Source organism: Atopomonas sediminilitoris (assembly GCF_022601735.1).
Taxonomy (GTDB): domain Bacteria; phylum Pseudomonadota; class Gammaproteobacteria; order Pseudomonadales; family Pseudomonadaceae; genus Atopomonas; species Atopomonas sediminilitoris.
Map to the genome: position 1 here is coordinate 115,344 of NZ_JAKUMM010000009.1, position 48,787 is coordinate 164,130.

General features: G+C 59.1%; 55 protein-coding genes (1 of these 55 running past the window's edge). 28 read left to right on the top strand and 27 right to left on the bottom strand.

Features of this window, described 5'->3' with window-relative positions; translation table 11 throughout:
* The 3 genes in view from MKI83_RS14725 to MKI83_RS14735 are tightly spaced (at most 2 nt apart) and all read left to right on the top strand, a layout consistent with a single transcriptional unit that may run on beyond the window.
* A protein-coding gene (locus tag MKI83_RS14725) for a class I adenylate cyclase (protein ID WP_241587900.1) crosses the window boundary here: on the top strand, positions 1-2,684 show its 3' portion. Its footprint begins 154 nt before the window's first position; 2,684 of the gene's 2,838 nt are visible here — the last part of the coding sequence; its start codon lies beyond the left edge, outside the window; the stop codon is at positions 2,682-2,684.
* A 2-nt stretch (positions 2,685-2,686) separates the two neighbouring features.
* Positions 2,687-3,304, top strand: a complete 618-nt coding sequence (locus MKI83_RS14730; RefSeq protein WP_241587902.1) for a glycine-rich domain-containing protein — start codon at positions 2,687-2,689, stop codon at positions 3,302-3,304.
* Complete coding sequence (locus MKI83_RS14735; protein ID WP_241587906.1) at positions 3,294-4,073, top strand: substrate-binding periplasmic protein; 780 nt, start codon at positions 3,294-3,296, stop codon at positions 4,071-4,073. Before MKI83_RS14730 ends, MKI83_RS14735 begins: the two co-directional genes overlap by 11 nt.
* A gap of 15 nt (positions 4,074-4,088) precedes the next feature.
* Here MKI83_RS14735 and MKI83_RS14740 read toward each other — a convergent pair whose 3' ends face one another.
* The 5 genes from MKI83_RS14740 to MKI83_RS14760 form a co-directional block, all read right to left on the bottom strand.
* Positions 4,089-4,901, bottom strand: coding sequence for a lipase family protein (locus tag MKI83_RS14740; protein ID WP_241587908.1), 813 nt, complete (start codon positions 4,899-4,901; stop codon positions 4,089-4,091).
* A gap of 208 nt (positions 4,902-5,109) precedes the next feature.
* Positions 5,110-6,390 carry a PI-PLC domain-containing protein gene (locus tag MKI83_RS14745; RefSeq protein ID WP_241587911.1) on the bottom strand — a complete coding sequence of 427 codons (1,281 nt, stop codon included), beginning with the start codon at positions 6,388-6,390 and terminating at the stop codon, positions 5,110-5,112.
* Positions 6,391-6,569: 179 nt separating this feature from the next.
* Positions 6,570-6,722 carry a DUF1289 domain-containing protein gene (locus MKI83_RS14750; protein WP_241588006.1) on the bottom strand — a complete coding sequence of 51 codons (153 nt, stop codon included), beginning with the start codon at positions 6,720-6,722 and terminating at the stop codon, positions 6,570-6,572.
* A gap of 52 nt (positions 6,723-6,774) precedes the next feature.
* Positions 6,775-7,107, bottom strand: coding sequence for an iron donor protein CyaY (cyaY, locus tag MKI83_RS14755; protein WP_241587913.1), 333 nt, complete (start codon positions 7,105-7,107; stop codon positions 6,775-6,777).
* Between the two features lie 5 nt (positions 7,108-7,112).
* Positions 7,113-8,165, bottom strand: coding sequence for an AraC family transcriptional regulator (locus MKI83_RS14760; RefSeq protein ID WP_241587916.1), 1,053 nt, complete (start codon positions 8,163-8,165; stop codon positions 7,113-7,115).
* 140 nt (positions 8,166-8,305) lie between these two features.
* On the opposite strand from MKI83_RS14760, the gene lptM reads away from it, so the two are divergent.
* Genes lptM through MKI83_RS14790 form a run of 6 tightly spaced genes read left to right on the top strand, consistent with a single transcriptional unit; the run spans position 8,306 to position 12,822 of the window.
* A complete protein-coding gene (lptM, locus tag MKI83_RS14765; RefSeq protein WP_241587919.1) occupies positions 8,306-8,437 on the top strand; it encodes an LPS translocon maturation chaperone LptM in 132 nt (43 codons plus the stop codon).
* Between the two features lie 10 nt (positions 8,438-8,447).
* On the top strand, positions 8,448-9,698 hold the full coding sequence (gene lysA / locus MKI83_RS14770) for a diaminopimelate decarboxylase (RefSeq protein ID WP_241587922.1): 1,251 nt from the start codon (positions 8,448-8,450) through the stop codon (positions 9,696-9,698).
* Between the two features lie 4 nt (positions 9,699-9,702).
* Positions 9,703-10,533 (top strand): diaminopimelate epimerase, encoded by an 831-nt coding sequence (dapF, locus tag MKI83_RS14775; protein WP_241587925.1) that lies wholly within the window; start codon positions 9,703-9,705, stop codon positions 10,531-10,533.
* Positions 10,530-11,222: a DUF484 family protein gene (locus MKI83_RS14780; protein ID WP_241587928.1), complete on the top strand. Its 693-nt coding sequence runs from the start codon at positions 10,530-10,532 to the stop codon at positions 11,220-11,222. The genes dapF and MKI83_RS14780 overlap by 4 nt, the downstream gene beginning before the upstream one ends.
* Positions 11,223-11,230: 8 nt before the next feature.
* A complete protein-coding gene (gene xerC, locus MKI83_RS14785; protein WP_370867405.1) occupies positions 11,231-12,127 on the top strand; it encodes a tyrosine recombinase XerC in 897 nt (298 codons plus the stop codon).
* The gene (locus tag MKI83_RS14790) at positions 12,124-12,822 is read left to right on the top strand and encodes an HAD family hydrolase (protein ID WP_241587931.1); all 699 of its coding nucleotides are present in this window, start codon (positions 12,124-12,126) and stop codon (positions 12,820-12,822) included. The genes xerC and MKI83_RS14790 overlap by 4 nt, the downstream gene beginning before the upstream one ends.
* Positions 12,823-12,883: 61 nt before the next feature.
* Here MKI83_RS14790 and MKI83_RS14795 read toward each other — a convergent pair whose 3' ends face one another.
* Positions 12,884-14,026, bottom strand: coding sequence for a PilT/PilU family type 4a pilus ATPase (locus tag MKI83_RS14795; protein WP_241587935.1), 1,143 nt, complete (start codon positions 14,024-14,026; stop codon positions 12,884-12,886).
* Between the two features lie 12 nt (positions 14,027-14,038).
* Positions 14,039-15,073: a type IV pilus twitching motility protein PilT gene (locus MKI83_RS14800; RefSeq protein WP_241587938.1), complete on the bottom strand. Its 1,035-nt coding sequence runs from the start codon at positions 15,071-15,073 to the stop codon at positions 14,039-14,041.
* 78 nt (positions 15,074-15,151) lie between these two features.
* On the opposite strand from MKI83_RS14800, the gene MKI83_RS14805 reads away from it, so the two are divergent.
* The 12 genes from MKI83_RS14805 (at position 15,152) to MKI83_RS14860 (ending at position 24,413) form a co-directional block, all read left to right on the top strand.
* Entirely contained in the window at positions 15,152-15,841 is a 690-nt protein-coding gene (locus MKI83_RS14805; protein WP_241587941.1) for a YggS family pyridoxal phosphate-dependent enzyme, read from the top strand.
* A 9-nt stretch (positions 15,842-15,850) separates the two neighbouring features.
* Positions 15,851-16,669 carry a pyrroline-5-carboxylate reductase gene (gene proC, locus MKI83_RS14810; protein ID WP_241587944.1) on the top strand — a complete coding sequence of 273 codons (819 nt, stop codon included), beginning with the start codon at positions 15,851-15,853 and terminating at the stop codon, positions 16,667-16,669.
* Between the two features lie 24 nt (positions 16,670-16,693).
* A complete protein-coding gene (locus MKI83_RS14815) occupies positions 16,694-17,284 on the top strand; it encodes a YggT family protein (protein WP_241587946.1) in 591 nt (196 codons plus the stop codon).
* Positions 17,284-17,580, top strand: a complete 297-nt coding sequence (locus MKI83_RS14820) for a DUF167 family protein (RefSeq protein WP_241587949.1) — start codon at positions 17,284-17,286, stop codon at positions 17,578-17,580. The genes MKI83_RS14815 and MKI83_RS14820 overlap by 1 nt, the downstream gene beginning before the upstream one ends.
* A 117-nt stretch (positions 17,581-17,697) precedes the next feature.
* Positions 17,698-19,668 carry a dynamin family protein gene (locus MKI83_RS14825; protein WP_241587952.1) on the top strand — a complete coding sequence of 657 codons (1,971 nt, stop codon included), beginning with the start codon at positions 17,698-17,700 and terminating at the stop codon, positions 19,666-19,668.
* A gap of 115 nt (positions 19,669-19,783) precedes the next feature.
* Positions 19,784-20,923, top strand: coding sequence for a homoserine O-succinyltransferase MetX (gene metX / locus MKI83_RS14830; protein WP_241587956.1), 1,140 nt, complete (start codon positions 19,784-19,786; stop codon positions 20,921-20,923).
* Positions 20,924-20,932: 9 nt separating this feature from the next.
* The gene (gene metW / locus MKI83_RS14835) at positions 20,933-21,523 is read left to right on the top strand and encodes a methionine biosynthesis protein MetW (protein WP_241587958.1); all 591 of its coding nucleotides are present in this window, start codon (positions 20,933-20,935) and stop codon (positions 21,521-21,523) included.
* Between the two features lie 19 nt (positions 21,524-21,542).
* Positions 21,543-21,974 carry a DUF4426 domain-containing protein gene (locus tag MKI83_RS14840; protein ID WP_241587961.1) on the top strand — a complete coding sequence of 144 codons (432 nt, stop codon included), beginning with the start codon at positions 21,543-21,545 and terminating at the stop codon, positions 21,972-21,974.
* Positions 21,971-22,564: an RdgB/HAM1 family non-canonical purine NTP pyrophosphatase gene (gene rdgB, locus MKI83_RS14845; RefSeq protein ID WP_241587963.1), complete on the top strand. Its 594-nt coding sequence runs from the start codon at positions 21,971-21,973 to the stop codon at positions 22,562-22,564. The genes MKI83_RS14840 and rdgB overlap by 4 nt, the downstream gene beginning before the upstream one ends.
* A complete protein-coding gene (hemW, locus tag MKI83_RS14850; protein WP_241587965.1) occupies positions 22,561-23,727 on the top strand; it encodes a radical SAM family heme chaperone HemW in 1,167 nt (388 codons plus the stop codon). The genes rdgB and hemW overlap by 4 nt, the downstream gene beginning before the upstream one ends.
* 17 nt (positions 23,728-23,744) lie before the next feature.
* Positions 23,745-24,068 (top strand): DUF3392 domain-containing protein, encoded by a 324-nt coding sequence (locus MKI83_RS14855; protein WP_241587967.1) that lies wholly within the window; start codon positions 23,745-23,747, stop codon positions 24,066-24,068.
* An 81-nt stretch (positions 24,069-24,149) separates the two neighbouring features.
* Positions 24,150-24,413: a hypothetical protein gene (locus MKI83_RS14860; RefSeq protein WP_241587969.1), complete on the top strand. Its 264-nt coding sequence runs from the start codon at positions 24,150-24,152 to the stop codon at positions 24,411-24,413.
* A gap of 52 nt (positions 24,414-24,465) precedes the next feature.
* Here MKI83_RS14860 and MKI83_RS14865 read toward each other — a convergent pair whose 3' ends face one another.
* The 5 genes from MKI83_RS14865 to MKI83_RS14885 form a co-directional block, all read right to left on the bottom strand.
* Complete coding sequence (locus MKI83_RS14865; RefSeq protein WP_241587972.1) at positions 24,466-25,815, bottom strand: DUF1329 domain-containing protein; 1,350 nt, start codon at positions 25,813-25,815, stop codon at positions 24,466-24,468.
* Between the two features lie 165 nt (positions 25,816-25,980).
* Positions 25,981-26,706 (bottom strand): tRNA (guanosine(46)-N7)-methyltransferase TrmB, encoded by a 726-nt coding sequence (gene trmB / locus MKI83_RS14870; RefSeq protein ID WP_241587975.1) that lies wholly within the window; start codon positions 26,704-26,706, stop codon positions 25,981-25,983.
* A gap of 7 nt (positions 26,707-26,713) precedes the next feature.
* Positions 26,714-27,520, bottom strand: coding sequence for a thiazole synthase (locus tag MKI83_RS14875; protein ID WP_241587976.1), 807 nt, complete (start codon positions 27,518-27,520; stop codon positions 26,714-26,716).
* A gap of 13 nt (positions 27,521-27,533) precedes the next feature.
* On the bottom strand, positions 27,534-27,734 hold the full coding sequence (gene thiS, locus MKI83_RS14880) for a sulfur carrier protein ThiS (RefSeq protein WP_241587977.1): 201 nt from the start codon (positions 27,732-27,734) through the stop codon (positions 27,534-27,536).
* 51 nt (positions 27,735-27,785) lie between these two features.
* Positions 27,786-28,172: a DUF423 domain-containing protein gene (locus MKI83_RS14885; RefSeq protein ID WP_241587978.1), complete on the bottom strand. Its 387-nt coding sequence runs from the start codon at positions 28,170-28,172 to the stop codon at positions 27,786-27,788.
* A gap of 74 nt (positions 28,173-28,246) precedes the next feature.
* On the opposite strand from MKI83_RS14885, the gene mtgA reads away from it, so the two are divergent.
* Positions 28,247-29,002: a monofunctional biosynthetic peptidoglycan transglycosylase gene (gene mtgA / locus MKI83_RS14890; protein WP_241587979.1), complete on the top strand. Its 756-nt coding sequence runs from the start codon at positions 28,247-28,249 to the stop codon at positions 29,000-29,002.
* On the opposite strand, the gene MKI83_RS14895 is transcribed toward mtgA, so the two are convergent.
* The 10 genes from MKI83_RS14895 to MKI83_RS14940 all read right to left on the bottom strand — a co-directional run bounded on the left by MKI83_RS14895 (position 28,992) and on the right by MKI83_RS14940 (position 37,519).
* Positions 28,992-29,585, bottom strand: a complete 594-nt coding sequence (locus MKI83_RS14895; protein WP_241587980.1) for a hypothetical protein — start codon at positions 29,583-29,585, stop codon at positions 28,992-28,994. The genes mtgA and MKI83_RS14895 overlap by 11 nt on opposite strands.
* A 63-nt stretch (positions 29,586-29,648) precedes the next feature.
* Positions 29,649-30,503 (bottom strand): RNA polymerase sigma factor RpoH, encoded by an 855-nt coding sequence (rpoH, locus tag MKI83_RS14900; RefSeq protein WP_241587981.1) that lies wholly within the window; start codon positions 30,501-30,503, stop codon positions 29,649-29,651.
* Between the two features lie 116 nt (positions 30,504-30,619).
* Entirely contained in the window at positions 30,620-31,633 is a 1,014-nt protein-coding gene (gene ftsX, locus MKI83_RS14905) for a permease-like cell division protein FtsX (RefSeq protein WP_241587982.1), read from the bottom strand.
* A complete protein-coding gene (gene ftsE, locus MKI83_RS14910) occupies positions 31,633-32,301 on the bottom strand; it encodes a cell division ATP-binding protein FtsE (RefSeq protein WP_241587983.1) in 669 nt (222 codons plus the stop codon). Before ftsE ends, ftsX begins: the two co-directional genes overlap by 1 nt.
* Complete coding sequence (gene ftsY, locus MKI83_RS14915; RefSeq protein WP_241587984.1) at positions 32,302-33,402, bottom strand: signal recognition particle-docking protein FtsY; 1,101 nt, start codon at positions 33,400-33,402, stop codon at positions 32,302-32,304.
* A gap of 157 nt (positions 33,403-33,559) precedes the next feature.
* The gene (locus MKI83_RS14920; RefSeq protein WP_241587986.1) at positions 33,560-34,192 is read right to left on the bottom strand and encodes an SCO family protein; all 633 of its coding nucleotides are present in this window, start codon (positions 34,190-34,192) and stop codon (positions 33,560-33,562) included.
* The gene (gene cyoE / locus MKI83_RS14925; protein ID WP_241587987.1) at positions 34,189-35,109 is read right to left on the bottom strand and encodes a heme o synthase; all 921 of its coding nucleotides are present in this window, start codon (positions 35,107-35,109) and stop codon (positions 34,189-34,191) included. Before cyoE ends, MKI83_RS14920 begins: the two co-directional genes overlap by 4 nt.
* A gap of 17 nt (positions 35,110-35,126) precedes the next feature.
* Positions 35,127-36,185, bottom strand: coding sequence for a COX15/CtaA family protein (locus MKI83_RS14930; RefSeq protein ID WP_370867406.1), 1,059 nt, complete (start codon positions 36,183-36,185; stop codon positions 35,127-35,129).
* Positions 36,186-36,195: 10 nt separating this feature from the next.
* Positions 36,196-36,768: a redox-active disulfide-containing membrane protein gene (locus MKI83_RS14935; protein ID WP_241587988.1), complete on the bottom strand. Its 573-nt coding sequence runs from the start codon at positions 36,766-36,768 to the stop codon at positions 36,196-36,198.
* Positions 36,743-37,519, bottom strand: coding sequence for an SURF1 family protein (locus tag MKI83_RS14940; protein ID WP_241587989.1), 777 nt, complete (start codon positions 37,517-37,519; stop codon positions 36,743-36,745). The genes MKI83_RS14935 and MKI83_RS14940 overlap by 26 nt, the downstream gene beginning before the upstream one ends.
* 22 nt (positions 37,520-37,541) lie before the next feature.
* Here MKI83_RS14940 and MKI83_RS14945 point away from each other — a divergent pair, with 22 nt between their 5' ends.
* Positions 37,542-37,745 carry a twin transmembrane helix small protein gene (locus tag MKI83_RS14945; RefSeq protein WP_241587991.1) on the top strand — a complete coding sequence of 68 codons (204 nt, stop codon included), beginning with the start codon at positions 37,542-37,544 and terminating at the stop codon, positions 37,743-37,745.
* Positions 37,746-37,748: 3 nt separating this feature from the next.
* On the opposite strand, the gene MKI83_RS14950 is transcribed toward MKI83_RS14945, so the two are convergent.
* From MKI83_RS14950 to coxB, 4 genes are read right to left on the bottom strand one after another with little or no spacing between them, the layout of a single operon-like run.
* A complete protein-coding gene (locus MKI83_RS14950; RefSeq protein ID WP_241587992.1) occupies positions 37,749-38,639 on the bottom strand; it encodes a cytochrome c oxidase subunit 3 in 891 nt (296 codons plus the stop codon).
* Positions 38,640-38,651: 12 nt separating this feature from the next.
* Complete coding sequence (locus MKI83_RS14955; RefSeq protein WP_241587993.1) at positions 38,652-39,203, bottom strand: cytochrome c oxidase assembly protein; 552 nt, start codon at positions 39,201-39,203, stop codon at positions 38,652-38,654.
* A 7-nt stretch (positions 39,204-39,210) separates the two neighbouring features.
* Entirely contained in the window at positions 39,211-40,803 is a 1,593-nt protein-coding gene (ctaD, locus tag MKI83_RS14960; RefSeq protein ID WP_241587995.1) for a cytochrome c oxidase subunit I, read from the bottom strand.
* 10 nt (positions 40,804-40,813) lie between these two features.
* On the bottom strand, positions 40,814-41,935 hold the full coding sequence (gene coxB / locus MKI83_RS14965; protein WP_241587996.1) for a cytochrome c oxidase subunit II: 1,122 nt from the start codon (positions 41,933-41,935) through the stop codon (positions 40,814-40,816).
* A gap of 359 nt (positions 41,936-42,294) precedes the next feature.
* Here coxB and MKI83_RS14970 point away from each other — a divergent pair, with 359 nt between their 5' ends.
* From MKI83_RS14970 to rsmD, 4 genes are all read left to right on the top strand, one after another.
* Positions 42,295-42,951: a hypothetical protein gene (locus tag MKI83_RS14970; protein WP_241587998.1), complete on the top strand. Its 657-nt coding sequence runs from the start codon at positions 42,295-42,297 to the stop codon at positions 42,949-42,951.
* Positions 42,952-43,258: 307 nt separating this feature from the next.
* Complete coding sequence (locus MKI83_RS14975; protein ID WP_241588008.1) at positions 43,259-44,593, top strand: M16 family metallopeptidase; 1,335 nt, start codon at positions 43,259-43,261, stop codon at positions 44,591-44,593.
* Positions 44,586-46,073 carry a M16 family metallopeptidase gene (locus MKI83_RS14980; RefSeq protein WP_370867407.1) on the top strand — a complete coding sequence of 496 codons (1,488 nt, stop codon included), beginning with the start codon at positions 44,586-44,588 and terminating at the stop codon, positions 46,071-46,073. The genes MKI83_RS14975 and MKI83_RS14980 overlap by 8 nt, the downstream gene beginning before the upstream one ends.
* On the top strand, positions 46,073-46,684 hold the full coding sequence (gene rsmD, locus MKI83_RS14985; protein WP_241587999.1) for a 16S rRNA (guanine(966)-N(2))-methyltransferase RsmD: 612 nt from the start codon (positions 46,073-46,075) through the stop codon (positions 46,682-46,684). Before MKI83_RS14980 ends, rsmD begins: the two co-directional genes overlap by 1 nt.
* 52 nt (positions 46,685-46,736) lie before the next feature.
* Here the strand turns inward: rsmD and MKI83_RS14990 are convergent, their stop codons facing one another.
* Positions 46,737-47,405, bottom strand: a complete 669-nt coding sequence (locus MKI83_RS14990) for a glutathione S-transferase (RefSeq protein ID WP_241588001.1) — start codon at positions 47,403-47,405, stop codon at positions 46,737-46,739.
* A 205-nt stretch (positions 47,406-47,610) separates the two neighbouring features.
* On the opposite strand from MKI83_RS14990, the gene MKI83_RS14995 reads away from it, so the two are divergent.
* Positions 47,611-48,597 carry a hydrolase gene (locus MKI83_RS14995; protein ID WP_241588002.1) on the top strand — a complete coding sequence of 329 codons (987 nt, stop codon included), beginning with the start codon at positions 47,611-47,613 and terminating at the stop codon, positions 48,595-48,597.
* Positions 48,598-48,787: the final 190 nt, after the last annotated feature.

Genomic DNA, 48,787 nt, shown 5'->3' on the forward strand with positions numbered 1-48,787 from the left:
TGTTGCCGCTACTGTTTCACGTCAATCACCCGCTGTTACCCGGCTATGTCTCGGGCAGCACGCCGGCTGGCTTGTCACTGTACGAGCCCGACGAGCGCGTGCTGCAAGAGGTCGCCCGCCTTACTCGCTCCTTTGCTTATAAGCGCCAGCGCAATGCCCCAACGCCGATCTGGAGCCTGTTTTTAATGGGCAGCATGGGCACCGTGGCGCACTCTGATCACAGCGACCTCGACCTGTGGGTCTGCCACGACCCCGCGCTGAACAGCCGCGCGCTGGATGAACTCGCGCGCAAGTGCGAACTGCTCACCCTGTGGGCCGCATCGTTAGGTGCCGAAACCAACTTTTACTTGGTCAACCCTGAGCAATTTGCGCGTGGCCAGCGCACCAGTGATTTATCCGCCGAAGACTGCGGCAGCGCGCAGCATTATCTGCTGCTGGATGAGTTTTACCGCACCGCCATGCACCTAGCCGGGCGCTACCCCCTGTGGTGGCTGGTGCCGGTGTACGAGGAGCTACGCTACAACGAATACTGCAACATCCTGATCGACAAGCGCTTTATTCGCGCCGAAGAAACCATCGACTTTGGCCATCTGGCCTATATCCCACCCGGCGAGTTTATCGGCGCCGGCATGTGGCAGCTGTTTAAAGGCATTGAGTCACCGTACAAGTCAGTGCTCAAACTGCTGCTGACCGAGGTCTACGCCAGCGAGCATCCGCAGGTGGAATGCTTAGCCCTGCGCTTTAAGCAGGCGGTGTACCGTGGCCAGCTACAACTGGACGAGCTAGACCCGTACATCATGGTGTACCGCCGGCTGGAGGAATACCTCGCCGCGCCGGCCGAGCGGCAACGGCTTGAGCTGGTACGCCGCTGCTTGTACCTGAAGATCAACCAAAAACTCAGCCGCAGCAGCCGTTACGAAAGCTGGCAGCGCGAAGTGGTGCAGCGCTTAGCCAATGAATGGCATTGGGACGAGCGCCAGCTGGGCCTGCTCGACAGCCGCAGCCAGTGGAAAGTGCGCCAAGTGATCGGTGAGCGCAAACAACTGGTCGGCGAGCTGACCTACAGCTACCGCTTCTTATCGCAATTCGCCCGCACCCAGCAGGCCGAAGTACCGCTCAATCGCCGTGATCTAGGCGTACTGGGCCGACGCCTGTACGCCGCCTTCGAGCGCAAAGCCGGCAAGGTCGAGTTCATCAACCCCGGCATCGCCCCCGATCTGGCCGAAGACAACCTCAGCCTTGTCCACCTCGACAGCGAGCAATACGCCAACGAGCCGCAGTGGGCGCTGTATCAAGGCACGCTCGGCAGCAACGAATGGTTTGATTACAGCCCGCTTAAACGCAGCCGCGACCTAATCAGCCTGCTGGCGTGGTGCCAACGCAACGGCGTGATCGACAGCGGCACCCGCTTGGCGTTGCATCCGGGGCAAAGCGAGTTAGGCGATGTTGAGCTGTCGCAACTGCTCGCCAGCTTGCAGCAGAGTTTTCCCACCCCCTTCCCTGCCATCCCAGAAGACGCCTTGCTGGCCCCCGCGCGCCCTGTGCAAATTTTGCTGCTGGTGAACATTGGCCTCGACCCGCTCAAACACATCACCCAGCGCAACCTGCAACTCACGACCGCACGCACCGACTCGTTGGGCTATTCGGGGCTGAAAGAAAACCTCGTGTTGACCTTCGACCAGATCACCCTCAATAGCTGGAACGAGCTGTCGGTGAGCCGCCATGATGGCCCGCAAGCGCTGCTCGATTGCTTGGCCGATTTACTGGGCAGCATCCCCGCCGGTGTGCCCGCGCCTTTGCTCGATGTGCGCTGCTTCTCGCGCAATCGTGGCCCGGCGATCAGTCAGCGGCTGCACGAGTTATTCCAAGAAGCGCTCAGTTGCCACCTCAGCGACCTGCCGCAACGCTTGCTGATTCAAGTACAAAACCATTTCCACTTGCTCGACTGGGCCTACGGCACCCCCCGGCCACTGCACTTGACCGATCGCCAAGAGTTAATCGAAGCCCTCGGGCAAGCACGGCCAAGCTTCAGCCCCATCAGCCTCGACCGTCACGCTCTGGAGGACGATGAGCTCAATTTGGTGCTGCAAATGGGCCGCGAGCACTGTGTGCAAGTGTTTTATCGGCGCGACAACGACCAAGGCACCGTGTATGTGTTGGATGAGCACAACAGCCTGTGGCAACGCCAACTGAGCTGCCGCGACGACACCAGCTTGCTGCTGCCGCTGCAACGCTTTTTAAACACCGTGCTGTTCCGCCGCCTGCATGCGCTGCCGTTGGACGACATCGCCAGCCCGCCGGAAGTGTTGTTTTATGAAATCGTGCCACCGCCACCGCTCAAGGCGCAGCGTTTAGAACGCCGCAGTGCGCCAAGCGACCGCGGCTTGCAGGCTTCTTACCAAGTACAGGCCTTGATCGAGCCCCACCCAGCCAGCGGCCGCGAACACATCACGCTGTACTGCGATCACCGCGAGTTTTCCGAGCTAGAGTACGGTGCCAAGGTTTATCAGGCGGCGGCGCGGCATATTCTCAGCCAACGCCAAGGCGGTGAACGCTACCCTTGTCACCTGACCGATCTCGATTTGTCGCGCTTATTTAACGAAGCGCAAACGCAAACCGTGCATTACTTACGCTACAAGCGCGACATTGAAGACACCCTCAACAAAGCCTTACAGCGAGCGTAGCGATGGCATGGATAACCCTGGGCCTAGTCGCCCTCCTCAGTGGCGGGTTTTATTGGCGCTGGCGCCGCCAGCAGCAGCTGAAGCTAATTAGCCAATACCCACTGCCCAGCCAACTACGCAAGGCGCTCCACAAGCGCTACCCACACTTACAAGAAGCCCAACTGCAGCTGGCGCAAGACGCTCTGAGGCAGTTTTGGCGGCTCTGCCATCAAGCCGGCCAGCGCCAAGTGGCCATGCCCTCGCAAGCGGTGGATGTGCTGTGGCACGAGTTTATTTTGCACACCCGCAGCTATCAGCAATTTTGCCAGCGCGCCTTTGGCCGTTTTTTGCACCACACACCGGCCGAAGCCATGCACAGCCAACGCCAAGCGCAAGAAGGCATCCGCCGCGCATGGCGCTTGGCCTGTGCCGATGAAAAACTCAGCCGAAATAACCCCTCGCGCTTGCCACTGCTGTTTGCGCTGGACGCCCAGCTGGTGATTCCCGATGGCTTTAGCTATCAGCTGAACTGCCAACCCGGCACGCAGGATTACTGCGCCAGCCATATTGGCTGCGGCAGTTGCGCCAGCGGTTGTGGCGGCGATAGCAGCTGCAGCGGTGGAGGCTGCGGTGGCGATTAGGCGCCTAGGGCTATTTGGACTACTGCTTAGCCTGTGCAGCCAAGCACTGGCAGCCCCGCCCATTGTCATCGGCGCGGAAGACGATTGGTACCCGTTCACCGGAATTTACCAACAACAGCTGCAAGGCCTTTCGGTCGAGCTGGTTGAAGCGGCGTTTGCCGCCAGTACCACGCCTATCACCTTTAAGGTGTACCCCTATGCCCGCTGCATGCACTTGGCGCGCATCGGCAAACTGGCCGGCTGCTTTAACACCGCCGCCGACGCCAGTTTGAGCAAAGACTTCGCGTTTTCTGCCGAGCCGCTATTTCGCGCGCCAATTCTGCTGTGGCAACAACGCCGCGATACCCGACAGATTCAACACTTCAGTGAGTTAGAGCTGCAGCGCGTCGCCGTCACCTTAGGCTACGAGTACGGTCCTGCGTTCGACAATCAGCGTCTGATTCACCGCGTCCCCACCCGCAAAGATCTGTTTGGCCTACGCATGCTGGCGCGCAAGCGCGTGGACTTTGCCGTGGCGTACTTGGGCACCACCTTGGCCTTGTTTGAGGACCACCCCAAGCTGTCCACGCAGGTGCGCGCCGGCGGTGTGATTGCCAACCCAGAGCTGCACCTGTCTTTTTCCCGCCGCCACCCTCAAGGGGCCGTGGCTAAGCAGCGCTTTGATGCCGGCTTCGCCACCCTAAAAAGCAGCGGCGAATACGCGCGTATTGTTCAGCGCTGGCAACGTTATTTGGGGGATGGTGCGCGCTACCCCGAACTCACCCCGTAAGCTCAAACACCGGCCTCAGCGCTGCACCGCATCATTCACCGGCGCTTGCGAGTGTTGCAGCGCATAGCCGTAGCAGTCCGCCAAACTGTGGTTATCGCTAAGGCTGGCGTAACTGGCGGCAAACTCCACCGTTTGGCCGTGATGCTGATAGCGCCAGTCGCCACAAATAGCCATCGGCGTTTGCGGCACTAAATCACTGTCGTTGACGATGCGAAAGGCATGCAAACAGTGCTGGTCGAGCCAAGCCGCAAAGGCCGGATTACCGACCCGCGGACTGCCAAAGCTGTAGTAATCCAAGGTGCGCTGCGGCCAACGACTGCGCAAATCCGCCAAGGCCAAACTGGCCAGTGCGCCGCCTAAACTGTGGCCGCAAATCACCACCGGCGTCTGCACCGGGTAGCGCGCCAACGCCGCCAGCAAGCTTGGTTTGATTGACTGGTACAACAGCAGAAAACCGGCATGCACACGGCCCTCGGCGGGCTCCCACGGCACGCTGACTTGCCGCGCATCTAGGTCATCCAGCCAGTCTTCAGCACTGCGTGTGCCACGCAGCACCACATAAACCTTGGCGCCGCCTTCTTGCACGGTGAAACCAAACGGTTCCGGCTCATTAAGCAGGCCATGGCTGCGTTCGCCGCTCCAGATTGGCTCGGAAAAATGCCAGCCCAAATCCGTCGGCGCCGACCAATGAAACGCCTGTGCTTGGCGCGGCTTACCTTGCTCACACCATTGCTGGTATTGCACATACGCCTGCTGCAGCCACCGCACCGCCACACGGGCTTTACCGGGCTCAAAGTGCGGCGGATAACACAAGGGCAAACCAGACATAGCCACCTCCGTCGAAGATTGATCCCGCCTGCGCGGGCAAAAAAGCCGCACAACTTAAAGCGCGGCTTTTGACGTTAAGTTTAGGCAAGAATGGTTTTTTTGCTGGCAGAATTCCTGCGCTCGCCCTGCACTATGCGGCTGTATTGGCTCACCAATAACACCCGCACAACGCAACAAACGGCCATGTATCAAGCACTGACTGGGCGCCTCAGAAACCGTGACGAGCGAACAGATCATCCTGCCCGGTGGCTAAGCGCAATACGCGGTTATAGGGCGCTTGGGCTAGCACCTCCGCCAGGCAAGCCGGCTTATTGGTGATGATCGCATCGACGCCAGCATCCAATGCGCTGGACATCGACTGCGCACGATCCACCGTCCAGAAGAAGCTCTTGCGCAACTGACCAACGGCATCGCGGCGACTGGTTAAGGCTTGCAGCCAAGGCATCCAATGCGGCATCGGCTTCAGGATGTCGTACACCACCGCCCCAACGCCCACAAACGTCGCTCCCGTCGCTTCAACCTGCTGCACCCATGCCGCTGGTGTGAGGTCGCCGTAATCTTCTAGGTACGAGTCAAACGCACAGGGGTACAGCTCTGCCAACGCCGTGCGGAACTCGCCGGCGGTATTGCCCGGCACCGACATCACCACTTGGCGTGGCGCAATCCCCACTGCCAATAAGCGCTCGGCCAAGGTGCGGGCATAGTGCGCAGGGGCAATGGCTTTATCTTGCTTGCAGTCGAGCATAACCATCGCCAGCGCGCCGCTATCAAGCAGCCCTTTAAGCTGCTGTAGGTAAGCGTCAAAGTCGCGGTAATGCGTGTAGGCCACATCCCCAATGTGGTAGACGTAAAAGCCGACACTGTCGCCCAGTGACTTGGGGGTGAGGTCGCACTCGATCGCATTAGCCCCCGCCGCCACTGCATCGCGAACCTTGGCTTGGGTGCTGCACCGATGCGCGATGTTATAGAACGGCCGCGGGGCATCCAGCGGTGTCACGCTGACCATACCGCTCCACAAATCCGCTTGGGCGGCGAAGTACAGCTCAAACTCCACCCCGTGCGCAGCGCCATGCAGCGTCACCTCCAACAATGCGCGCTGATAGCCGCCACTGTGCTTATCCGCAATGGTCTCGCTGACTAATGGCTGCCGCGCGAGCAAGGTGCCGCCCTGCCAAGCGCGCAACTCGCCCAACAGTTGGCCCGGCTTGCTGTCATGCCAAACCTGAAAGATCACCCCGTAATGCCCTTGCGGCAGCGCAACCGCCTGCGTGCGCAGAAAACTGCCCGCCGGCGTAGCACGGTCATGCGTCCAGGTTTTAATCCACTCAGGGCTGATAGAGCGCGATAGCCGCCCTATGGCATGGGTTTGCCCTTGCAGGGGTAACCAACTGGTGAACGTCGGCGCGGCGGCTGCCGCCAGTGCGCTCGGCGCAACAGTGGCCAGCACAGGACTGGCCGCAAAGAGCTGTAAAAGATGACGGCGCTGCATGACGATCTCCCTCAATGAGCCTGCAAAGCGCGCACGCTAATGCAAAGGCTCGCCGCGTCAAAGATCAGGCGTCAGTTATCTTGCTCAGCTTTAGGTGCCTGATGCAGCGCCAAGCCGCGCGCGGCGGGGCCTGCAGCACGCGACCTAACTTTTGACGAGATCGGCGCCTAATGCCTGCGCTAGAGCGGTTTCTGCTGCGCCAAGCGGGCCTTAGCCGCGTGGCAAATAGCCTGTCGCTGGGCGCTATCGGCTTGGCCCCACTGCAAAATTTCTGCAAGGCTACGACCACAGCCGAGGCAAATGTCGTGCTCATCCAAACAGCAGCGCCGCACGCAGGGGGATGGCGGCGCTGTGTGGCTGGCTGATGAGTCGTGAGGCGGCGGGTTAGAGCCCGGCGATCTCGAAGCTGTCACCGGTTTGCTCCTCAAACACACGACTTAATAGCTCACCCAAGCTTTCTTCGCTGGCAGGGCAATACCAGCGCGCTGCGGCGCTGTCGTAATTGAGATGAAAACCACCGGAGCGCGCCGCAACCCATAGCTGCGACAGCGGCTCTTGGCGACTTAAGATGACTTGACTGCGATTGGCAAAGCGCAGGGTTAATACGCCGCCGGCGTTTTCCACATCCACATCCAAGTCGCTGTCATCCAGCGCGTCTTCGACGGCATTTTGGGCGGCGTCGATCAAATCGTGAAATTCAGCCGAGCTCAAAGCCATGGCAACTACTCCTCAAGGTTGCAGATGGGGGGAAGTTGGCGACGGTACTCTGCTGGCGTCTGCCCCGTCCAGCGGCGAAAGGCACGGGTGAGCGAGCCGCTCTCGGCAAACCCAATCAAAAAGGCGATTTCCGCCAACTCCAGCGCGGGGTCACGCAAATAATGCAGCGCCAATTGCTGCCTTGTTTCATCCAACAAGCCTGAAAAGCTTAGCCCCACCTCCGCCAGTCGGCGCTGTAAGGTGCGCACACTCAAGTGCATCTCACCGGCGAGCCATTCTAAGCTGGCGTTATCTTCCGGCAGGCGCTGGGCAAGCAGCTGCCGCGCCTGATCCAGCACGTTATCGCCTTGGCGCAAGCCGCTGAGCAGACGCTCGGCGTAAGCATCGAGCATTAAGCGCACTTGTGAGTCCGCCTGCCCCAACGGGGTTTGCAGGATACGCCGCGGGAACACCAAGGCATTATCGGTCTGGGCAAAGCGCACCGGACACGCAAACAGACGCGCATATTCACTGCAATCGGCCGGCGCCTCGTGCTGAAAGCGCACCTCCGTCGGACGCTCGCTCACACCGCTGATCCAATAGCCAAAGGTCAGCCAGCTGGCGAGGGTTTCTTCACACACCTGCACGCGCTGTTGCGGCCAGTGCGGCGTCCATGTCAGCGCCACGTGGGGTTCAGCGCCCACGCTGGCATCATCCACCAGCAGCACACGACCCAAGTTGCCGACCAGCTCGGCATAGCGCGCTTGGCGATGCAGCGCGTCAGCCAGCGTGGCGCAGCTCATCACCAAGTAACCGAGCACGCCGTAGTAACCGGGGCGAATCGCCTCGCCCAAGTGCAGGCCTAAGCGGGCATCGCCGGTGAGTTCAACCGCGCGCCCGAGCAAATCCAAATAACGGCTAGCGGCAATGCGCTGCTCACGCTGGGCCAACAGCGCCAACGACAGCCCGGCACTGTCTAAGAAAGCCTCGGCGTCATGGCCTTGGCGCACCAAGTAATCCACCAAGCCTTGCACATAGGCCACCGAAACTGTGCTGGCAAACGCGACCGCCTGAGTCATGGCTACTCCTTATCGTAATGCCTAAATCGTACCGCCAGCCCTCGCGCAAGCCCAGCATTGGCGCGCATGTGCATAGGCAAGGCGCGGCGCGCGCGGGTATACTGCGGGCATTTTTCAGCTCGAAGAAAAGGATTGCCCCCATGAAGCGTCTGCCCTTGCTGGCCGTGATTTTTGCTGTGTTGCTCGCTGGCTGTGGCCAGAAAGGCCCGCTGTACCTGCCGGATGATGAAAAAGCCGCCAAGGAACACGAAAAAGACGTTTACGATCTCTAAGGGGACATCCATGCAAGCCTTTACCCGCCAAGGCCAAGCCTTACACGCAGAAGGCGTGGCCTTGACGGCGATTGCCGAGCAGTTCGGCACGCCCACCTACGTTTACTCGCGCGCGCACATCGAAGCCAGCTTCCGCGCGTATACCGACGCGCTGCAAGGCTGCGAGCATCTGGTGTGCTTTGCCGTGAAAGCCAACTCTAACTTGGCCGTCTTGAACGTACTGGCCAAGCTCGGCGCAGGCTTTGACATCGTCTCGCGCGGTGAACTGGAGCGCGTACTGGCCGCCGGCGGTGAAGCCAGCAAAGTCGTGTTTTCCGGCGTTGGCAAAAGCCGTGACGACCTGCGCCGCGCGCTGGAAGTCGGCGTGCACTGTTTTAACGTCGAGTCAGCGGCGGAGCTTGAGCGCTTGCAAGAAGTGGCCGCCGAGATGGACGTCATCGCGCCCATTTCGCTGCGGGTTAATCCTGACGTTAACCCCAAGACCCACCCGTACATTTCTACCGGCTTAAAAGAGAACAAGTTCGGCGTCGACATTGCCGCCGCTGAAGCGGTGTATCTGCGCGCTGCCAGCCTGCCCAACATCAATGTGCAAGGGGTGGACTGCCACATCGGCTCGCAACTGACCGAGCTGGAACCCTTCCTTGACGCGCTCGATCGCTTACTGGCGTTGATCGACAGCTTGGCCAAGCAAGGCGTGAGCATTCACCACCTCGACCTCGGTGGTGGCTTGGGCGTGCAATACCGTGACGAACAACCCCCGCTGGCCAGCGATTACATCCAAGCGGTGCGCGAGCGCTTGGGCCAACGCGCCTTGAAGCTGGTGTTCGAGCCTGGCCGCTCAATCGTTGCCAACGCCGGTGTACTGCTGACCAAAGTCGAGCTGCTCAAGCACACCCCGCACAAAGACTTCGCCATTATCGATGCCGCGATGAATGACTTGATTCGCCCTGCGCTATACCAAGCGTGGATGGACGTCCAAGCCGTGACGCCGCGTGCCGGCACCACGCGCCAGTACGATTTGGTCGGGCCGATTTGCGAAACCGGCGACTTCCTCGCCAAAGACCGTGCGCTGTGCTTAGAAGAAGGCGATCTGCTGGCCGTGTGCTCGGCCGGCGCCTATGGCTTTGTCATGAGTTCGAACTACAACACCCGCGGCCGCGCCGCCGAGGTGATGGTCGATGGCGCACAGGCACACTTGGTCCGTGAGCGCGAAACGCTCGCGTCGTTGTTTGCTGGCGAACGCCTGCTGCCGGCGGAGTAACGCCATGCTGCTGAAGTTCACCAAAATGCACGGCCTCGGCAATGACTTCATGGTCATTGATTTGGTCTCGCAGCACGCGCTGATCAAGCCCGCACAGGTCAAGCAGTGGGCCGACCGCCACTTTGGCATCGGCTTTGATCAACTGTTGATCGTCGAGCCACCGGGCGACCCCAGCGTTGATTTTCGCTACCGCATCTTCAACGCCGACGGTTCAGAAGTGGAGCAATGCGGCAATGGCGCGCGCTGCTTCGCCCGCTTTGTCAGCGATAAGCGCCTGACCACGAAAAAGTGCATTCGCGTCGAAACCAAAAGCGGCGTGATCGAACTCACCCTGAAAAACGATCGCCAAGTCAGTGTTGACATGGGTGCGCCGGTTCTCAATCCGCCGCGCATTCCCTTTGATGCGCCACAAGAGGCCATCACCTATACGCTGGACGTCTTGGGCGAAACCGTCAGCATCGGCGCGGTGTCCATGGGTAATCCGCACGCGGTGCTGCGCGTTGACAACATTCAGGCTGCGCCCGTCGAGCGTTTAGGCCCAGCGATCGAGCATCATCCGCGTTTTCCCAATCGGGTTAACGTGGGCTTCTTACAGGTCATCGACGCCCACCGCGCCAAACTGCGCGTGTGGGAGCGCGGCGCCGGCGAAACCCTCGCTTGCGGCACCGGCGCCTGTGCGGCTGCGGTCGCGGGCATCCAACAGGGCGCCCTGCAGTCACCGGTAGAAATCACCCTACCCGGCGGCACGCTGACCCTTGAGTGGGCAGGCCCCGGTCACTCCGTTATGATGACCGGACCCGCTAGTCGCGTTTACGAAGGGCAAATCCGCCTATGAGCGAGCCGCACGAGCCGTCCATCACTGCCGAACAGGTTGCCGCCTATCTGCGCGAGCATCCGGCGTACTTTGTCGAGCACGACGAGCTGCTCGCTGACTTGCTGATCCCGCACCAGCCAGGCACCGCCGTGTCGCTGGTCGAGCGCCAAGTTAAATTGCTGCGCGAGCGCAATATCGAGATGCGCCACCGCTTGTCGCACCTGATGGATGTTGCACGCGATAACGACCGCCTGTTCGACAAAACCCGTCGCTTGGTGCTTGGCCTGCTGGATGCCAACAGCCTCGAAGACGTGGTCAGCGCCGTGGAAGACAGCCTGCGCCAAGACTTTCAAGTGCCCTACGTGAGCTTGATTCTGTTCAGCGACAACCCGCAAAGCGTCGGTCGCTGGGTGTCTAGCGCCGAAGCCCACCAACAGATTGGCAGCCTCCTGAGCGCCGGCAAAACCACCAGCGGCGTGCTGCGCCCTACCGAACTGAGCTTTTTATTCCCTGGCGAGCCACGCGGGCAGATCGGCTCAGCGGCAGTCGCCAGCCTCAGCCATCAAGGCCTACACGGTGTCTTGGCCATCGGCAGCCCCGATGCCAACCACTACAAGAGCAGCATGGGCACCTTGTTCTTAGGCTACGTCGCCGAAGTGCTCAGCCGCGTGCTACCGCGCTTCGCTAAGCCGCTGCGCTCGGCGCGCTAAGCCTCGACATGCTGGCTGCGCCCCTTGAGCAGTACCTACGCCAGCTGCGCGAGGTGCAACAGCTCTCGGGCAAAACCCTAGACGCCTATCAGCGAGACCTGCAGCTGTTTTGCGATTTTCTACAGCAGCGCCAAATCAGCGATTTCGCCAGCGTGAGCAGCCACGAGCTGCGCGACCTACTGGCCGAGCGACATGCCGCCGGCATCGCCCCGCGCAGCTTGGCCCGCCTACTGTCAGCCATTCGCGGCCTCTACCGTTACCTGATTCGCCAACACGGCTTGGCTGCTGACCCGACCAGCGGCGTGCGCCCGCCCAAGCAAGGTCGCAAGCTACCCAAGACGCTGGATGCCGATCGCATGCAGCAATTGCTCGACACCCCTGCCAGCGAAGAGGACAGCTTTTTAGCCGCCCGCGATCAGGCCATGCTGGAGCTGTTCTACTCCTCAGGCCTGCGCCTAAGCGAGCTGGCCACCCTAGAGCGAGCCTCGTTGGATTTAGCCGCTGGCTTGGTGCGCGTCACCGGCAAAGGCAACAAGGTACGCGAGGTGCCGGTCGGCCGTCTGGCACGCGAAGCCATTCAACGCTGGCTCAGCGAGCGCACAGCCTGCGCCCGCACCGACACTCCATGGCTGTTCATCAGCCGTCGCGGCCAGGGCCTAACCCCACGTGCCATTCAGCTGCGCATGACCCGCGCCGGCAGCAGTCGCCTGGGCCAACCGTTGCACCCACACATGCTGCGACATTCGTTTGCCAGCCACATGCTCGAATCTTCGGGCGATCTGCGCGCGGTACAAGAGCTACTCGGCCACGCCGATATCAGCACCACGCAAATCTATACTCACCTCGATTTTCAGCACTTGGCCAAGGTCTACGACCAAGCGCACCCAAGGGCCAAGCGCAAATGAGCCGCATCCAGTTAGTGTGCTTTGATCTCGACGACACCCTGTGGCCAATCGGCGAAACCATGCGCGCGGCCGAACAGCACCTGCGCGAATGGCTAGCGCGCGAAGCACCGCAACTTGGCGCGCCCGACTTGCCCGACTGGCTGGCATGGCGTGCACAAGTACTCAAGCAAGACCCCAGCCTGCGCCATCGGTTAAGCGAACTGCGCCGCAGCGTTTTGCTTCATGCACTGCGCGAAGCCGGCTACCTCGAGCAACACTCCGAGCCCTTGGCCGAAGCCGCATTCCAAGCCTTTCTCGACGCCCGCCATCGACTGACCTTATTTCCCGACGCACTGGACACCCTACACGCCCTGCGAGACGCCAACCTACGCTTAGCCGTGCTCAGCAACGGCAACGCCGACCTACGTCGGCTCGGGCTGGATCATCTGTTTGAGGTGATTTTAAGCGCCGACGCGCTCGGCGTTGCCAAGCCGGCCAATGCGGCGTTCGCCGCCGTACTCAGCCAAGCCAATCTCGCCGCCGAGCACTGCGTGCACATCGGCGATCACCTCGACGATGACATTGCCGGCGCCAAACAAGCCGGCTTAGCCGCCATTTGGTTTAACCCCGACGACAAACCCTTCACCGGCAGCCACCCAGCCGATGCCAGCATACGCACGCTGGCCGAACTACCGACACAAATCCAAACGCTTTAAACAACACACCCGCCACAAGGGCGGGTGTTTGCGGGCCGTTTTACCGGCAGACAACTGTTTTTTAGAAGCGCTTGTTCAAATCATCTTCGTTGATTTCAAGACTCAAGCCGTTGCTCACCGAGCCCAAATGCTCGGCATCGGTTTCGGAGCCGAGCTTGATCATCAAGCGCAGGTCGTTGGCCGAGTCGGCGTGCAGCAGGGCGTCTTCGTAGGTGATTTCGCCTTGCACGTAGAGGTTGTACAGCGCTTGGTCGAAGGTCTGCATACCGAGGTCTACCGAGCGCTTCATCAAGGGCTTTAGCTCGTGCACTTCGCCTTTGCGGATTAGGTCCGCGGCCAAGGGGGTGTTGAGCAGCACTTCGATCACCGCGCGGCGGCCCTTGCCGTCGGGGGTTGGCACCAACTGCTGGGCGACAATTGCGCGCAGGTTGAGTGACAAATCCATCCACACCTGCGACTGCCGGTCAGCGGGGAAGAAGTGAATGATGCGGTCCAGCGCTTGGTTGGCGTTGTTGGCGTGCAAGGTGGCCAGACACAAGTGACCGGTTTCGGCGAACGCCACCGCGTGGTCCATGGTTTCGCGGGTACGCACCTCGCCGATCATGATCACGTCCGGCGCTTGGCGCAGGGTATTTTTCAGCGCCACCTCAAAGCTGTCGGTATCGATACCCACTTCGCGCTGCGTGACGATGCAGCCCTGGTGCTGGTGGATGTACTCAATCGGGTCTTCGATGGAAATAATGTGGCCCGAGGAGTTCTTGTTGCGGTAGCCGATCATCGCCGCCAGCGAGGTGGACTTACCGGTACCGGTGGCACCGACGAAGATCACCAAGCCACGCTTGGTCATGGCCAGCTTCTTCAGCACTTCTGGCAGTTTCAGCTGTTCCAGCGTAGGGATGTTGGTTTCGATACGACGCAACACCATGCCCACCAAGTTGCGCTGGTAGAAGGCGCTGACGCGGAAACGGCCCACGCCACGCGCGCTGATGGCGAAGTTACATTCGTGGTTCTCGCCGAACTCACGGCGCTGCTGTTCGTTCATCACCCCCAACACCGTTTCACGGGTTTGCTCGGGCGACATGGCCATCTTGGTGATCGGCATGACTTTGCCGTTGACCTTCATCGACGGCGGCACGCCGGCGGTAATAAACAGGTCAGAGCCGCCCTTTTCCACCATCAGGCGTAACAGCTTTTCAAATTCCATCGCTCAACGTCCTTACAGGGATTCGGGGCTCTTGGCCTTTTCTTTGGCGCTGTCGCGGCTGACCAAACCCTTGGCGAGCAAGGTTTTCAGGCAGCTGTCGAGGGTCTGCATGCCGAGCGAACCACCGGTCTGAATCGCCGAGTACATCTGCGCTACTTTGTCTTCGCGGATCAGGTTACGAATCGCCGGTGTACCGATCATGATTTCGTGTGCCGCCACGCGACCACCGCCGATCTTTTTCAGCAGGGTTTGCGAGACCACCGCCTGCAGCGACTCAGACAGCATCGAACGGACCATGGATTTTTCTTCGGCGGGGAATACGTCGACCACGCGGTCGATGGTTTTCGCCGCACTGGTGGTGTGCAGGGTGCCGAACACCAAGTGACCGGTTTCAGCGGCGGTCAGCGCGAGGCGGATGGTTTCCAGGTCACGCATTTCGCCGACCAGAATGATGTCCGGGTCTTCACGCAGCGCTGAGCGCAGGGCCTCGGAGAAGCCCAAAGTATCGCGGTGCACTTCACGCTGGTTGACCAGACACTTCTTCGACTCGTGGACGAATTCGATCGGGTCTTCGATGGTCAGAATATGGTGGTACTTATTGCCGTTGATGTAGTCGAGCATCGCCGCCAGCGTGGTGGACTTGCCCGAACCGGTCGGACCGGTGACCAGCACCAAACCGCGCGGCACGTCACTGATCTTGCGGAACACGTCGCCCATACCGAGGTCTTCCATGCTCAGCACTTTGGAAGGAATGGTACGGAACACCGCGCCGGCGCCGCGGTTTTGGTTAAAGGCGTTAACGCGAAAGCGCGCGACGCCCGGCACTTCAAACGAAAAGTCGGTCTCGAGGAATTCTTCGAAGTCCTTACGCTGCTTATCGTTCATGATGTCGTAAATCAGCGCGTGAACCTGTTTATGCTCTAAGGCAGGCAGGTTGATGCGGCGTACGTCACCGTCAACACGAATCATCGGCGGCAAGCCCGCCGACAGGTGCAAGTCAGACGCGCCCTGTTTGGCACTGAAGGCCAGCAGTTCGGTGATATCCATGAAGCTCCCCAATTATTCTTGCAAGCAGGTAGAATGCGGCTTTGCGGCAGCAGCGGGACAAAAAGTGGAATGCCGATAATGTCCACCATAGCAGACAATATTGCAAACGTACGCCAGCAGATCCGTGAGGCAGCGCAAGCCTCTGGCAGGCCGCCTGAGCAGGTGCAGCTACTGGCCGTGAGCAAAACCAAACCGGCCGGCGCCGTGCGCGAGGCGTTTGCCTGTGCACAGCGCGATTTTGGCGAAAACTACCTGCAAGAAGCGCTGGATAAGCAAGTTGAACTCGCCGACTTGGCCATCACCTGGCACTTCATTGGCCCGATCCAATCCAACAAAACTCGACCGATTGCCGAGCATTTTGCTTGGGTGCACTCGGTGGATCGCTTAAAGATCGCTCAGCGCCTCAGCGCTCAACGCCCAGCACATCTGCCGCCGTTGAATATCTGCCTACAAGTTAACGTCAGTGGCGAAGCCAGCAAATCCGGCTGTAGCGCGGCTGAATTGCCCGCACTGGCGCAGGCAGTTAGCCAACTGCCCAATCTGCGCTTACGCGGTTTGATGGCGATCCCAGAGCCGAGCGACGACCTCGCGTTGCTCCACCAGCGCTTTGCCGCGGTGCGCGAACTACAAGACAGCCTGAACCTTGGCCTCGACACCCTGTCCATGGGCATGAGCCAAGACTTACCGGTCGCCATTGCCGAAGGCGCCACATGGGTGCGCATCGGCACCGCGCTGTTTGGCGCGCGCGACTACTCCTCTAAAGCATAAGGATTCCTCATGAGCACTCCCAACATCGCCTTTATCGGCGGCGGCAACATGGCCAGCAGCTTGATTGGCGGGCTATTGGCCGAAGGTTTTAGCGCCGCACAGATCAGCGCCGGCGACCCCGGACAGGCAACGCGCGAGCGCTTAGAGCAAGCCTTTGCCATCACCACCAGTGCTAATAATGCCGAGATCGTCGCCAATGCCGATGTCGTGGTACTGGCGGTTAAGCCGCAAATCATGAAGAGCGTTTGCCAAGCTTTGGCGCCCAGCCTTAAGCCTGGCCAGCTGATCGTGTCCGTGGCCGCCGGTATCAACTGCGCCAGCCTGGAGCGCTGGCTGGGTGACGTCGCGCTTGTGCGCTGCATGCCCAACACCCCGTCGCTGCGCCGCCAAGGCGTGAGCGGCCTGTACGCCACTGCACGCGCTAGCGCCGAGCAAAAAACGCTGGCCGAACGTTTGCTCAGCGCCGTGGGCATTACTTTATGGCTTGAACAAGAAGCCTTGATCGACGCAGTCATCGCCGTCTCGGGCAGCGGTCCGGCGTATTTCTTCTTATTAATGGAGGCGATGACCAACAGCGGGGAAAAATTAGGCCTGCCGCGTGCCGACGCCGAAAAGCTCGCGCTCTATACTGCCCTCGGTGCAGCCGACATGGCGGTGCACGCCGAGGTTGACGCCGCTGAACTGCGCCGTCGCGTAACCTCGCCCGGCGGCACCACCGAACAAGCCATTTTGACCTTTGAGCAAGGTGGCCTGCGCGACTTAGTCGAGCAAGCGATGAACAACTGCGCCGCCCGCGCGGCCAGCATGGCCAGTGAACTGGGCGAATAACGTTTTAACGCAAAGGAGTTACCCATGGGTTTTGCTGAAGCCTTGGTCTACATCATTCAAACCCTAGGCAGCTTGTACCTGTTCGTGGTGCTGCTGCGGTTTATCCTGCAATTGGTCCGCGCGGACTTCTACAACCCGCTCAGCCAATTCACGGTGAAAGCCACCCAGCCATTACTGAAGCCCCTGCGCCGCGTGATTCCCGGTATCGCCGGGCTAGATCTGTCCTCGCTGGTGCTGGCGATTGCGCTGCAATTGCTGCTGATGGTCATCACCCTAACGCTCTTGGGCTACGGTGTCGGCGGCGTGATTCTGCAGCTACTGGTGTGGTCACTGATCGCCGTCGCTTCGCTGATGCTTAAAGTGTTTTTCTTTGCCCTCATGGGCAGCGTGATCCTGTCGTGGGTTGCTCCCGGCAGCCACAACCCCGCCGCGCAACTAATTAATCAGATTTGCGAGCCATTGCTGGCCCCCTTCCGCAAACTGATGCCCAACCTTGGCGGGCTGGATATTTCACCGATTTTCGCCATTATGGCGATCCATCTGTTTGATCGCTTTGTCCTGGGCAATATCGCCATGAGTACCGCCATGCCCACGCAACTCGCCCCGTTCATGTAATGCCCACACTGAACTGGGATGGCGATGACCTCATCTTGGATTGCCACTTACAGCCACGCGCCAGCCGTGATGAGTTTTGCGGCTGGCACGATGGCCGCATTAAAATCCGCCTCACGGCACCGCCAGTCGACGGTCAAGCCAATACCTTGTTGGTGAAATTCTTGGCCAAGCAATTTGCCGTCAGTAAAAGCTGCGTTAGCTTGATCAGCGGTCAGCAGTCGCGGCAAAAGCGTGTGCGCATTCACGCCCCCAAAGCCCTGCCGGAAGTATTGAAAACGACCGACCAGTCACTTTGATGTGCCACAAGTCGCAGATCACACAAGCGGGTGATTGACCAAACACGGGTCAAGCGCCATAAACAAGGTATTGACGTCAAAATTTGTCTGCCACCTTTGCAGAGAGGAAAGCCCCCGATGAGCATGGAGCGTCTCGGTCAACACGTGGATGATTATCTTGGCTGGAAGCGCGACATTGGCCGGCAGATCACCCGTTACCGCAGCTGGTTGGAACACAACCGCCTGAACAGCCCAGAAATCGAGGCCAAGCTTGACCATGCCTTGCACACGCTGCGTCAAGACCAGCTCACGCTGGCCTTTGTCGGTGAGTACTCGCGCGGCAAAACCGAATTAATTAACAGCCTATTTTTCGCCGACTTTGGTCAACGCATGCTGCCCTCGCAGGCAGGACGCACCACCATGTGCCCGACGGAAATCTTCTACGACCAGCAAAACGAACACCCTTACATCCGCTTGCTGCCGATAGAAACACGCATGACCGAGGCCAACATTGCCCAGTTCAAGCGCATTCCTCGGCACTGGGTGAACATGCCGCTGGACATGGACAACCCTGACAACATGGCCGAGGCGTTTGCCCAAGTTGCACGCACCAAATGCCTGCCCGCCGAGCAAGCCATTGCCCTAGGCTTTGACCCTGACATGCTCGAACCCGCCGACAAGCCCGGGCACGTACAAGTGCCCGCTTGGCGCCATGCGCTGGTCAGCCTAGATCACCCGTTGCTGCGCCGCGGTTTGCGGATTTTGGATACCCCCGGCCTCAACGCGCTTGGCAGCGAGCCCGAGCTAACCCTGTCGATGTTGCCGGCCGCGCAGGCGGTGTTCTTTATGCTCAGCGCCGACACCGGCGTCACCGCCAGCGACATGCAAGTGTGGGAGCAGCACCTACGGCCACTCTTTGATGAAGGGCAAAGCACCCTGTTTGCCGTACTGAATAAGATTGACGTGCTGTGGGATGACCTTGCCGGCGAAGTCTTTGTCGACAACGCCATCCGCTTGGTGCAACAAGCCACCGCGCGCCAGCTCAAGCTAGAGCAACACTGCGTGATGCCGCTGTCCGCCAAGCAGTCATTGCTGGCCAAAGTCCGGAACGACCAAGCCCTGCTAACCCGCAGTAAAATCACCGCGCTGGAAGACCTGCTGTGCGAGCGCATCGTCGCGCAAAAAGAGCAACTGCTGCAGGATCGCGTGGTCAGCCAAGTGCTGCGGCTGGCGCAAAACAGCCAACTCGCGCTGCAACGTCGCGTTGAGCAGCTGGACCAACAGATGGCTCGCTTAAATGACAACAAGCAAGACACCGGCGCCTTGTTGTTTGAGCTGACCGCCAAAGCCAAAGATGAGCACGGCCAACACCATCGTCGCTTGCTGTCGCTGAAAACCAATCAGCGCCTGATCAAGCGTCAGGGCGACTTACTGCAAGCCTCGCTGCAACAAACCGACATCAAGCAACACCTGAACAAGGTGCGTCGCAACCTCAATACCAGCTGGACCACCTTTGGCATCAACCAAGCCATCTTGCATTTTTTCAACAGTGTCGAGACCGACCTGCACAACCTGCAGCATGAAGCCGGCTTAGCCAACAAAATGGTCGCCGCCATCTACAAACGCCACAACGATGAAAACCCACTGACCGCCGAAGACGCGCCCGAACTATGCGTCGCGCGCAGCCTGCGGCAGCTGCGGCAAATCCGCACCCAAGCGGACCGTTTTCGTCTGCAATTAAAAACCCTGCTCACCGAGCAACACACGGTGACGCGCCGCTTCATTAACACCTTGGCGCATGAGGTCTTGCAGCTGCACAGCACCCTGCGCAGCGAAGTCGACTTGTGGGCCCACGAGGCGTTAACGCCCTTGCTGCAACACAACCTGGAGCACAAGCAACTGCTCGAAGGGCACCTGCTGCAACTCAAGCGACTCAGCCAACAAGCCCAGCAAACCCAGCAGCGCAGCACGCAATTAAAACGCTACCTAGGCCTGCTCAACGAGCAACTGGGCATTGCCAGCGATATTCAGCGCCAGCTGCGCCAGCCGGCGCCTTGGCAACGCAAGGGCAAGGTGGTCAACATCGCCTCAGGCCAGGCACGCGCTTAGGGCGCACTCGCCGCCACTGACGCTTAGCCGGCAATAACAAGGGCGGGTTTCCACCTCGGAATACCCGCCCTTTTGCTTTAGACTCTCGGCTTTGTTTGTCCGGAGCCACGCCCCGATGTCCTCATCGCTGCCTGCAGATTGCGTGGGCCTTGTCAGCCCGCAAACCGTGCATTTTGACCAGCCGCTGGCCTTGGCCTGCGGTCGTCAGTTAGACCAGTACGATCTGGTCTACGAAACCTACGGCCAGCTCAATGCCACACGCAGCAATGCGGTGCTGATTTGTCACGCCCTCTCCGGTCATCACCATGCCGCCGGCTATAACAGCCTCGATGAGCGCAAGCCCGGCTGGTGGGACAACGCCATCGGCCCCGGCAAACCGATCGATACCAACAAGTTCTTTGTCGTCAGCCTCAACAACCTCGGCGGCTGCAACGGCTCTACTGGCCCTGCCAGCACTAACCCTGCCACCGGCAAGCCCTACGGCGGTGAGTTTCCGGTGTTGAATGTGGTGGACTGGGTGCACAGCCAAGCGCGACTGGCGGACCTGCTCAACATCAAGGTCTGGGCGGCGGTGATCGGCGGCAGCCTAGGCGGCATGCAAGCGCTGCAATGGAGCATCACCTACCCTGAGCGCGTGCGCAATGCGGTGGTGATCGCTTCAGCGCCCAAGCTATCGGCACAAAATATCGCCTTCAACGAAGTCGCACGACAGGCGATTTTGTCCGACCCCGAATACCACGGCGGCCAGTTTTATGCGCACAACGTGGTGCCGAAGCGCGGCTTGATGCTGGCGCGCATGGTCGGCCACATCACTTATTTGTCTGACGCGGCGATGGGCAGCAAGTTTGGTCGCGAGCTAAAAACCGATCACCTCAACTACGACTTTCACAGCGTCGAATTTCAAGTCGAAAGCTATCTGCGTTATCAAGGCGAAGAGTTTTCCGGCCGCTTTGACGCCAATACTTATGTGCTCATGACCAAGGCGCTCGACTACTTCGACCCTGCCGCCGCGTTTAATGACGACTTAAGCCTCGCGATGGCGCAAGCCCAAGCAAACTTCTTGGTGGTGTCGTTCACCACCGATTGGCGTTTTTCCCCCGAGCGCTCGCGTGAGATCGTCGATGCGCTGCTTGAGGCGCGTAAAAGTGTCAGCTACCTCGAAGTGGACGCCCCACAAGGCCACGATGCCTTCCTGCTGCCGATTGAGCGCTACTTCACCGCCCTGCGCGGCTACCTCAACCGTATCGACTGCTAAGGGATGACCATGCGCGCTGATCTCGACATTATTCAGGACTGGATCCCTCAAGGCAGCCGAGTGCTCGACTTAGGCTGCGGCAGCGGCGAGCTGCTCGACTACCTCACGCAGCACAAAGGCGTGCAAGGCTACGGGCTGGAAATCGACCCCGACAACATTGCCACCTGCGTCAGCAAGGGCCTCAATGTGATCGAGCAAAACCTCGACTTAGGCCTAACCAATCTGGCCACCGGCAGCTTTGATGTCGTGGTGATGACCCAGTCACTGCAAGCCTTGAAGTACCCCGACAAAGTGCTGGCCGAAATGCTGCGCGTGGGTAAAACCTGCATCATCACCTTCCCAAACTTTGGCCACTGGCGCTGCCGCTGGTACTTGGCCAGCAAAGGCCGCATGCCGGTGTCCGACTTTCTGCCGTACACCTGGTACAACACGCCCAACATCCACTTCTGCACCTTTCGCGACTTCGAGGCGCTGTGCCACAAATCCCAGCTCACCATTCTCGACCGCCTGGCCGTCGACCGCCTGCACCGCGACAGCATGCTGACCAGCCTTTGGCCTAATCTATTAGGTGAGATTGGTATTTACCGCGTCACGCGGTAAGCCTACGGAGGATCACACCATGAAAGCCTTACTTCAGTTACTCTGCGCCGCCAGCATCAGCCTGTTAGCCCTAGGCGCCAGCGCCGAGCAAGCCAAGCAATTGGGCGATTTGAAGGTGCATTACAGCGCATTTAATTCGACCTTTTTACAGCCTGAGATTGCCGCCGCCAGCGGCCTAGTCCGTGGCAAGCAAACCGGTGTACTCAATATCGCCGTACAAAAAGAGGCCAAGCCGGTGGCTGGGATCATCAGTGGCGAAGTAAAGAACCTACTGAGCCAAGTGCAGCCATTAACCTTCAAAGAAATCCGCGAAGGTGAAGCCCTGTATTACCTTGCCCAGTTCACTTTTGATAAGCGTGAGACCTTGAGTTTCACCGTGCGTGTACAAGGTATCGGGGATGATGCCGTGCAACAGTTCACCTTTACCCAAGAGTTCTTTGCCGCCGAATGAACACTCTCAAAGAACTGGTATTAGCCAGCCATAACGCCGGCAAATTACGCGAACTACAAGCCATGCTCGGTGAGCATATCCGCGTGCGCTCGATCAGCGAGTTCAGCGATCACGCGCCCGAAGAAACCGGTCTGTCGTTTATCGAAAACGCCCTGATCAAGGCACGCCATGCGGCGCAAGTCTCTGGCCTGCCAGCGCTGGCCGATGATTCCGGATTGGCGGTGGATGCCTTAGGCGGTGCGCCCGGCATTTACTCGGCACGCTATGCCGGTGATGGCGGCGATGCGGCTAACAACGCCAAACTGCTTGAAGCACTGCGCGACACCCCAGACGCCGAGCGCGGCGCGCAGTTCATTTGCGCGCTGGCCTTGGTGCAGCACGCCAGCGACCCGGTACCGTTGGTGTGCGTTGGCCAATGGCGCGGCCGCATCCTGCGCGAGGTGCGCGGCAGCAATGGTTTTGGCTATGACCCGCTGTTCTGGCTTGAGCAGCAGCAATGCGCCAGCGCCGAGCTCAGCCCTGAACAAAAAAACCAGTTGAGCCATCGCGCCCGCGCCATGGCGCAACTGAAACAACAGCTCGGCGTATGAGCGCACTCTTCAGCGGCTTGCCGCCGCTGGCTTTGTACATCCATGTGCCGTGGTGTGTGCGCAAGTGTCCGTACTGCGACTTTAATTCGCACGCGGCCGGCGAGCAGCTGCCCGAGCAAGCGTATGTGGAGGCGCTGCTGGCCGACTTGCGCGAAGAGCTGCCCGCCGCCCACGGCCGCCCCATCCGCTCGATATTCATCGGCGGTGGCACGCCGAGCCTGTTCAGCGCGGCGGCATACCAACGCTTATTTAGCGGCGTACGCGAGCTGATCGAGTTGTCCCCCGACTGTGAAATCACCCTCGAAGCCAATCCCGGCACCTTTGAGCAGGCCAAGTTCGCCGCTTACCGTGAGCTGGGGATCAATCGACTCTCACTTGGCATTCAAAGCTTTGCCCCAGCCCAGCTGCAGGCCTTAGGCCGCATCCATGGCCGCGACGAAGCGCTTAGCGCCGCCAGCCAAGCGCGCGCAGCAGGCTTTGATAATTTCAACCTCGATCTGATGCATGGCCTGCCGGGACAAACGCTGGATGAAGCCTTGGCCGACTTAGCCCAAGCCATCGACCTTAAGCCGACCCACCTGTCGTGGTATCAGCTCACCATCGAGCCCAACACCGAATACTGGAGCAAGCCGCCGCGCCTGCCCGAAGACGAAACCTTGTGGGATATCCAAGAGCACGGTCAGGCCCTGCTCGCGCAGCACGGTTATCAGCAATACGAAACCTCCGCCTACGCGCAACCGCAGCGCGAGGCGCGGCATAACCTCAACTATTGGCAGTTCGGCGACTTTATTGGCATTGGCGCCGGTGCTCACGGCAAACTCAGCCACATCCACGCCGACGGTACTTGGCAGATCCAGCGACGCTGGAAAACCCGCACACCGAAAGACTATTTGACCGCCAGCAAGCCTTTCTGCGCCGGCAAGCAAGTCATCAGCGCTGACGAGTTAGCGTTCGAATTCATGATGAATGCGCTGCGCCTGACCCAAGGCGTGCCCAGCGCGCTGTACGCCGCCCGCTGCGGACAAACGCTGGATACGCTGCAAGTCACCCTTAACACCTTGCGCCAACGCGGCCTGCTGGTTGAGGATGAGCAACGCCTGTGCGCCAGCGCGCAAGGGCAGATGTTTCTCAATGACCTGCTGCAAGCTTTTCTCCCAGACTGACGCACTAAGGAGCTTTTGTGGACCTTCTGCTTGACCTGCTCGCCACGCTTTCGCGCTGGAGCCGTGGCCATTTGTACGACATCTCATTGGCGATCATGGCCACCTTATTTGTGCTGTTTGGCCCCGCGATCAATGACAGCGTGCGCCGCGCCATCAGCAGCTGGAACTTTATCCTGCGCACGCTGGCCTTTGTCTTGGTGTGTGCCATCGGCTACGGCTTGGCGATTATTTTTCTCACCCCGTGGCTGGCGCAGGCATTGGCGCACTTCAACAACTACACCTTAGCGCCGGTGTTATTGCTGGTGTTCTTCTTGATTGGCGTGCTGGCCGATCGCGGCTGAAACAAAGAGTCGTTATTTTTGGCGCGGCCTACTGATCCGCTGAGCTATGGTTAGGCGCACCGCTTAAGGGATGTGAACACCATGATCGACCAGCCGATTCGCCACTTGTACCTGTACTTCAACGATGGCCAACGCCTAGCCCTCAGCTATCCGCAGCAGGACGGTGACACCAGCGAGCTTAGCCGCCGCATGCAGGCCGCCCTCAGCGCCCCGTTTCTTAGCTTAGAAGTCGACGGCGACTTACTGCTGATACCGCGCGAAAGCATCAAATACATTCAAGTGTGCCCGCTGCCGCATGCTGATCTACCGGCTGGCACATTGCTAGGCGCGCAGATGCTGGATTAATCAGCCATTAAAAAACCGAGCGCGAAGCTCGGTTTTTTAATGCATAGAAGGTTTAACGGCCTTCGCGACGCAACGCCGACGAGGTGAAGTCGCGCGGGGTTAAGTCTGCATTGAAGTTGTACATCTTTTCGTTGTTATCCAAACCGTCAACCAAGAAGCGCTGACCCTTGAAGTCGTAGGTGACTTCCAAGGTGCTGGTCACCAACGGCACTTCGTAATAGTTGATCGGGTGCACTTCTTGCGCACCGACCAGCTTTTGGCCGTCTTCGTCGTACAAATCAACCGCCAAGATCTGCCAGCTGTCTTCATCTAAATAGAAACGACGCTTGCCATGCACATGGCTGTGACCCGCACGCAAGGCAGCCTCAACCACCCACACGCGGTGCAGTTCATAACGCAGCAGGCTGTCATTAACGTGGTTACGCTGCACGATATCGTCGTACTTCAAACCCTTTTGGTGCACCTTGTAGCTGTTGTAGGGCACGAGCATTTCCTGCTTACCCAACAGCGTCCATTCGTACTTGTCCGGCGCGCCGTTATAGACGTCCACGGTGTCGGCCAAGCCGATGCCGTTGGTGTCCGGTTGCAGCGAGTCATACGCCAGCTTGGGCAAGCGGCGCACACGGCGCTGGCCGACGTCATAGCGCCAGGCTTTACGGATGGCGAGAACCTGGTCCATCGGCTCTTGCACCACCAACGCGCTACCCGCAATTTTCGCCGGCGCGGTAATGCGGTACTTGTAATAGAACAAGGTGTTATCGAGGTCAGCCGGAGTCATCCCCTCACGACCATAGAAGAAGTAAGCAAAACGCTCTTGGCGCTGCAAGTTGAAGTCACCGTTTGGCAATACCGCCGCCATATTGGTATTCATCTCAAAACTTTCGCCGCGATAGCGCATGATGTGGTTCCAAATCACCTCAAGGCCATCTTGCGGGATCGGAAACGGCACACCCGACGCCACGCCCTGCACACCATTGCCGTTAGCGATCAGCTCGCCTTGGGTCGCGTTGTAGCGCGTCGCATCGTAGATCCGCTGCGGCGCAGAGGCACTGCGGCGCGTCGGGTACACGCGCATTTTGTACTGCGGATTGTCTTTGAGCAGCTGCTGCAAACCCAGCGGCACGCGGGCGGCATGCGCGGCAAGGCCCGCGGCGTCCACTTCAAACAAGGGCGCATCAGCTGCGTAAGGATCGGGGTGATGGTCGCCAGCGTTGTAGCCGGCTGGTGGCGTCGCAATACCGCCGTCCCAAGCGGGAATCGAGCCATCGGCGTTACCGGCTTTCTCGCCACCTAGCGGGGTTAAATCTTGGCCTAAGCGTTGGGCTTGGCCTTCATCGACTTTAGCGTGTACGGACAAGGCTAGGGTCAAGCTAGCCGCTGCAAAAACCACTCGTTTTAACACTGCAATCTCCCTCGATTATCGGGTCACCGCGGCCCTTTGTTGCGCTGTTTTTGCGCTATTTGTCACTCTCTTGGCGGGCTCGGGTGTCTAGCGTTTTAGGTGAGGGCCTTCCTGGCGCCGGCTACAACATGACGGGTCATGCCGTGCGGGTCTTGTCCGAACGAATCATTCGCTGCGGGTAAACTTTAAATCCCACACGCCATGGCCTAGTCGCTCACCGCGTGCTTCAAACTTGGTTAACGGCCGCTCGGCTGGGCGCTCGATATACGCGCCATCCGCCGCCTGATTAGTGTAGCCCTTGGCAGCGCTAAGCACCTCTAACATATGCTCGGCGTATTGTTGCCAATCAGTCGCCATATGCAGTACGCCACCGACTTTGAGCTTACGCCGCACCAGCTCCGCAAAGGCCGGCTGCACAATGCGCCGCTTGTGGTGACGGCTTTTGTGCCACGGATCGGGGAAGAACAACATCAGGCGCTCCAGACTGCCATCGGGAATGCAGTGCTCCAACACGGCGATGGCGTCTTCATTGTAGACCCGCAGATTGTCCACGCCCTCAGCCAGGGCGCTGGCCAGCAAAGCCCCCACCCCCGGCTTATGCACTTCCACGCCAATAAAGGCCTGCTCAGGTGCCGCTTTAGCCATGGTCAGTAGCGACTGCCCCATGCCAAAGCCGATCTCGAAGGTCAGCGGCTTGTCGCCAAACAACGCCTGCAGATCAAGCCGTCCCTCGGCCACGGTCAAGCCAAAGCGCGGCCAACCTTCTTCAATGCCGCGGGTTTGCCCAGGCGTCATGCGGCCTTGGCGCAGCACAAAACTGCGGATGCTGCGGCGCGGCTTGTCATCGGCCGCGTGGGTGTTCGCCTCAGGCTTATCGTGTTCTTGGTTCATACGGTTCTCAGCGAATCAGGCCATCCAGCGGTGATGAAGCTTGCGCGTACAGCTTGCGCGGCATGCGGCCAGCCAAATACGCCTGACGACCAGCAATGATCGCGTGCTTCATGGCTTGAGCCATCAACACTGGCTGCTGTGCATGGGCAATGGCGGTGTTCATTAACACGGCGGCACAGCCCAACTCCATCGCAATCGTGGCGTCAGAGGCCGTACCTACGCCGGCGTCCACCAGCACCGGCACCTGCGCTTCTTCCAAAATAATGCGCAGGTTATACGGATTGCAGATGCCCAAGCCGGAGCCAATCAAGCCGGCCAGCGGCATCACCGCCACGCAGCCCATGTCGGCTAACTGGCGTGCAATGATCGGATCATCACTGGTGTAAACCATCACCTTGAAGCCGTCTTTGATCAGCACTTCGGCGGCTTTCAGGGTTTCCACCACATTGGGGAACAAGGTCTTCTGATCAGCCAAGACTTCCAGCTTGACCAGATCGTGGCCGTCCAGCAGCTCCCGCGCCAAACGGCAGGTGCGCACCGCTTCTTCCGCGTTATAGCAACCGGCGGTGTTGGGCAGAATGGTGTACTTCTCGGGACTAATCACGTCGAGCAGATTGGGCTCATCGGGATTTTGTCCGATATTGGTACGACGCACGGCGACCGTGACGATTTGAGCGCCAGAGGCCTCAATCGCGGCCTGCGTTTCGGCCATGTCCTTGTATTTGCCCGTACCCACCAGCAAACGCGACTCGAAGCTGCGGCCGGCAATGATTAAAGGAGCATCGGGAGGTGTGGTTAAAGAAGCCGAAGTCATACAGTCACCTGTGTTAGCCGCCACCAATGGCATGCACCACTTCCACCTGATCGCCGTCGGCAAGCAAGGTGGTAGCGTGCGCACTGCGCGGGACGATTTCCTGATTGAGCTCGACAGCCACACGCTTGCCTGTCAACGCCAGTTGCGTCAGCAACTCAGCAACGCTCAGCGCTTGCGCGAGCGTATGGGGCTGACCGTTCAAGGTGATCTGCATCGGGCACGACCGGTTGACGAAAAGGGCGCCCATTCTAGCCCGAAGGCCGAGTTAGACCAAAGGGCCGCGACCAATGCCACGGGCGTGATAAAACAGCGCCGCCCAACCGGCCAAGAACGCTACCCCGCCCAAAGGCGTGATCATGCCCAGCGCACTCAACCCGCTCACGCTCAGCGCATAGAGACTGCCGCTAAACAGCACCATGCCCACGACAAACAGCCACGCCGCGACACGCAGCGCGCGGCTAACGCCTTGCCCTGCCAACAGCCCCACGGCGAGCAACGCCAGCGCATGCACCATTTGATAGTGCACCCCCGTTTGAAAGACCTCCAACAGGCGCGCACTGAGCTGTGCTTTCAGCCCGTGTGCGGCAAAGGCGCCTAAGCCTACCGCGCTGAAGCCCGCTATCGCCGCCACCTGCAAGACCCACCGCTGCATGCCAGACACTCCACAGACACCTTGATTAAGCCCGCTATAATGCCAGCTCTTTCGCCACTGATCGAAGCAGGTTCATGTTCCGTCGCCTACTGCGTTTACTCAGCAAAACCGTGTTGCTCTTGATGCTCGCCAGCGCGGCGCTGGTCCTGAGCCTGCGCTGGATTGATCCACCCGGCAGCCTATTGATGGTGGAACGCAGCCTTGAGGCGCAGCAAGCCGGTCAATCCTTGCACCTGCAACGCCAATGGCGCGATGCAGACGAACTGCCCGACAGCTTAAAAATAGCGGTGATCGCCGGTGAAGATCAGCGCTTTAAGCAGCACTGGGGCTTTGACCTCGACGCGATTGCGGCTGCTGTGCAACACAACGCCCAAGGCGGCAGCGTGCGCGGCGCCAGCACGCTAAGCCAACAGCTGGCGAAGAACCTGTTTCTGTGGTCTGGTCGCAGCTGGCCGCGCAAAGCGCTGGAGGCTTGGTTCACCGTGCTGCTAGAAACCTTGCTGCCCAAGCCGCGGATTCTCGAGCTGTACTTGAATACCGTGGAGTGGGGCAACGGTGTCTTTGGCGCGGAGGCCGCCGCCCGAGCGCATTTTGGCATCGGCGCGCCGTACCTTTCGGCACCACAAAGCAATCTGCTGGCGGCTATTTTGCCAAACCCGCGCGAGCGCTCGGCGGCTCGCCCCAGCGCACCCACGGCGCGGCGCGCCCTGTGGATACACCAACAAAGCCGGCAACTCGGCGGACGGCATTATCTCGATCAACTCGAGCGGCCACGCTTCAACTGGCAGCCATACTTGCCGCACTGGGCACCCGACTGGCTTAAGGATTAAGCTCGGCCGGTGCGACAAACCGCAGCAAACGCACGCTGTCACCCTGCAAGCGCGCCGTCAGCCCTCGCGCGGGGTAAACCCATGCCTCTTCATCGCCCAGCGGCAATTTGAGCTTAGCGGTACCAAAGTGGCCGACCAACTGGCTCACGTCAGGCTCAAACTCAGAGCGCACATTCAGCGCCGCCACCGGATGCGCCCCCAACTGCTCGGCCAAGGCCGCACTTAATGGCTCCGCTGGCTGCCCCTGCTTAACCCCCGTGGCCGCGGCGAGGCTTTGCCGCTCACTCACAGGCAGTGCCAGCTCGGCAACCAGCGACCAGCGCTGCCCATCGCCTTCCCAGTCGCTATGCCACGTCAGCACAGCGCCTTCTAAGCTCGCCTCCACCCACAAATCGCCCGGCAGTACTGCGCGCACTTGCGCCAGCGTCAGGCGCTGCGCCGCCAAATCTGGCAGCAGGGCTTCAACCGACTGCAAACCCGCCAGATCCGGCTCTTCTTTGAACTGCGATAACCACACGCCGAAAAAGAAACCCGCCAGCGTGAGCAAGGCAATCAGTGCGTAGTGCTTGGGCCGCAAAAACATAAGACGCTCATTTTCTTCAGGGCAAACAAAAGCCGCACCCTAAGGTGCGGCTACGGGGATCGCTTAAGCGACTAACTGGCCTTTGAGCTTATTCAGCGCGTTCTTTTCCAGTTGTCGAATTCGTTCGGCCGACACTTGGTAGCGCGCGGCGAGCTCATGCAAGGTGGATTTTTCTTCCGCCAACCAGCGCTGATACAGGATGTCGCGACTGCGCTCGTCGAGGCCTTCTAGGGCCGCGTGCAGGTTACTGTTGGCGTTATCCGTCCAGTCGGCTTCTTCCAGCTGCATGGCCGGATCCGCACTGTGGTCTTCGAGGTAATACGCCGGGGCGTAAGCAGCGCTGTCGTCATCGGCATCGCTCGGCGCATCGAACGCCATGTCGTGGCCGGACAGACGCGACTCCATCTCGCGCACATCGCGCACTTCAACGCCCAAGTCACTCGCCACGGCACTGGCTTCGGTGTTGTTCAACCAGCCCAAACCTTTCTTGGCGCGGCGCAGATTGAAGAACAGCTTGCGCTGCGCTTTGGTGGTGGCGACTTTGACGATGCGCCAGTTGCGCAAAATAAACTCGTGGATTTCCGCCTTGATCCAGTGCACAGCAAAGGACACCAAGCGCACGCCCATCTCTGGATTGAAACGCTTGACCGCCTTCATCAGGCCGACGTTGCCTTCTTGCACTAAGTCAGACTGGGCCAAGCCATAGCCTGAATAGCTGCGGGCAATGTGCACCACAAAACGCAGGTGCGACATCACCAATTGGCGGGCGGCATCGAGGTCTTGCTCGTAATAGAGGCGATCAGCCAGCTCACGCTCCTGCTCCGCAGACAGCAAGGCAATGCTGTTAACGGTCGATACATAGGCCTCAAGATTGGCTCCCGGGACTAAGTTATAAACAGGTTGTAAGGCGGTGGTCATAAAGCTCCTCCAGTGCAATAGCGCAGCGAGTTTAGCACTGCCCAATCAGACAAGAAACCGCTAGCAAGGTTCAAGCTCGACCCTGTTACCAAATATTTCTTTTACTTTTCAGACAGTTACTGCACCTGCGCTTCCAGCTCGCTGAGGTGCCGACCAACGGCCAACCAAGCACCGCAATAGCCCAACAAGATGGCGCCCAACAGCAGTAAAAAACCCTCTTCGAGCGGCACGCCAATCAGCTGAAAATCGCTTTGATACAGGCCCGCCAAGCGCACCACGGCATCGTTAAGCCAGCTCAAGCCTAGCGCTAGCAAGGCCCATGAGATCACTCCGGCGCCGACGCCATACAGCACGCCGATATACAGAAACGGCCGTCGCACGTAGCCATCCGTGCCGCCCACCAGCTTGATCACCTCAATCTCTTGGCGTCGCCCTTCGATCGACAAGCGAATGGTGTTGCCCACCACCAGCAGCAGACCGGCAATCAGCAGTAGGGCGATGCCAAACACGAAGCGCTGACCTAATTGCAGCATGGCCGCTAAGCGCTCAACCCAGCCCAAGTCGAGCTGAGCCTGCTCGACACCGGGCAAGGCTTGTAGCTCGCTGAGCAGCGCTTCTAACGCGGCGCGCTCGACCTCTTGCGGGGTGACCACGATCAGCGCTGGCAGCGGATTTTCCGGCAGCTCTTTGAGCGCCTCACCCAGTCCTGACTGCGCCTGAAACTCAGCCAGTGCTTGCTCGCGGCTAATCAACTGCGCGTCAGCAACATGCGCCAAACCACTGATCCGCGTATGCAGCTCTGCGCTTTGTTGCTCGGGCAGACGCAACTCTAAAAACACGCTGATTTGCGCCGCGCGCTGCCATGAGCCGCCGAGTTTTTCCAAGCTGTCCAGCAGTAAGCCCATGCCCATCGGCAGGCTCAAGGCGATCCCCATGACCAAACATGTCAGCAAGGTCGAGATCGGCTGCGCACGCAGACGCCCGAGGCTATCGAACAAACTGGCTTTATGACTGCGCCCGTAAGCGCGCCACTGCTCGCGCCAGCCGAGGCTGTCGCGCTTAGCGCCCCGCGCGGGTGGGCGAGCCGCCGCCGCAGGCTTGGCGATATCGGGCTGTTTGGGTTCGCTCATCAACCGCTCTCCCCATCGGCAATAATGCGCCCACGCTGCAAGGTCAGCAGGCGATGGCGCATGCGGGCAATCAACGCCAAGTCGTGGCTGGCCACCAGCACGGTAGTGCCTGCGCGATGAAAGTCTTCAAACAAGCCCATGATTTCGCTGGCTAAGCGCGGATCAAGGTTACCGGTCGGCTCATCGGCCAGTAACAACGCCGGTTTATGCACCACCGCACGAGCGATGCCAACACGCTGCTGTTCGCCGGTGGACAAGTCCTGGGGCAAGCACTTTTCCTTCCGCAGTAGACCCACTTTATCCAGCGCGGCATGCACGCGTTTGGTCATTTGCTCGTTGGTCATACCCAAAATCTGCAACGGCAGCGCCACGTTGGCGAACACCGAGCGGTCCGGCAAGAGACGATGATTTTGAAACACCACGCCAATCTGCCGCCGCAAAAAAGGCGTTTGTGCGTGCGTGATCTCACCCACGTCCTGCCCCGCCAGTAACACTTTGCCGGCGTTTGGTTTTTCTAGCGCGAGGATTAACTTGAGCAAGGTGCTCTTGCCGGCTCCCGAGTGCCCGGTAACAAAGACCATCTCGCCACGGTGCACACGAAAGCTGACGTCCACCAAGCCGGTATGGCCATTGGGATAACGTTTGCCCACCTGCTCGAAGCGAATCATTTACTTGTTCGCCCCGCTAAACAGCGCACGCACAAAGTCACTGGCCACAAACGGGCGCAAATCATCGATACCTTCACCCACACCGATGTAGCGAATCGGCAGTTTCATTTGCTGCGCTAAGGCAAAGATCACCCCGCCCTTGGCGGTGCCATCGAGCTTGGTTAGCGCAAGGCCGGTGAGGCTCACCGCCTGATTAAACTGTTTGGCTTGATTGAGCGCGTTTTGCCCGGTGCCGGCATCCAGCACCAGCAGTACTTCGTGCGGGGCGCTGTCATCAAGCTTGCCCATCACTCGCTTCACTTTCTTTAACTCTTCCATGAGGTTGTCTTTGTTGTGCAAGCGCCCGGCGGTGTCGGCAATCAACACATCACACCCGCGCGACTTAGCCGCTTGCACCGCATCAAAAATCACCGAGGCTGAGTCAGCGCCGGTGTGCTGGGCAATCACCGGAATCTGATTACGCTCGCCCCACACTTGCAACTGCTCAACCGCAGCGGCGCGGAAGGTGTCACCCGCCGCTAGCATGACTTTCTTGCCGTCTTGCTGCAGGCGCTTGGCCAACTTACCGATGGTGGTGGTTTTACCCACACCGTTCACCCCGACAACCAAAATCACGTACGGACTGGCACCGGCAATCTGCAAAGGTTGTTCAACCGGCTTGAGCAAGGCGGACAGTTCATCTTGCAGCGCTTTGAATAAACCATCGGCATCGGTCAAGTCTTTACGCTCGACCTTCCAAGTCAGGTTTTCCATGATCACGCGGGTCGCTTCGACGCCGACGTCCGAGGTCAGCAAGCGGGTTTCCACCTCGTCCATCAGGTCGTCATCAATTACTCGACGACCGAGAAACATGCTCGCCATGCCTTCGCCCAAGGTGGCGCCAGTCTTGGACAACCCTTGTTTTAGACGATTGAACAGGCTGTTTTTGTCTTCATTCGGCCGCGCCGCCGGTTGTTCGACTTTCACCGGTGCAGCGGGGGCTGCCTCTGCGGTTTCGCTAGCCGCTGGGGTTGCAGCTTGGTCTTTTTTACGCCCCCAACCAAACAAGCCTTTGCGCTCTTCGCCGGCCTGCGGTTTGTTGTCGTTTTTGCCACCCAACATGAATTAACTCGTACTTAGCGCGCAGGTTTGACCTGCTGAAAATAATTCGAGCGCCAAGGAGTCTGGGCGCTCGCACAATGACTGGCTGTCATAGTACCTGCTTGTGCCTGCAATGGTGATGTTTGCGGACAAAAGTCTACGGCAATCTGACCGGCAATTAGTCGCCCTGTAGCACCGCAGGCAATACCTCAAGCAAGCGATCGACCTTGAGCGGCGTGCGTATAAAGCCGCGCAAACGGCCATCGGGGCCAATCAAGGCCACATTACCGCCGTGATCGACGGTGTAATTGGGCTGGGTGGTATCGGCCGGAATAAACGGGATGCCGAGCACAGTGGCCAGTGCTTGGGTCTGCCCGATATCGCTGACCAAGCCGACGAAGCTTGGGTCAAAAAAACTGAGGTATTGCTTCAGCTGCGCCGGCGTGTCACGCGCTGGGTCCACGCTCACCAGTACCACTTGTGCGCGCGCCTTGGCGGCCTCGGGTAGACGGTGCTGTAACTGGCGCAACTCCGCTAAAACCGTGGGGCAAATATCAGGGCAAAAGGTGAAACCCAAGAACACTAAACGCCACTGGCCCAGCAACTGGCTCACGTCCTGTGCTTGTCCTTCACTACTGGTAAAGGTCAGCGCCGGCAGATCGCGCGCCTCTTGCAGCATTACCAGCCCGGCATCTAATTGCGCCGGCAGATCGGCCTTTTCACTGCCGCTCAGCACTTTTTGAATGGTTAAGCCCAGCACCATGGCGATCACCGCTAACAGCACGGCGACCGTTTTTTGCACATTGGTCATAGTTGAATTACCCCCTGCCAGTAATGATCTACCAGCAGGGCGATAAACAGCAAAAACAAATAACTGATGGAGTACTTAAACAGCCCAATGGCGGCGTGCGGCTTATTGTCACACCACAGTGACCATGCCCCATCGAGGAACTTAGCCCCCAGCGCCACGGCGGCTAGCAGGTAAATAACCCCGCTCATGTGGATCACAAACGGCAGCAGGCTAATGGCAAACAAAATAAAGCTGTACAGCACGATGTGCAGCTTGGTGTAGCGCTCACCGTGGGTGACCGGCAGCATGGGGATATCTGCCTTGGCGTATTCGGCTTTGCGGTGGATCGCCAAGGCCCAGAAGTGTGGCGGCGTCCAAGCGAAGATAATCAACACCAGCAGTAACGGTTCAGCGCTGACCTGCCCTGTGACCGCAACCCAACCGAGCAGCGGCGGTGCAGCGCCGGCCAAACCACCGATGACGATATTTTGCGGCGTAGCGCGCTTGAGAAAGCCAGTATAGATAGCCGCATAACCGAGCAAAGATGCCAAGGTCAGCCACAGCGTCAGCTCATTGGTGAAGGCCAGCAGCAAAGCGCTGCCTAATAATGTCAGCACCAGCGCAAACGTTATCACTTGCCACGGCGCTAACCGGCCCTGCGCCACAGGGCGCTTGTGGGTACGCGCCATCAGGCTATCGATACGCCGATCGACCAGATGATTAATCGCCGCTGCCGCGCCAGCGCACAAGCCAATTCCGGCATTGCCCAACAGCAATACTTGCCAGCTAACCCAGCCATCGGTTGCTAGCAGCATGCCGACCAATGAGGTGATCAACATCAACACCACCACCTTGGGCTTGGTCAGCTCAAGGTAGTCCTGCCAACGTGCTTTGGGACGACTCATCGTCTGCGTAGCGGTGGGGAGTACGGTAGCCATGCTGCTTCTCCTTATTGTTATTTTTGAGCGTTCGACTGAGCTTGCGCCAGTGGCGACCAAGTCGCGTGGCTGACGCGAGGGTGAGCGCTTGGTGCTGACCTGATGCGGTAGTTAATCGCCATCAAGGTTAGTGTCAGCCAAGCACCGCCGGCGTTGTGCGCCACGGCCACCCATAGCGGCAGATGAAACCAAACATTGCTTAAGCCGAGGCTGACCTGCAAAGCCAGCGCCAACAACAGTGCCTGCGCCAAACGCACCAAGCCCGCGCGCCACAAGCTGATCGACAGCAGCAATAGCAGCGTGCTGACCAGCAGCGCGCCTAAACGATGACTCATATGAATCGCCGTGCGCGCGTCGCTGTCGAGCTGCCCACCGAGGTAGTTAGGGCCGATGTGCTGGGTTAAATGAAAGCCATTGGCGAAATCCATCGTCGGCCACCACTGGCCGTGACACGTGGGCAAATCAACACACGCCACCGCCGCGTAATTGCTACTGACCCAGCCGCCCAGCGCCACTTGCAACACCACCGCAAACAAGCCCACAGCCGCCAAGGTACGCAAGCGTCGACGTAACTGCAGCGCGCTTAAAACCGGCCAGCGCTGCGACAAACGCAGGGTGAGCAAGGCTTGCAAACAGAGCGTGGTAAAGCCGCCCAACAAATGCGCAGTGACCACCTGCGGCCATAGCTTTAACGTCACCGTCCACATGCCAAAAGCAGCCTGTACGACCACCACGCCCAATAACAACAGCGGTAGTTTGACCGGTTGATCCGGCTCGTCGCGCCGCCGCCATGCCCCGATGGCTTGCGCCAAGATCAACACGCCGAGGGTGCCCGCAAAATAGCGATGCACCATTTCGTTCCAGCCTTTTTCTTCCTCCACCGGAGCATGGGGGAAGTGCTCTTGGGCATGCGCCAGTTGCGCATCAGTTTGTGGCACCGCAATAAAGCCATAACAGCCTGGCCAATCTGGACAGCCCAAACCAGCGTGGGTTAAGCGCGTGTAGGCACCTAATAGCACCACCACAAAAGCCAAAACGCAGGCAGCTAAGGCCAAGTTAAATCCAGGTTTGCGCATCACTCGTCCCTTAACCAATGTTGGACAACTTCAGCAAATGCCGCAGGTCATTGAGGATCGGCTTGCCCTCGGTGTCTGCGGCGTAGCGCAGCACTAAATTACCGTGCGGATCGACCAGCCACAGCTGACTGGCATTACCCTGCGGGCCGTCGCTCGGTAGCGCATGCTGGGTGATTTTTAGCTTGGGATCGGTGGCCTGCCACTGGCTGATTTGCTGCGGGCTAACCTCTTTAATCAATACATGATGCTCGGCGCGATTGGCCTCGCGGCCTAAGCCGATATGTATTTGCTTGCTGACATAAAGCAAGCGCTCGCAGCCGCTATCGCAGGCCTGCGGCACGGTAATCAGCAGTTGCCAACGGCCCTCGCCTTCAGCGGGATTAACCAAGCCCAAATCACTCAGACTTAAGCCTGGCGTGAGCATTTCGCCATGATGGCTGCGCGAGCCCGGCACCCAAAACTGGCCAAAGTACATAGCGGTTGCCAGCACCATGGGCAACACGGCCACGGCAAACAAGGCAATCAGTTGTAAGCGGCCGCGCCAAAGACGGGGCGGATTAGACGGTAGCGTGGTGGCGTTCATGGCGCTCTCCTCGACGCAAATTGATCCATTGATGGACAGACAAGCACAGCAGCGCCAACGCCAAGGCAAACCATTGCCAAGCGTAGGCGGTATGTTTCGCGGGACTCATATTGATGGTTGGCCAGCGGGTATCCAGCGCCGCCGGGCCTGGCGACAAGCGCAGTTCCCACGCAAAGCCCGCGCGACCTAATTGCGCCCACAGTGCGGCAGGGTCGCTGATCGTCGTTACATGCGGCCAGCCCGCTTGTTCAGCTGTGCCCAACTGCAAGGGCTGCTCGGTGCTTTGGTAGACCCAAGCGGTCAAACTGAGTGGCGCATCGGGGGTGTGTACGCGAGGGAGTTCATGCCGATCACGCCAACGCTGCCAGCCGCGGTTTATCAGCACCCACAGACCACTTTGTTGGTCGTAAAACGGCTGCAATACCTCCACCCCAGGGTGGCCATCACGCACGCGGTTATCCAGCAGCAAGGTGTGTTCCGCATCAAAACGGCCATGCAGTTGCACGCGGCGGTAGGCAAGGTCTTGCTGGTTTTCCAGCTGATACAGCGCTTGGGCTGGCAGTTGGCTGCGCGCCTGCCACGTGCTTTCTAGCATGCGCTTATGCTCGGCGCGCTCTAGCTGCCACACACCAAGACTGATCAAGAGCGGAATCAACAACACTGGCAGCAGCACGCCCAAGCACCAGCGTAAGCGCCGCACCGAACGAACGGCGCGCGGTGCGGGCGTGGCTATACTGCTGCCTGTGTCCATCCTGCATCCCCCGGAGTCACGCATGCTAAAAGCGGCGATCGTCCTGTTACTGCTGGCAACCCTTGCCAGCTTGTTTAGCGGCTTAGTCTTTTTGGTCAAAGACGACAGCAGCCGCTCCCGCGTGGTCAATGCGCTGACGGTGCGGGTCACTCTGACCGCGCTGACCGTCGCGCTGATTACCTATGGCTTCTTCACTGGCCAATTGGTCTCACATGTCGCTTGGTGAGTCTTAGAGCACGTAAACAAAGATAAACAGGCCTAGCCACACCACATCGACAAAGTGCCAATACCAGCTCGCCGCCTCAAAGCCGAAGTGCTGATCGGCGCTAAAATGCCCGCGCAGTATGCGCACCAGCATCACGCTCAGAATGATCGCGCCCATGGTCACGTGAGCGCCGTGAAAGCCGGTCAGCATGAAGAAGGTCGCACCGTAAATGCCCGAACCAAGGGTTAAACCCAGCTCGTTATAGGCATGGACGTACTCTTCAACCTGAAAGCCCAAGAACACCACACCTAGCGCCACGGTCAGCGCCAACCAGAGCTTGAGTGGGCCGCGCTTATTCTTTTTCAGCGCATGGTGGGCGAAGGTCACGGTGAAGCTCGACGTCACCAGCAAGATGGTGTTGATCAACGGCAAATGCCACGGATCAATCACGGCACTTGGCGCTGGAAATAACTTATTGTCGGGGTTGCTCAACAGCGGCCAGCTGAACTCGAAGCCTTGCCACAACATATTGGCCACGCCTTTGGCACCCTCGCCGCCTAGCCACGGGCCGGACAGCGTACGCACATAAAACAGCGCACCAAAGAATGCAGCGAAGAACATCACTTCAGAGAAGATGAACCAGCTCATGCCCCAGCGGAACGAGCGATCCATCTGCGCGCTGTATAGCCCCTGATGGCTTTCGCGGATGACATCGGCAAACCAGCCGTAGAGCATGTAAGCCAAGAACAGCGCGCCGACGAACATAATCATCGGCCCGCTGGATTCGGCACGCTCGGCAGATAAATCGTTAAACCAAGCGCCCAAACCATACAGCGTGGTGCTCAGGCCGATGGTCGCGATGATCGGCCACTTGCTTTGGGCGGGGACGTAGTACTGCTCGTGAGTATTGGCCATTCGTTGTTCTCCTTATCGTCCAGCCACGGGGACTGGCGGCATACGCGCAGTGATATCGAACAAGGTGTAGCCCAGCGTTAAGCGATGCACGTCGGCCGGAAGCTCCGGATCGACAATAAAGCGCACCGGCATTTCGATCGATTCGCCTGGCTGCAAGACTTGCTGGGTAAAACAGAAGCATTCGGTTTTTTGGAAGTACGCCGCCGCTTTTGACGGCGACACACTGGGAATAGCTTGCGCCGTCATGGGCTTGTCGCTGGGGTTGCGGGCGATAAAGCGCATCTCACTCACGCGTCCCGGTGTCACCACAACCTGATCACCCACCGGCTGAAACTCCCAGACCATGTCAGCGGCATTGGTGGCGACAAACTGCACTTTGACTTGTCGCGTCTCATCCACCTTGAGCGCACCTTGGTAGGCGCTGGTATTGGTTTTGCCGTTAATGCCGAACGCTTGGCACATCACGTCATAGATGGGCACCAAGGCAAAACCAAAGGCGAACATCGCCAGCACCACTCCCACAAGGCGCACGGTCAGCTGGCGAGTGGTCAAGGACGCGGCCATATCCGACTCACTTGACCTCAGGCGGGGTGCTAAAGGTGTGGTACGGCGCCGGCGAAGGCACACTCCACTCCAGCCCTTCGGCCCCATCCCACGGCTTGGCCTCGGCTTTTTTGCCACCGCGAATGCACTTGATCACGATGAACAAGAACAGCAACTGCGTCGCACCGAACATGAACGCGCCCATCGACGAAATCATGTTGAAGTCAGCAAATTGCAAGTTGTAGTCCGGAATGCGGCGCGGCATGCCGGCCAAGCCTACAAAGTGCATCGGGAAGAACGCGAGGTTCATGCCGATAAAGCTCATCCAGAAGTGGGTTTTGCCCAGCGTTTCGTCGTACATGTGGCCGGTCCACTTCGGCAGCCAGAAGTAGGCTGAGGCAAAAATGCCAAAGATTGCGCCCGGCACCAGCACATAGTGGAAGTGCGCCACCACAAAGTAGGTGTCGTGGTATTGGAAGTCCGCCGGGGCAATCGCCAGCATCAACCCCGAGAAGCCGCCAATGGTGAACAAGATGACGAATGCCACCGCAAACAGCATGGGCGTTTCGAAGGTCATCGAGCCGCGCCACATGGTGGTCACCCAGTTGAACACCTTCACCCCAGTGGGCACTGCAATCAGCATGGTGGCGTACATAAAGAACAGCTCACCGGTGAGCGGAATGCCCACGGTGAACATGTGGTGCGCCCACACGATGAACGACAAGAAGGCGATGGACGCGGTGGCGTACACCATCGAGGTGTAACCAAACAGCGGCTTGCGCGCGAAGGCTGGAATGATCGCGCTAACGGCGCCGAACGCCGGCAGGATCATGATGTACACCTCGGGGTGTCCGAAGAACCAGAACACATGCTGGAACAACACCGGATCACCGCCACCGGCGGCATTAAAGAAGCTGGTGCCGAAGTGAATATCCATCAACATCATGGTCACGCAGCCAGCCAGCACCGGCATTACCGCGATCAGCAAGAATGCAGTGATCAGCCACGTCCAGACGAACAACGGCATTTTCATCAACGTCATGCCGGGGGCGCGCAAGTTGAGGATGGTCGCGATCACGTTGATCGCCCCCATGATCGAACTCACACCCATCAGGTGCACACCGAAGATAAAGAACGTCACCGACTCCGGCGCATAGGTGGTGGAGAGTGGCGCGTAGAAGGTCCAGCCAAAATTCGGCCCGCCCGCCTCGGTAAACAAGGTCGACAGCAAGATGCCGAACGCCGCTGGCAACAACCAAAAGCTGAAGTTATTCATGCGCGGCAGAGCCATATCCGGCGCGCCGATCATCAACGGGATCATCCAGTTAGCCAAACCGACAAACGCCGGCATCACCGCACCGAAGACCATGATCAGGCCGTGCATGGTGGTCATTTGGTTGAAGAACTCTGGCTGCACAATCTGTAAGCCGGGCTGAAAAAGCTCTGCCCGAATCACCATGGCCATGCTGCCGCCGACCAAAAACATGATGAAACTGAACCACAAATACATACTGCCAATGTCTTTGTGGTTGGTGGTCAACACCCAGCGCATCAAGCCCTTGGCGGGGCCATGATGGTGGTCGTGCCCGGCATGGGCATGGGAATCAATCGCTGCACTCATGTCGGTCTCCTTATTCTTGCGCTTGCTTGTACTTCACCACGTCTTGCGGGGTGAGCATGTCACCCAGCGCATTACCCCAAGCGTTACGCTCGTAAGTAATGATCGCGGCAATATCGACTTCCGACAGTTGCTTGCCGTACGCCGCCATCGCGGTGCCGGGCTTGCCGTTGAAGACGATGTCCAAGTGTCCGTCGATAGGGCCAGTGGCAATGGCCGAGCCTTTTAGTGCGGGGAACACCGGCGGCATGCCCTCGCCGCTGGCTTGGTGACAAGCCGCGCAATTGCTTTGATAAGCCTTCTCTCCGCGCGCCATCAGCTCATCGAGTGTCCAGTTTTTACTGGTCAACTCACGCTGCGCGGCGGCAGCGGCTTTCTTCTCAGCCAACCACGCGGCGTAGTCTTCCGGCGTCTTCACATCCACCACGATGGGCATAAAACCATGGTCTTTGCCGCATAGCTCGGCGCACTGGCCGCGGTAGATGCCGGGCTTATCAACCTTGGTCCAGCTTTCGTTGATAAAGCCTGGGATAGCGTCTTTTTTAACCGCCAAGTCCGGCACCCACCAGGCGTGAATCACGTCGGCGGCGGTGATCAAGAAGCGCACTTTTTTACCCGCAGGGATCACCAACGGCTCGTCCACTTCCAGCAGGTAGTGTTCGCCTTTGTCGTCTTGGTTATGAATTTGCGTGCTAGGCGTACTGAGATTGCTGAAGAAGGCGACGTCTTCGCCCAAGTATTTGTACTGCCATTTCCACTGATAACCGGTGATCTGAATATCCAGATCCGCCTCACTGGTGTCGTAAATCTCGATCAAGGTCTTGGTTGCCGGCACCGCCATCGCCAGCAAGATGACCAACGGCAACACCGTCCACAACACCTCAACGCTGGTGCTTTCGTGAAAGTGCGCTGGTTGTTGGCCGCTGGAGCGGCGATGAATCAGCATCGACCAGAACATCACGCCGAATACCACGACGCCGATGGCGACGCAGATCCAGAAGATAATCATGTGAAGGTCGAAGACACTCTGGCTGATATCAGTCACACCAGGGCGCATATTGACAGCCCACTCCGCTTGCACCGTAAAACTGGCGCACGCCAAGAGCAGCCCTGCTAGCACAGGACGTCGAAGCATCTCGGGTTCCCCTATCTTTCTTGTTATGCCCGCCGGTAAACCGTGCTGGCTCGGGGTTCGGTGGCAATACAGCCTGCTCGATGAGCTTTGTCGCCGTGACCTCGGTTCCCTGCCTGAGTTTGACCAGTGGGTCCCAATGGGTTCGCGTTTCGCCTTTGAGTATAGACAGGCATTGCGATGTGGCAATTTGTCGCAGTGTGATTTTCTGCAAATCTTGGCAAAGCCTTGATTGGCGCGGCCTTGCGCGATAAACCCGTTAGCTAACCGCAAAAAACTGACGCTTTTATTACCAAGCGGTCTAACTGTTTCCGCCACCCTGTACTAACGTGTCTGCGACTGCATTAACTCCGGGGGGAGACATGTCAAAAGCAATCGTGTTTAACCAGCTGATCGACGAGGCGCGCGCCTACGAAGCTCGCACGGGCGAACTTAAGCGCTACCTCAACGAACAAGTAACCCGCCTTCATCCCAGCATTCGCAGTGAAGGCGATCCTTTAGACAACCTGATGCACTTTGTTGAGCAGTACATCGCCCATGTGCCCGAGTTTCTTGATGCAGCCACCCGTGTGGCGGTTGAGTCGGGCCTGACTGAGGCGGTAATGCCGCTCTTGCGCGCGGCCGAGTACTTCTTTGTCGAGCCACCACCACAACTGGACGGTCATCGCGGTTTAGACGCTTTGCTCGACGAAGCCTATCTGGCGCACCGCTTAGTTGAAGAGGTTAACGACTGTTACATGCAGCAGCTGGGGCAGCCGTTGATTCCGATGGATTTAACCGTGGCCAACCTGATCGTCCATCAATTGATTGGCGAGCCGTTTGCCAATGAGCTAGATGAACTGGTGCACTGCGCCGCCGTGCATATGGTGGATTCCTCGCGCTTTGATGCCGTCAGTTTAGATGCCTACCGCGCGCGCTTAAGTGACCCCAATGTCAAAGCCGCTTGGCGTCAATGGCCATGCATGTCGCAAACCTTAGGTCTTGAGCTGGCATGGGCTCATCAAGCGGTAGCGTGCTGATTACTCTTTTGCGTCTCGGTCGCCTCGTATCGCGCGGCTAACTGAGTAGGTCACTCTGGCGGCTGTCGAGGGCTTAGCCCTTGCGCCGGTGGTGTCCTAATACTGTCTGCTCTGCCGCTGACTGCGGCGCCTTTTAGTGCCTGCAGCTCACGCAACCTTTACCAATCCTCTGGGGAACTTAAGCCCATTCTTGCCGGTCTGTTGCCGAGCCAACGCCGCGCTTGCGGTATGCTTGCAACCTTTCTTCCTTTCACAACCCCCCAAGGAGCTTACCTTGCCTCGGTTGTTCTCGTTATTTGCGTTATGCCTGTGCGCCCTCGGCAATGTGGCACACGCAGAAACCCCGCTACAAACCCACGAATTTATTCTCGCCAACGGCCTAAAAGTACTGGTTCGTGAAGATCACCGCGCCCCCGTGGTGGTTTCGCAGCTGTGGTACAAGGTTGGTTCCAGCTACGAGCTGCCGGGGCAAAGCGGCCTCTCGCACGCCTTAGAGCACATGATGTTCAAAGGCTCGAGCAAGCTGGCACCGGGCGAATCTTCGCGCATCCTGCGTGAGCTTGGTGCGGAAGAAAACGCCTTTACCAGCAGCGACTTCACCGCTTATTACCAAGTGCTCAGCAGTGATCGCCTAGCCATCGCCTTAGAGATGGAAGCCGACCGCATGGCGACGCTGCAGTTGCCCGCTGATGAATTCAGCAAAGAGATCGAGGTGATCAAAGAGGAACGCCGCCTGCGCACCGACGACAACCCTAATCGGCTGGCGTATGAGCGCTTCGTCACCCTCGCCTACCCCGCCAGCAGTTACCGCATCCCCACGGTGGGCTGGATGGCAGACTTAGACCGCATGCAGATTGGCGAGCTGCGCGACTGGTACACCCAGTGGTACGCCCCCAATAACGCCACGTTAGTCGTGGTGGGCGATGTGCAGCCTAGCGAGGTACAAGCCTTGGCCGAACGCTTCTTCGGCCCTATTCCAGCACGGGCGATTCCACCGGCCAAACGACCACTGGAACTGGCCGAGCCGGGCGAGCGCTTTCTGACCTTGCACGTGCGCACCCAACTACCCAGCGTATTGATTGGCTTTAACGTGCCCAGCTTGGCCACCGCTGACAATGCCCGCGATGTGCACGCTCTACGCTTGCTCAGCGCCCTGCTCGATGGCGGTTATAGCTCGCGCATCCCGACCCGCCTTGAGCGTGAACAAGAGCTGATCGCCGGCGGCGGAAGCAGCTACGACGCGTTTCGCCGCGGCGACAGCCTCTTTACGTTAAGCGCCGTGCCCAACGTGCAAAAACAGCGCACCCTCGCCGAGGTAGAGGCAGGCCTGTGGGCCGAGTTGGAGGCTCTTAAAACCACGCCACCCAGCAGCGCAGAACTGGCCCGCGTGCGGGCGCAAGTGATTGCCGGCCTCGTGTATGAGCGGGACTCGATCACCGCACAAGCCATGACCTTAGGCTCACTGGAAACCGTCGGCCTATCGTGGACGTTAATGGACGAAGACCTCGCCGCCTTAGAAGCTGTGACGCCCGCTGACATCCAGCGTGTCGCGCAAACCTACTTCACCCGCAGCCGCTTGACCCGCGCCCATGTGTTGCCACAAGCCAGCGCCACTGCCGCACCGGAGAGCGTTGATGAATAAGCCCCGTTTTGACCTCATCGGTCTGTTTGCCTTTTTACTGCTGGCCTTTGTGGTTGGCGTCATGCTGGCGGATAACTTTGATCAGCCCGCCGCTCACGCCAAGACTGACTCAACCGCCAACACGCCCACGCTTGAGACACTCAAAGCACTCGAGCAACAAAGCCCAGCGCCGCGTGCGCTGAACATCCAGCGCTGGACCACCGACAACGGCTTGCGCGTGTTGTTTATGCCCGCGCACGAGCTGCCCATGTTTGACCTGCGCCTGACCTTTAATGCCGGCTCCGCCCGTGACGGCGCGCAAGCCGGGTTAGCCATGCTCACCAACGTCATGCTCAATGAAGGCACCGGCACGCTAGACACCACCGCCATCGCCGCAGGCTTTGAAGACCTAGGCGCGCAGTTTGGCAACGGCGCCTACCGCGACATGGCTATCGCCAGTCTACGTTCGCTGAGCAACCCAGCGCAGCGCGAGCCGGCCCTGACCCTGTTTCGCCAAGTCGTGGCGCAGCCCAGCTTTCCCGCCGCCGCCTTAGCGCGGATGAAGAACCAAATCTTGGCCGGTTTTGAGTACGACAAGCAAAACCCCAGCAAACAGTCGCAACAAGCCTTTTTCAAGGCCTTATACGGTAGCCATCCTTACGCACATAACAGCGACGGCACGCCTGCGAGCATTCAAGCACTCACCGCCGCTGATCTGCGCACCTTCCATCACCGCGCCTACAGCGCCGGCAATGCGGTGCTTACGGTGGTAGGCAACCTCAGTCGCGATGAAGTCGACGCTATCGCCAACCAGCTTAGCCAAGCCTTACCCCAAGGCCCTGCACTTGACGCCATTCCCGCACCGGCCAAACCGAGGGCAGGCCTGCAGCACATCGACTTCCCCAGCCAACAAACCCACCTACTGTTGGGCGAACTGGGCGTGTCACGACACGACGCCGACTACGCGGCCGTTTACTTGGGCAACCAAATCCTAGGCGGTGGCGGGTTTGGCACTCGCCTGATGGAAGAAGTGCGCGAAAAGCGCGGCCTGACCTACGGCATCTACTCAGGGTTCAGCCCCATGCAGGCGCGCGGCCCCTTTATGATCAGCGTGCAGACCCGTGCTGAGCAAAGCGAAGGCACGTTGGCGCTGATCAAGCAGCTATTGGCCGACTACCTTAAAACTGGCCCTAGTGATGCGGAGCTAGCCGCCGCCAAGCGTGAGCTGGCCGGCAGCTATCCGTTATCCAGTGCCAGCAATGCCGACATTCTGGGACAACTGGCCGCCATAGGTTTCTATGATTTACCCAGCGACCACCTGCAGCGCTTTATGGATAAAATCCAGTCGCTGAGCCGTGACGAAGTGACTGCCGCCATGGCACGCCAATTGAGTGTCGATGATCTGGTCATCATCAGCCTCGGCCCCACCGTCGAGCAGCAACCCATTCCCGCGCCAGGCAGCCAAACCTTGCCCGCGCCTAGCAGTGTTCCGGAGCATTGATGAAGTCGCGCCGCTCTTCGCCCGCCCAGTCACCCGCCAACGCCACAGGTGGCCAGCTACGCATCATTGGTGGCACATGGCGCAGCCGGCGCTTGAGCTTTCCCGCTGTGCCGGGCCTCAGGCCAACGCCGGATCGCGTGCGCGAAACGCTGTTTAACTGGCTGACCGGCACCCTCGAAGGAGCGCATGTGCTCGACCCCTTCGCCGGTAGCGGTGCGCTGTTGCTGGAGGCCCTGTCACGCGGCGCTGCCAGTGGGCTTGGCTTTGATGCCAACAGCGCTGCGGTCAGCAGCTTACGCAGCAATCTGCAACTGTTGCAGTGCAGCAACGGCGAGATTCGCCAAGGCGATGCGCTGGCGTTATTAGCGCAAACACCGACACAAGCCTTTGATCTGGTCTTGCTCGACCCGCCCTTCCACCAAGATCTGCTTGCTCAAGCCTGCCACCTGCTGGAGCAGCACGGCTGGCTTAAGCCGCGCGCATGGATCTACAGCGAGAGCGAGCAAGCGCCATCGAGCCTAGGCCTGCCCAGTCACTGGCGCCTGCACCGCGAAAAACAAGCCGGCCAAGTGCACTACGCCTTGTGGCAACGCCTGGAAGAAGAGTCCTAAGCCAAGGCGTTGCTTTTACTGGGCTTGGACTAACCGCCACTGGGCCGTCGCCTCAGGCGTAGTCGTACGGCCCTCCTTTGCTCAGCGCTTGCTGATAGGCGGGCCGCGCGTGCACGCGCTTTACGTAAGCGGCAATGTTGGGTAATTGCTGTGCCAGCGTCGAGCGACTGATCGCAGCCTCCAACGGGAAGATCATCTGAAAGTCAGCCGCACTCAGCTCATCACCTGCAAACCAAGTGTGCGTCGCTAAATGGGTGTCGATATAACGCAAATGTGTGCTGACGTTCGGCTCGACGAAGCTCTGCATCACCTGATTGGCAATGCCTTTGGCCACGGGCTTAATGAAAAACGGCATAGGCGCTTCTTTGATTTTGCGAAACACCAACGACATCACCAAAAATGGCATCAACGACCCTTCGGCATAGTGCAGCCAGTAGCGCGCCTGCCGCGCCGCCTCACTTGCCGCTGAGGGCTGGAAACGCCCTTGGCCATGATGCTCGATCAAGTGCTCGATAATCACCGCGGATTCGGCCACCACAACTTCGTCATCGGTCAGCACCGGCGACTTGCCCAGTGGGTGTACCGCCTTGAGGCTTTCCGGCGCCAGATTAGTCTTGGCATCACGCTGGTAATGCTCGATGCGATACGGCACGGCCAGTTCTTCCAACAACCACAGCACACGCTGCGAGCGGGAATTATTAAGATGGTGGATCGTTAACATGCAGGCATCCTTAAGAGATTGAGTAAAAGCACTAACCGCGTGCAACCGCAGCCCTGATTAGTCGCGTGGCACGGAGGCAGTCCGCTAGACAACAGGTTTACGCCAACACTCGCCAGCGCCCAAGCACTATTCAGCCCGTGTATCAGCCTTCCGTCACGCCAAGCCCTAGGGTAGCGTAGCCCAACATAAAACTGATCATGTGCTTATGACCCGCTCGTTTACCCCTGCTTGGTGGCTGCCAGGCCCGCACCTGCAAACGTTGTATGGCCCCTTATTGCGCCGCCGATCAGCGCTGGCACGTCAGCGCGAGCGCTTGTGGCTAGCCGATGGCGACTTTCTTGATCTCGACTGGCACAAACCACAGGGCATGCGTCACGACGCTCCGCTGACCGTGCTGCTGCACGGGCTGACCGGCTCATCTGACTCGCATTACGTACTGGGTTTACAACAAGCGCTGGCGAAACGCTGCTGGCCGAGCGTAGCGGTGAACTGGCGCGGCTGCTCTGGTGAGGTTAATCGCCTGCCGCGCAGCTACCACTCAGGTGCGAGCGATGATTTAAGCGAAGTGCTCAGCCACATCGCCGCCTGCTGGCCGTTGGGGCCACGCATTGCGGTGGGCTACTCGCTGGGCGGCAACGTGCTGTTGAAGTATTTAGGTGAGCACGGTTCACGTGCCTTGGTCACTGCGGCGGTAGCGGTATCCGTGCCGTATCGGCTGGATCACTGCGCTGAACGCATCAACCAAGGCTTCTCCAAAGTCTATCAAAAGCATTTTATGGACGAGATGCTGGCCTACCTCAACGCCAAACTCGAACATTTTGCCTGCAGCGGGCAAATGCCTGAACACCAGCACCTGAGCCGTTTAGGCCGGCGCGACGATGTGCATACTTTCTGGGACTATGACGACCGTTTTACCGCGCCATTACATGGGTATGCCGACGTACACGACTACTATCGCCGCGCCTCAAGCCGCTTCTATCTCGGCGAGATCACAGTCCCCTGCTTACTGATCCAAGCGCAAGATGACCCGTTTGTATTCCGCCACAGCTTGCCTGAAGCACGAGAGCTTTCACCCAGCACCACGCACGAATGGCATCGGCACGGTGGCCATGTCGGGTTTGTCGAAGCACAAGGGTTTTATTTAGAACGGCGCATACCAGAATGGTTGGCCGAACTCTGCCGTACAGCGTAACAACGTCTTTGCAACTCTGTGCGGCCTAAGCCCCATAGCTAGACGAAAAACGCGCTAACTATGCGCATGCACCAAGCAGCGCACAGAACAGCCGCTGTAACTTTTCCTTGGCACAAAGCAAAACCCCCGAGCCATTGGCTCAGGGGTTTTGGGATAGGTGCTTGACGATGACCTACTCTCACATGGGGAG

Excerpts from the sequence above, each read along its gene's own strand:
- MKI83_RS14730 (WP_241587902.1), top strand. The coding sequence starts at position 2,687 with ATGGCATGGATAACCCTGGGCCTAGTCGCCCTCCTCAGTGGCGGGTTT.
- MKI83_RS14740 (WP_241587908.1), bottom strand. The coding sequence starts at position 4,901 with ATGTCTGGTTTGCCCTTGTGTTATCCGCCGCACTTTGAGCCCGGTAAA.
- MKI83_RS14745 (WP_241587911.1), bottom strand. The coding sequence starts at position 6,390 with ATGCAGCGCCGTCATCTTTTACAGCTCTTTGCGGCCAGTCCTGTGCTG.
- cyaY (WP_241587913.1), bottom strand. The coding sequence starts at position 7,107 with ATGGCTTTGAGCTCGGCTGAATTTCACGATTTGATCGACGCCGCCCAA.
- MKI83_RS14760 (WP_241587916.1), bottom strand. The coding sequence starts at position 8,165 with ATGACTCAGGCGGTCGCGTTTGCCAGCACAGTTTCGGTGGCCTATGTG.
- lptM (WP_241587919.1), top strand. The coding sequence starts at position 8,306 with ATGAAGCGTCTGCCCTTGCTGGCCGTGATTTTTGCTGTGTTGCTCGCT.
- lysA (WP_241587922.1), top strand. The coding sequence starts at position 8,448 with ATGCAAGCCTTTACCCGCCAAGGCCAAGCCTTACACGCAGAAGGCGTG.
- dapF (WP_241587925.1), top strand. The coding sequence starts at position 9,703 with ATGCTGCTGAAGTTCACCAAAATGCACGGCCTCGGCAATGACTTCATG.
- MKI83_RS14780 (WP_241587928.1), top strand. The coding sequence starts at position 10,530 with ATGAGCGAGCCGCACGAGCCGTCCATCACTGCCGAACAGGTTGCCGCC.
- xerC (WP_370867405.1), top strand. The coding sequence starts at position 11,231 with ATGCTGGCTGCGCCCCTTGAGCAGTACCTACGCCAGCTGCGCGAGGTG.
- MKI83_RS14790 (WP_241587931.1), top strand. The coding sequence starts at position 12,124 with ATGAGCCGCATCCAGTTAGTGTGCTTTGATCTCGACGACACCCTGTGG.
- MKI83_RS14795 (WP_241587935.1), bottom strand. The coding sequence starts at position 14,026 with ATGGAATTTGAAAAGCTGTTACGCCTGATGGTGGAAAAGGGCGGCTCT.
- MKI83_RS14800 (WP_241587938.1), bottom strand. The coding sequence starts at position 15,073 with ATGGATATCACCGAACTGCTGGCCTTCAGTGCCAAACAGGGCGCGTCT.
- MKI83_RS14805 (WP_241587941.1), top strand. The coding sequence starts at position 15,152 with ATGTCCACCATAGCAGACAATATTGCAAACGTACGCCAGCAGATCCGT.
- proC (WP_241587944.1), top strand. The coding sequence starts at position 15,851 with ATGAGCACTCCCAACATCGCCTTTATCGGCGGCGGCAACATGGCCAGC.
- MKI83_RS14815 (WP_241587946.1), top strand. The coding sequence starts at position 16,694 with ATGGGTTTTGCTGAAGCCTTGGTCTACATCATTCAAACCCTAGGCAGC.
- MKI83_RS14820 (WP_241587949.1), top strand. The coding sequence starts at position 17,284 with ATGCCCACACTGAACTGGGATGGCGATGACCTCATCTTGGATTGCCAC.
- MKI83_RS14825 (WP_241587952.1), top strand. The coding sequence starts at position 17,698 with ATGAGCATGGAGCGTCTCGGTCAACACGTGGATGATTATCTTGGCTGG.
- metX (WP_241587956.1), top strand. The coding sequence starts at position 19,784 with ATGTCCTCATCGCTGCCTGCAGATTGCGTGGGCCTTGTCAGCCCGCAA.
- metW (WP_241587958.1), top strand. The coding sequence starts at position 20,933 with ATGCGCGCTGATCTCGACATTATTCAGGACTGGATCCCTCAAGGCAGC.
- MKI83_RS14840 (WP_241587961.1), top strand. The coding sequence starts at position 21,543 with ATGAAAGCCTTACTTCAGTTACTCTGCGCCGCCAGCATCAGCCTGTTA.
- rdgB (WP_241587963.1), top strand. The coding sequence starts at position 21,971 with ATGAACACTCTCAAAGAACTGGTATTAGCCAGCCATAACGCCGGCAAA.
- hemW (WP_241587965.1), top strand. The coding sequence starts at position 22,561 with ATGAGCGCACTCTTCAGCGGCTTGCCGCCGCTGGCTTTGTACATCCAT.
- MKI83_RS14860 (WP_241587969.1), top strand. The coding sequence starts at position 24,150 with ATGATCGACCAGCCGATTCGCCACTTGTACCTGTACTTCAACGATGGC.
- trmB (WP_241587975.1), bottom strand. The coding sequence starts at position 26,706 with ATGAACCAAGAACACGATAAGCCTGAGGCGAACACCCACGCGGCCGAT.
- MKI83_RS14875 (WP_241587976.1), bottom strand. The coding sequence starts at position 27,520 with ATGACTTCGGCTTCTTTAACCACACCTCCCGATGCTCCTTTAATCATT.
- thiS (WP_241587977.1), bottom strand. The coding sequence starts at position 27,734 with ATGCAGATCACCTTGAACGGTCAGCCCCATACGCTCGCGCAAGCGCTG.
- MKI83_RS14885 (WP_241587978.1), bottom strand. The coding sequence starts at position 28,172 with ATGCAGCGGTGGGTCTTGCAGGTGGCGGCGATAGCGGGCTTCAGCGCG.
- mtgA (WP_241587979.1), top strand. The coding sequence starts at position 28,247 with ATGTTCCGTCGCCTACTGCGTTTACTCAGCAAAACCGTGTTGCTCTTG.
- MKI83_RS14895 (WP_241587980.1), bottom strand. The coding sequence starts at position 29,585 with ATGTTTTTGCGGCCCAAGCACTACGCACTGATTGCCTTGCTCACGCTG.
- rpoH (WP_241587981.1), bottom strand. The coding sequence starts at position 30,503 with ATGACCACCGCCTTACAACCTGTTTATAACTTAGTCCCGGGAGCCAAT.
- ftsX (WP_241587982.1), bottom strand. The coding sequence starts at position 31,633 with ATGAGCGAACCCAAACAGCCCGATATCGCCAAGCCTGCGGCGGCGGCT.
- ftsE (WP_241587983.1), bottom strand. The coding sequence starts at position 32,301 with ATGATTCGCTTCGAGCAGGTGGGCAAACGTTATCCCAATGGCCATACC.
- ftsY (WP_241587984.1), bottom strand. The coding sequence starts at position 33,402 with ATGTTGGGTGGCAAAAACGACAACAAACCGCAGGCCGGCGAAGAGCGC.
- MKI83_RS14920 (WP_241587986.1), bottom strand. The coding sequence starts at position 34,192 with ATGACCAATGTGCAAAAAACGGTCGCCGTGCTGTTAGCGGTGATCGCC.
- cyoE (WP_241587987.1), bottom strand. The coding sequence starts at position 35,109 with ATGGCTACCGTACTCCCCACCGCTACGCAGACGATGAGTCGTCCCAAA.
- MKI83_RS14930 (WP_370867406.1), bottom strand. The coding sequence starts at position 36,185 with ATGCGCAAACCTGGATTTAACTTGGCCTTAGCTGCCTGCGTTTTGGCT.
- MKI83_RS14935 (WP_241587988.1), bottom strand. The coding sequence starts at position 36,768 with ATGAACGCCACCACGCTACCGTCTAATCCGCCCCGTCTTTGGCGCGGC.
- MKI83_RS14940 (WP_241587989.1), bottom strand. The coding sequence starts at position 37,519 with ATGGACACAGGCAGCAGTATAGCCACGCCCGCACCGCGCGCCGTTCGT.
- MKI83_RS14945 (WP_241587991.1), top strand. The coding sequence starts at position 37,542 with ATGCTAAAAGCGGCGATCGTCCTGTTACTGCTGGCAACCCTTGCCAGC.
- MKI83_RS14950 (WP_241587992.1), bottom strand. The coding sequence starts at position 38,639 with ATGGCCAATACTCACGAGCAGTACTACGTCCCCGCCCAAAGCAAGTGG.
- MKI83_RS14955 (WP_241587993.1), bottom strand. The coding sequence starts at position 39,203 with ATGGCCGCGTCCTTGACCACTCGCCAGCTGACCGTGCGCCTTGTGGGA.
- ctaD (WP_241587995.1), bottom strand. The coding sequence starts at position 40,803 with ATGAGTGCAGCGATTGATTCCCATGCCCATGCCGGGCACGACCACCAT.
- coxB (WP_241587996.1), bottom strand. The coding sequence starts at position 41,935 with ATGCTTCGACGTCCTGTGCTAGCAGGGCTGCTCTTGGCGTGCGCCAGT.
- MKI83_RS14970 (WP_241587998.1), top strand. The coding sequence starts at position 42,295 with ATGTCAAAAGCAATCGTGTTTAACCAGCTGATCGACGAGGCGCGCGCC.
- MKI83_RS14980 (WP_370867407.1), top strand. The coding sequence starts at position 44,586 with ATGAATAAGCCCCGTTTTGACCTCATCGGTCTGTTTGCCTTTTTACTG.
- rsmD (WP_241587999.1), top strand. The coding sequence starts at position 46,073 with ATGAAGTCGCGCCGCTCTTCGCCCGCCCAGTCACCCGCCAACGCCACA.
- MKI83_RS14990 (WP_241588001.1), bottom strand. The coding sequence starts at position 47,405 with ATGTTAACGATCCACCATCTTAATAATTCCCGCTCGCAGCGTGTGCTG.
- MKI83_RS14995 (WP_241588002.1), top strand. The coding sequence starts at position 47,611 with ATGACCCGCTCGTTTACCCCTGCTTGGTGGCTGCCAGGCCCGCACCTG.